A 57671-nucleotide genomic window follows, 5' to 3' on the forward strand; every position below is an offset into this window, starting at 1 on the left:
CCGTCGTAATAGTACAAGCCGCTTACGAGGTCAGCATTTGTGCCCTGCCAGATAAGCTGAAATTCTTGAGTGAACTGCTCGTCATCATAAACTGCAGGAACGTCAAAGCTGGCGGAGCTAACACTATCAAAGTCGATAACTGTTTCTGTGTCGCCCTCGCGACTTGCAGTTACAGACTTAATAGTCACACTTTCCGAAACCTGCCATTCGGCCGTGAGTGACATTCCGCTGGTTTCAACCAGGTTGTCTGAAGGCAAATTGGTTTCAGTATCGTAAATACTGTCAAGTACGGGTTCGCCATTCACACCTGGATCAAAGCGATGGCCGTGTTTGGAGGCAGATTTGTCGGTAGTTTTGTCGGCGGCAAAGCGGAAAAACAATTCCTCGTTTGGCGAGTATTCCAGGCTGACGCGAGCAGCCAGAATGTCTTTGTTGTACTGATCTTCTCCTGTGCGGACATTCTCGCCAAATCCATCGCGATTGAAGCTGGCGATCGCAGCGCCGATATTCAGATTTTCAGTAAGGCCGGTAGATGCCTTGAGCTTCAAGTCGCGCTGATTGTAACTACCGAGAGAGGAGCCAATTGAGATTTCAGTGTCACCGGTCATTTTCTTGGTGACATATTTCACTGCACCGCCGATGGTGTTCTTGCCGTAAAGTGTGCCTTGCGGGCCACGTAGTACCTCAATGCGCTCCACATCAAACACATCCATTACCGCACCCTGTGGGCGGGCAACGTAGACATCGTCAATATAGATACCCACACCCGGCTCATAGCCCCACAGCGGATCCTGCTGGCCGATGCCGCGAATGAATGCGGTCAGGGTGGAGTTGGTGCCGCGGCTCACCTGCAGTGTGGTATTTGGGGACATTTTCTGGATTTCGGTCATATCGGTAATGCCGTTATCCATCAATTGAGCTTCACTAATAGCGGATACCGCCACCGGCACCTCCTGCATGGACTGCTCGCGCTTCTGCGCGGTCACGGTCACTTCCTCCAGCTGGGGATCTGCGTAGGCGAGGGATGCACCGCAGGCGAGCATGATGCCTGCGGCTAAGGGGTTGAATTTCATGGGATTGCGCATGGCTCTCTCCGATCATCGGTTTATGGTTATTTTCTGAGTTTCGGATCTGCACTCTATCGGCTGCGCGGGGGGTTGCCTGCTAGACCAAGGTATGACGATGGTTGTATCCCTGGGGCAGGACAAAAAACGCACGATCAGTTACTCTGTCCATAATAAACAAAATAATGAATGAGGCGCCAATTGTTCAGCCTTACCCTGCTGGCCGCCGTGGGCCTGAGTTATCTGTTGTTGCTGTTTGCCATCGCCTTCTGGGGAGATCGGCTGCCGGTAGCAAGGATCCGCCCGGCCAAGCCCCTGCTGCTTGCACTCGCCGGCACCTATACCAGTGCCTGGATGTTCTTCGGTGTGCCTGCCCAGGCAGTCAGTGAGGGCTGGATGCTGCCTCCCACGTTTGTCGGTGCCAGCCTGATGCTGATTTTTGGCGCCCCGCTGCTGATGCGCTTCGTGCGCCTGTCCAAGCAGCAGGGCTCCACCTCCATCGCCGACTTTATCAGTGCCCAGTACGGCGGTTCCCAGTGGCTGGCGGCAGCGGTGGCGTTGCTGGCGGTCGTTGCCATCGTGCCCTACCTGTCACTGCAGCTGCGCGCGGTCGCGGACAGCTTCCTGCTACTGGCCCGGGCCGGTGAAAACTCCCTGGAAACCAGTGCCTCTGTGGTCACCGCCGTGGTAAGCATTACTCTGGGGCTGTTTGCACTACTGTTTGGCACCCGCCATATCGACAGCAGTGTGCACCGCAACGGCATGCTGCTGGCGGTGGCGTTTGAAGCGCTGGTCAAGATCGGTGCACTGGTGGCGGTGGCCTGGTTCGTCCTCTACACCGCTTTCGACGGCACTGCCGATCTGGCGCGCAGTGCGCTGGCCAGCGAGCAGGTGGCCGCAATGGTGGCGTCGCGCCCGTCGGACACCGGCTACTTTGCCGTGGTGGTGCTGGGAATGGCGGCGATCTTCTGCCTGCCACGGCAGTTTCATATCCTGATGATCGAAAGCGACAGCGACCGGGATATCGGCCCGGTGCGCAAGTTGATACCCGTGTACCTGGCGCTGGTATCGGCAGCGGTTCTGGTGGTGGGGTATGGCGGGTTGCTGTGGCTGCCCGAGAGCTACACCAATGCCGAGCGTTTTGTTCTTGGAATACCGCTGGAGAGCGGTTCCGCCTGGCTGGCTTTACTGGCTTTTATCGGTGGCCTGTCTGCGGGCTCCAGTATGGTCATCATTGCCACCATCGCCCTGTCCACGATGATCGCCAATACCATGGTGGTGCCGCTGTGGCTGAAACGCCTGCAGCAGCGCCCCGCCGGTGTGGCGCTGGGCAGCGATCTGCGCCGGGTGCGGCGGGTCATTATCGGTCTGTTGATGCTGGCGGCGTTCGGAGTCAGCGAGCTGATTGGTTCCGGGGTGAGCCTGGGGACATTCGGCCTGCTGTCTCTGGCCCTGGCGGCGCAGCTGGCGCCCTCCATGATCGCCGCGGTGACCTGGCCCGCGCGCTGGCCACAGCTGCGCCCGCTGGGGGTGATTGCGGGCCTGCTCGCCGGGGCACTGGTGTGGGCGGTGTCTGCGCTGCCCGCAGCGCTGGGGCAGGTGGATCTGGTGGCGATGACACTGGGGCTCGAGTGGCATGCGCTGACCACCAGTTGCGTGTTCGGGTTGGGCCTCAACGGGCTTACCCTGGTTGGGGTATCCGTGCTGCAGTCGCGCTGGCTGCCCGGTGGCAGCGGCGAGCAGACCGCGCCGGTGGACAGGGCGCGTCTGCGCCAGTTACTGGCGCGCTTCGTCGGTGAGGATGCAGCGGCCCGCGCCCTGGCCCCTCTGGGGCAGAGTGGTGGCGATGTACCGACTGGCCGCGGCGCTGGCGACTCTTCCCAAAGCTACCGCGAAGCGGTGGAAAAAATTCTCGCAGGCATTGTTGGCAGCACTACCGCCCAGCGCCTGGTGCGCCAGCTGAGTGCCCCGGAAAGCGCCGCCGAGGAGCTGGAGCAGGCCTCGGACATTTATCAGTTCGGTCGCGGCCTGCTGCAGAGCAGCATCGACAATATCGACCAGGGGATCTCGGTGGTGGACGCCAATCTCAATCTGGTGGCCTGGAACCGCCGTTATCTGGCGCTGTTTCATTACCCTGCGGAGATGATTTATGTGGGGCGCCCGGTGGCGGAGCTGGTGCGCTACAACGCCAGTCGCGGTGAATGTGGCCCCGGTGATGTGGAAACCCACGTGCAGAAACGGGTGGAACATCTGCGCAATGGCACCGCCTACCGGGTACAGCGCAATCGCACCGACGGCACCGTGCTGGAAATTCGCGGCAACCCCCTGCCCGGGGGCGGCTTTGTAACAACCTACACCGACGTTTCCGATTACCAGCGGGCACTGGGCGAGCTCACCGAAATCCGCAATTCCCTCGAGCAGAAAGTAGCGCACCGCACTGCCGAGCTGGAGGCGGTAAACGATGAACTGCAGGAACTGAATCGGGAGCTGCAGGCGGCGAGTGCCGGCAAGACTCGCTTCCTCGCTGCCGCGAGTCACGATCTGGTGCAGCCGTTGAATGCCAGCCGGCTGTTTATCGATGCGCTGGCAGCCCACCCGCTGGAGGAGGATAGCCGGCAGCTGCTGACCCGCGCGGATCGCGCCCTGGCCTCTGCGGAACAGCTGATTACCGACATGCTGCAGATTGCGCGCATGGATGCGGGGGATATTCGCCCCAGTTTCGCCCCGGTATCCCTCGACAGCATACTCGATGACGCCGTGGCCCAGGCACGGGTGGCCGCCGGCAGCCGCGGTATTCGCCTGCGCTATCGCCGCTGTCACCTGTGGGTGCACAGTGACGAGAAAATGCTGCGCCGGGTGGTGCAGAACCTGCTGGATAACGCGGTGAAATACACCGCGCGCGGTGGCGTATTGGTCGCGGCGCGCAGGCGCGGTGCGGATATCTCCCTGGAAGTGTGGGATACCGGAGAGGGCATCGCCCGCGAGCAGCAGCAGGCGATTTTCCGTGAATTCTGCCGGCTGACGTCCCAGGAGTCGGACAATGCCGCCCGCCAGCACGGTTACGGCCTCGGTCTCGCCACGGTGGAGCGGTTGTGCCGGCTGCTCAACAGCCCCATCAGCCTGTCTTCCGTTCCCGGTCGCGGCAGTGTCTTCCGCGTACACCTGCCCCGCGCCACCGCGCGTGCGGATACTCGCCCGGCTATCGCGACCGTACCGGGCCGCGGCGCCAGGCTGGACCTGCGTGTGCTGTGCGTGGACAACGAGCCATCAATACTGGAGGCGATGAGTGCACTGCTGGGTGGCTGGGGGTGCACCGTGCACTGCGCGCGCAATCGCGCGGAAGCATTGGCGGCTGACGAACCGGACCTGCTGTTGATGGATTTCCACCTGGACGACGGCGACAACGGGCTCGACCTCGCTGCCAAGTTGATGTCGCGCTGGGGCGGTGGCATCCCCTGCGTGATTATCTCTGCGGAAAACACCAATACGGTGAAGACCCGCGCTCACAACGCCGGTTGGCAGTTTCTGCAGAAACCCCTGCGCCCGGCGGCCCTGCGCGCACTGCTCCAGCAGCGGCAGAAAACCCGCGAGCGCGCCCCGGTGGAGCCTGCGACCAAGGTCGTATAGCGGTGGGGATGTGGTGCGCGCACTCTGTTACTGAATAACGAAAATAGTCCTTCGCCTGCCTTGCAGGCGAGCAAAGCGGTGCAACAAATAATGAAAAAATACCTGTTGGAAATACTGATGTTCAGCGCCTATGCGCTGTTCGCCGCGAGCTGGGTGTCGGGGGCTATCCTCACTCCGGCAATCCAGTCTTCCTTTGGTGAGGAAGGCTTTGCCAACGCTACCTGGGGCAGCAATGTCATCACCATTGCCAAAATTGTCGGCAACCTCGCCGCCGCCGCCCTGTTGATGCGTCTCGGTGCCAAGCGCGCCTTTGCCATCGCCATCCTGCTGATTGCCGCCGGCGGTTTCGGTGCGCTGGCGGGTAGCTACGGTGCCTGGCTGATGTCGCGTCTGGCCCTGGGCCTGGGCGGTGCCCTCGCTATTGTGTATTTCGCCCCGGTGGTTCTGCACTATTTTGCCGCCGAGGAGCGCCCGCTGATCAACGGCATCAACGCCGCCGCATTCAATACCGGCAACCTGCTGGCCCTGCTGACCACGACCGCGCTGTTGAGCTGGCTGGGTAGCTGGCAGTCTGTGGTGGTGCTGTACGGCGTGATGGTGCTGGCGCTGGGGGTGCTGTGGTGGCTGACTGCGGAAAATTTTCCGCTCTCCGGCGGTGGCGATAGGCCTGCGGAAACATACGGTTTCGCGGAGGGTTGTAAAGAAGGATTTAACTGGTGGCTGCCCCTGGCCTACTGCGGGGTACTTTTTTGTTATATCGCGGTATTTGCACTCTTCCCGCTGATCGATGGGTTTGCGGCGGCTAGCCACCACCTTTCTGCGGTGATGATTGCCGCCGGCATGGTCGGCACCGTGGCCGGTATCATCGTGACCAAGCGCTACGCACTGCGCCTGCCGGTGCTGCGCTTCGGTGGTCTTGCCCTGGTGGTCTTTGCGGCGCTGATGGTCACCAGCCGCGACCCGTTGATCGCCTACACCGCCGCCGCCCTGGCTGGTTTCTGTATGTTCCTGCCGATGACGGCGCTGGTTACCCTGCCGCAGGAGCTGCCTGGCATGACCCCGGCAAAAATCACCGTTACCTTCGCCATGTTCTGGTCTATTTCTTACGGAGTGGAAACCGTGTTGATGTACGCCGCCGGCCTGCTCGCGGATTTCACTGGTGAACCGGCAACCGCTGCCTACTTCGCGGTGGCCTGTTCCGCTTCCCTGTTCGTGTTCTCTTTCCTGTTGCCGGAAAGCGGTAAAAAATCCGAACTGGAAAATCTGGAGGCGGACAATGCGACGGCTTGATCCAAAATTGGCGGAGTGGCTGGTGGCGGTGAATGCCCAGGTCGCGCAACTGAAGGCTGCTGGCTTTGAAGCAACCCCGGTCAATGCCCGCGAAAGCCTCGCCAACCTGACCCGCAATTTTGTCGAGCCGGGTCCGGAGATGACGGTGGCGGATACCGTGGTCAAGGGTGGGGAATACTCCGTGCCGGTGCGTATTTACCAGCCGGAAGCTGTGACCGAAGGAGCATCCATTATTTACTGTCACGGCGGCGGCCATATGGCGGGAAGCGTTTCCGTTTACGACCCAATCTGCCGCCGTGTCGCCGATGCGTGCCGGCGCAATGTCATTTCTGTGGAGTATCGCTTGGCTCCGGAAAATCCCTATCCTGCAGCGTTGAATGACCTGATCAACGTGGTGCGCAACCTCGGCGAAGCTCTGGATCGCAAAAAAATTCCCCACAATGGCCGCTGGATTCTGATGGGCGATTCCGGTGGCGGCGCTCTGGTTGCCAGCGCTACGCGAATCCTGCAGCACCAGGCCCATACCATCGATGCCCAGGTTTTGATCTACCCCAGCCTCGACTACACCATGCAGGCACCGTCCATCGAAGAAAATGGGCGCGGCTATTTACTGGAGAGAGAAAAAATTCTCTGGTATTTCGAAAACTATCTGCAAGGTGGTGATAATCCCTACCAGGTATCTCCGTTGCACGGCGAGTTCACCAATAACATGCCAGCTACCTTGATAGTTACCGCGGAATTCTGCGCGCTTCGGGATGAAGGTGTGGAATATGTAAAGAAAGTGCGCGCCGGTGGTGCCAATGCCGAGCATCTGCACTTTGACGATATGATCCACGCTTTTCTGAATATCGAAAATATTGTTCCCGATGCATGTGGTCGGGTTTATCGTCACGTTGCTGAGTATCTTCAGGGGATTTAGCTCAGTGGTATGGGTTTGGTGCTCTGGTCTTCTAATGTGGCGGCCAGGCACCGGGTATCCGTTTTTGAAACCGCTGTGAATACATCCATGTACGCTGCGTCGGCGACGTCCCTGTCGCCGACGCTTTCAAAAACGGATCCCCGCCACCTGCCCTTAAATTCGGCATCATTACTTCGTGAGCAACAAATGCCCTTACGGAGTGTAGTGGTCAAAATTGAAGGTGGAGTGCCGGGTACAGGTTTTCAGGAGCGTCGCAAACAGGATGTTTGCGCCGCAGCGCCCAGGGATGGGTTCACAGCGGTCCTGAAAACCTGCACCCGGTGATCCACCGCCACAGGTCCAAGGACCAAGCTCCGAACAAAAAGGCTACGAAGTAAAAAACCAGACTCAGAGTTGAATCAGTGCCTGAGCCTCGCGAATCAGCTGCTTGCGATCCCGCAACTCCAGCTTGCGTAAAATCGCGGTCACATGGCTTTTAACGGTGGGCTCGGTGATATCCAGGTCGTAAGCAATCTGCTTGTTCAGCATCCCTTGGGCAATCATCTGAAAAATCTTCAACTGCTGTGGGGTGAGTTGATTTAACTTCTCCGCCAGCGCCGACTCAGTCTCTGCCTGCAAAGCCTCCTCACTGAACCACTGGTCTCCCGCCAGCACAGACTCAATGCATTGCAGAATCTCATCGGGCCGCGCCGTCTTCGACAGAAACCCGCTGGCACCCAGGCTGGACGCCTGCTGAATCACCGAGTGCTTGTCGCTACCCGAGACTACCACCACCGGCACCGCCGGAAAATCATTGCGGATACGTGCAAGCCCGGAGAAACCCTCACTGCCCGGCATATTCAGATCCAGCAACAGCAGATCCACTTCGGATTGAGAAAGCCGCTCAAGCGTCGAATCCAGATCCTCGCTCTGCAATAGATCCGCATTGGGGAAATGGCTGGAAAGGGTCGTGGCCAAAGCATCGCGGTAAAGCGGATGATCGTCGGCAATCAACAACTGATAATTCACGGCAGCACCCTGCAGAAGAAATGAATCGGGTGCAAAGGATACTACTGCGCGGTCCATCCACCGTCCACCGGCAAAGAGGCACCGGTAATGGTGCTGGCAAAATCGCCACACAGGTACAACGCCAGCTCGCCAATCGCCTCTGGCCTGCTCGCCTTTGCCATCGGCTGCTTCGCGCCCACCAACTGGGCGCGCGCGGCCTCCAGATCGAGCTGCTGTTCCCGGCTGATCGCTTCGATCTGCGGTTGAATCAGCGGTGTCTCTACCCAGCCCGGGCAGATTGCATTCGCAGTGATGTTGCAGTCCGCATTTTCCAGTGCCAGCACCTTCGTCAATCCGATCAGGCCATGCTTGGCCGCACAGTATGCCGCCTTGTGTTCGGAAGCGACCAGGCCATGTACGGAAGCGATATTGATGATGCGACCCCAATTGGCCGCGCGCATGGCCGGCAGCAGATCGCGACTCAGAAAGAAGCCCGCACTCAGATTGATCGACAGAATCTGTTGCCATTTCTGTGCCGGAAAGTCGTGGGCAGGCGCGGTGAATTGAATACCGGCATTGTTGATCAGTACCGAGGGGTTGCCAACCGCTTCCCGGGTGTCACGTACCAGCTGTGCACAGCCTTCTTCGGTTGACAGGTCGGCGTCACTGAAGCCGTTATGGCTACCATAGCGGGCAAATTCTGCCAGCAGAGCCTGTGCACTGTCCTGGTCGGCGAGGCCATGTAGCATCACCTGATAGCCGGCGCGCCCGAAACAGTGGGCCATGGCCAGTCCGATTCCACTGGTGGAACCGGTGATTAGAACGGCGTGTGATGAATCCTTGTGCACGGCAAACTCCCACATGCATTTTTATTTATGAAGATCCTAGCAGCGGGAGGAGATACGGGTCTGTATGACCAAGGTATGAAACGGGAAAAGCCGCCCGCAGGCGGCTTCTCTCATCGTGAGGGTTTCAATACACCCTGTTAGCGGCGATGGCGACCGCCACCATGGTGCGGGCGACCACCGGGACGGCCCGGACGATGAGACGCGTGGGGCGGACGGTGTCCGGGTTTACCAGGGCGGTGACCGTGGTGCGGCGGACGGTAGCCGGGCTTACCGGGACGATAGCCTGGACGGTTGTAGTAGTGGCGACCATGATAGCGATAGTAGCCACCGCGGTAGTAACGGGGATAGGCACCGTAGCGGTAATAGCGCGGTGATGAGTAATAGAAGGAGACGCTGCCCGATGGATATACGTAGGGGCGAGAGTACGGGTAGGTGGAATAACCCGTGCTGCTGGAGCTGTAGTAGCCATCTGAAACACAGGCGCCCAGGGTCAGGCTGCCGAATACCGTTAAGGCCAGCAGGCCTTTTTTAACTATGCGATTCATGTGAGACCTCCGCGATGCGGGTTTCTGGTGCGAGGCTGTTCGCGTTCACGCGGGCAGTTAGATGCACCGGGTTCATTGGCTGGTCAACGAGGACGTTGCGATCAGCGAGGTTGGTTGACACGGTGGTGTGGCAGGTCATGGCGATAGTCGCCACTGCCGCGCTGGTAGTAACTGGGATTACGCACGTTGTGGCATTTCCCATTCTGGTGGCAGTGGTAGTACCGGCCTTTCACCGAGTAATAACCGGGAGATTCGCCGGTCCGGTTCACGGCCGTGGTGGTGCCCGTCATGTCCTCCATGCTGGTGCAACCGGTGAGCGTCAGCAGTGCCGCTGCCCCCAATGCCCCGGTGAGTCCTCCGAGTGAACGCTTCATGAAAACCTCCGCGCCCGCAGGCGGGTAACTTTCTTACTTTCCTTCGAACCACGCACCGGTCGCGAATGTCTGTTGACAACCGGGGAAACTGGTTCGAAACCCAAGTGAAAGTTATTAAAGGGTGGCGCAGGAGCAATCACGACCCGTTGCGATGAATATCAACAACTAAAAAGTTATGACGGGGGGAAGGGATATAAGTGGAATTGTCGAAAGGAAGAGGTGGTGCCGCACCGGATATCGACACCTTCGCATCTGACTATGTACTGAATAGCTGGTTTCGTTCGCGATTCACGTGCTAACCAGCTGCTGCAACTGATTATCCAGCAACTGTTGCAATTTCGGATTCAGCCCGGTCACCTCGGCACCCCAGCTGGTGGTGTGGCACTGGATACGATTTTCCAACGACTCGTCGTCCAGCAATTGCGGGTGCAGGGTCAGGCCGCGGGATTGACTGAGCAGTTGCTCGCCGTTGAAATCGAACTGCTCCGGTTTTGCCGGCAATACGGACAGCGCCAGTTGCAGGCCGGTGGCGCGGCTGGACTGTTGCAGGCCACGCAGGAGCAGGCCTGCGCATACTGCGCGAAAGGCGGCGTCTTCACCGGCGAAGCCGAGACCCACGAATGGGCCGGCACTCGGCAACGGGCGGGCGTCGTAGATGCGAGTGAGCAGCTGCAGGCGCTGTTCCAGTTCACTTTGCAGGTTGTCCAGGGCGCTGCGCGACAGCTGGTTACCCAGCTGGGCCCAGTTCAGGGGGCGCAGGTAGAGGCCGGCAGTGACTTCGGGGGGCGGCTTGGGTTGGGCTTTGGGGACCAGCAGTGGCTTGCGCTGCTGAGGTGCGGCAGCGAGCAGTTGAGTAACAGCCAGCGCGCAGGCGGCGCTGAACGGCAGGGCGAAAATCAGGCACAGTAACAGGCTGGCCCACGGGTAGTGGACTTCGGAACCGGGCTGGATATTCAGCGCGACGCTGCCGGCGAAGCTGTCGTGTAGAACCACCGGTTCGGTGATCATCTCGCCGCGGTCGCGCTCACCGGTCTGCGCCAGCGGGCTGGAGTCCACGTCCTGGATGGTCACGCCGTAGACGGCGGGTAGCGCCAGGGTCTGCTGGGCCAGCAACTGTAGGCTGATGCGGTCACCGGCGACGATCTGTTGCAGGCTCTGGCTGGCGAGCAGTCTGGCGGCGGCCTGGGCGCTGGCGCGATCCCGTAGCTGGGCTGTGGATAACTGCTGGCTGTAGACATGGCCCAGGGTGGCGACACAGAACCCGGCGAGGGTCAGCCAGATGGTGGCAGCGAGCAGGTGGCGCTGTTGGTTGCGGCTCAGGCCGGCGAGCCACTGGGGCAGGCTAGCAGAGAGTCCGGACAGGCTGGCGAGAAGGTTTTTCATCTTGTTATGGGTTCGCTGGCGGTACAGCGGCTGATTTTATCCCACTTCTTCAGCGAAAAAACGCGCCGGGCTATAATGCGCGGCCATTTCCTTCCGGTTTCCGCGGGTTTTGCGCGCGGGCCGGTCATTTTGCCGTCAACAAGAGTCAGTCATGGACGCCAACTCCCCCACTTCCCAGTACGCATCTCTCGCCGCCCACTGCGCGTCCGCGTTTGCTTTACCCGTCGCCCGGGCGCTGCCGGAAAAGCCCGCTGCGGTAACCGCTCCCTGGTGTCTGACAGTACTTGCCGGAGACATTGAGGCCGCGCAGCTGGAACAACTGGCCGCATTTGTGAACGCGGACCAGTGGAGCCCGGTGGCCCTGGATATCCTGGCGGCCCGCGCCGACTGCAAGGTGGTGCGCATCCAGCTGGAGGGCGATATCGCCTTCGCCGCCGCGCGTATGGCGCTGTTGGACCTTGGCCAGTCACTGGGAGTGGAACTGGTATTGCAGGCGGGGGAGACCCAGCGCGCGCCGAAACTGGCCTGTTTCGATATGGACTCCACCCTGATTCAGGCGGAAGTGATCGACGAACTGGCCAAGATCGCCGGCGTTGGCGACCAGGTGGAGGAGATAACCCTGTCCGCCATGCGCGGCGAGCTGGATTTCCAGCAGAGCTTCCGCAAGCGTATGGGGCTGCTGAAGGGCTTTACCGAAGCGAGTCTTGCAGAAATTGCCCCGCGTATTCCGATTATGCCCGGTGCCCAGCGCCTGTTGCTGGCGCTGCGTGCCCTGGGCTGTAAAAGCGCGATTCTCTCCGGAGGCTTCACCTATTTTGCCAACTACCTGCGCGACAACCATCTGGCGGTGGATTTTGTGCACGCAAACCAGCTGGAGTTCGATGGCGGCGCACTGACCGGGAATGTGATTGATCCGATTGTGGACGGTGCGCGCAAGGCGCTGCTGCTGCAGGAGATTGCGCAAGCGCTGGATCTATCGCTGGATCAGGTGATTGCGGTGGGAGATGGAGCCAACGATCTACCGATGTTGTCGCTGGGGGCCCTGGGGATTGCCTTCCACGCCAAGCCCAAGGTGCGCGCCGAAGCGCCGCAGGCGATCGATGGCTTTGGACTGGATGCGGCGCTGTATCTGTTCGGTCTCAACGACCGTGAGATCGCGGCGCTGCTGGATGAGCGTACCTGAGCGCGCACTCAGTGAAGGGTGGTATAGGCGCCAGCGAGGCCTGCCACCGGCGCGAATTCGCTGACCACGCTGGCAAATGGCATTGGTGGTTTGCGCTTGTTGTTGCCCTCCCGGTAGCAGGCCTGTTTGTCGCAGGCGGCCATAAAGAGCGCGAAGATGATCAGTGCAATGGCGGCGAGTGTGCGCTTACCCATCAACATGTGGATTCCCTGTCAGCGTTGTGCGGTGTCTTTCCGATGATTGCCAGTATTTCCACCATGGGGGACGGCTGGCAATCAATAGACGCATTGGATCCGGAAAAAGTTGCACCCGGCGTGTGAAAGTGTGCAGAAGATTAAGAGAAAAGCGCCGGCGCGGATAGGCCGGCGTGGCAATTTCCGCCAGTAATGCCCGCCAGCGCTTTCAGCCGGGCCGATACCGGCCCTATTCTCAATCCCCGTCGGGCATGGGGTGTTTCGTCTCCAGGGCATCCACATCCCGCGCCACCTGACCCGGCGAACCGGTGCGCCGCGCCAGCACATCGTAGGCCACCGGCACGATGTACACGGTAAACAGGGTCGCCGCCAGCACCCCGAACAGCACCACGGTACCGATCACCGCGCGGGTTTCCGAGCCGGCGCCGGAGGACAGCAACAGGGGGAGAGAGCCGGCGGCGGTGGTAATGCCGGTCATCAGGATCGGGCGCAGGCGCGTTTCCGCAGCCTGACGCAGGGCCTGGCCGAATTCTACTCCTCTGTCTCGTAACTGGTTGGCGAACTCCACAATCAGAATACCGTTCTTCGCCGCCAGCCCCACCAGCATGATCAGCCCCACCTGGCTGTAGATATTCAGCGACTGGTTTGTCAGCAGCAGGCCAAGCAGCGCGCCGGCCATGGCCAGGGGCACGGTGAACATGATCACCAGCGGGTGCACGAAACTTTCAAACTGGGCGGCGAGCACCAGGAATACCACCAGCGCACCTAATAAGATCGCAAACAGGATGGTGTTGCTGGAATCCTGGAAGCTCTTGGACTGTCCCTTGTAGTCGATCACCGGGGAGCCCTCGAGATTTTCCTCCGCCAGACGATTGAGGTATTCCAGCGCTTCACCCAGCACCAGCCCGTCCGCCAGGTTGGCGTCGAGGGTGATGGAGCGCACCCGGTTATAGCGTTGCAGTTGCGGCGAGTCCGCGTACTCGCTCACTTCCACAATACTCTGCAGAGGAATCAGCTCGCCGGTGGTTTTGGAGCGCACGTAGAGGTTTTCCAGGGTGTCCGGGGTGCGCTGCATTTCCCGTTCGCCCTCGAGGATCACATCGTACTCCTCGCCGTTGTTGATAAAGGTGGTGGCGCGCAGGGACCCGAACATGGTCTGCAGGGTGGTGCCCACATCGCTCACCTGCACGCCGAGATCCGCGGCGCGCTCGTAGTCCACATTGATGCGCAATTGCGGCTGGGTTTCTTTGTAGTCCCAGTCCACACCCAGCAGGCCCGGGTTGGATTCCTCGATGGCGGCGTTCATCTGGTCCCGCCACTGGGTCAGCTGCTCGTAGCTGCTGCCGCCGAGGACAAACTGCACCGGCTTGCCCAGGCCGCCACCAAAGCTCTGGCGCATCACCGGGAAAGCGCGCACCCCGCTGAGGTCCTTAACTGCTTCGCGCACCTGGTTCATCAATTCGAATCCGGAGGGGCGTTCGCCCCAGGGCGCGAGGGTGAAAATCACCATGCCGGTGTTGAAGGTGGCAGAGGTGCCGAAGGAGCGCGGCGAGCGCACCAGCAGGCGGTTTACATAACCCTTTTCCACCAGCGGCATCAGCCGCGCCTCGATGATATCCATGTATTCCTGCATGTACTGGTAGCTGGCGCCCTCGGGGCCGTTCACCAGCAAGAAGAAGGAGCCGCGGTCTTCCCGCGGCGCATACTCGGTGGGGATAAGCCGGAACGACAGCGCGGCAAACGCCATCACGCCCACAAACACCAGCCCGGCAATCCAGTGCCGGCGCAGCAGTACATCCAGTCCACGGCGGTAGCGCACCTGAGTACGGCTGAGGGTCTGGTCCATAAAGCGCGTGGCGGCGTTGTGCTGATCGTTGGGGCGGATCAGCTTGGCTGCCAGCATCGGCGACAGGGTCAGCGCGGTGAGGGAAGAAAAGATCACCGCCGCGGACATGGTCAGGGCGAATTCGGAAAACAGTCGGCCGATATCCCCTACCAGGAAAGTGATCGGCACAAACACCGCCACCAGCACCAGCGTCGTTGCCACCACCGCAAAGCCCACCTCCCGCGCACCGCGATAGGCGGCCAGCAGCGGCGGCTCGCCGTACTCGTCCATGCGCCGGAATATGTTTTCCAGCACCACGATGGCATCGTCCACCACCAGGCCGATGGCCAGTACCAGCGCCAGCAGAGTGAGCAGGTTGATACTGAATCCGAAAGCGTACAGAAGAATGGACGTGGCGATCAGGGATACCGGTACCGTCACTGCCGGCACCAGGGTCGCGCGCCAGTTACCGAGGAACAGGTAGATCACCAGGGTCACCAGAATCACGGCGATCATCAGGGTGGTGTACACCTCCTTGATGGCCTCGGAAACGAACACCGAGGCATCGTAACTCTGGCTCAGGCGCATACCGTCCGGCAGGGTCTTGTTGACCTCGTCCATCTCCGCCTTGGCCGCTTCCGCCACCGCCACGATGTTGCCGGTGGACTGGCGGGTGATACCGATGCCTACCATGGGCTCGCCGTTACCGCGGAAGGTGGAGCGGTCTTCCGCGGATCCCAGCTCGACGCGGGCCACGTCACCGAGGCGCACCACATGGCCGCTGTCGCCGGTGGCAATGGCGAGGCGGGCAAAGTCCTCGGCACTCTGGAACTGGCGCTGCAGGCGCAGGGTAAACTGGCGATCGGAAGATTCCAGATAACCCGCCGGCAGCTCGCGGTTTTCCGCGCGCAGGGCCTGTTCGATATCCGCGCTGGTGACGTTGTGGGCGGTCATGGCGCCCCGGTCCAGCCAGATGCGCATGGCGAAATCTTTGGCGCCGCCCACCCGTACTCGCGCCACGCCGTCCAGCACCGAGAAGCGGTCCACCAGATAGCGGTTGGCGTAGTCGGTCAGCTCCGGCACGGTCATACGATCGGAGGTGAGGTTGAGCCAGATCACCACGTCGTCGCTGCTGTCGACTTTCTCGATTTCCGGTGGATCCGCTTCCACCGGCAGGTTGTTGAGTACCCCGGAAACCCGGTCGCGGATATCGTTGGCCGCGCCGTCCACATCCCGGTTGATATTGAACTCGATGGAAATCCGCGAGCGCCCGTCGGTGCTCGACGAGGTGACCGTCTTGATGCCCTCGATCCCGGCGATACGGTCCTCAATCAGGCGGGTGATACGGGTCTCGACAATATCCGCCGAGGCACCCGGGTAATTGGTGTCGATGGATACAATAGGCGGGTCGATATCCGGGTATTCCCGCAGTGCCAGCCGGTCAAAACTGATCAGGCCGAACACCACCAGCAGCAGGGACAGGACCAGTGCAAAAACCGGGCGTTTGACCGCCGTATCACTGATGATCATTGGCTGGCCGCTCCCTCTTCGGCGGTGACGGTCACGGCCTGACCATCGCGGATGTGCAGGGTGCCGCGGGTCACTACCTGATCACCCTGGTTGAGGCCGGAAAGTACCTCCACCTTGCCCCGGTAGCGCTGACCGATTTCCACCTGGCTGCGCTGCACCATGTGTCCGCCCTCGGTTTTCTTCACCACAAACACCGACTGTTCGCCCGCCAGCGGCACCAGTGCCGCCTCGGGAATGGTGAGCGCCTGGCGCGGGTTGCTGATGATTTTTACCCGCAGCAGCATGCCGGGTTTCAGTTGTCCGTCGGGGTTGTCCAGGCGGCCGCGCACGGTAAAGGCGCGGGTCTGCGGGTCCACGCGTGCTTCCACAATCATCACTTCACCATTGAATACCCGCTTGGGGTGGGCCTGGCTCATGGCCTCGATTTTCATGCCGCCGGAAATCGCGGACAGCTGACGCTCGGGTACGGTGAAGTCCAGCTTCAGCCGGTCGATTTCCTGAATGGTGGTGATCTCGGTGGTGGGGGTAGCCAGGCTGCCCACGCTGATATTGCGCAGTCCCAGCTGGCCATCAAACGGTGCGCGGATAATGCGATCGTCGATGCGCGCCTGCAGGCCATCGATCAGCGCGCGGGTCTCCGCCACCTGGGTCTGCACCGCCTCCCACTGCTCGCGGGTGGTGAGGTTTTTATTGACCAAGCCACGCAGGCGTTTCTCGTCGCGCTCAAAACGCTCCAATGTAGCGCGCGCCCCCGCCAGCTCCGCCAGCTCCTCACCGTGGCTCAACTCCACCAGCACATCGCCGGCTTTTACTTTCTGACCACTTTCAAAATGGATCTTGCTGATATGTTCGGTCACCCCCGCACGCAGGGAGACAAACTCCCAGGCCCTGGCGGTACCCAGCGCCTCCACCGGGTTGGCGATCTGCTCCAGTGCCACCGTGGCCGCACGCACCGGCACCGGCCCGGCATTGGGGCCCTGGGCGTGGAGGGTGGATGGGGTGGAGAAAGTGGCGAGCAGCGCGAAGACGCTCGCGCGAATGGGTCCGAAAACGCGGATCAATTTCATGATGATTGGAAATACCTGATGGTCAGCGGCGTTATGTCGTTTCCTGCGGGCACAAGTCTGGCACCAAGTGCAGCAACTTTCAGGCCAGAATAAAGGGATGAAATGTCAGGATTGAGGAGATTTACATAAATTTACCTCCCGCCAAATGGGCGGCGGGAGGCAATTCGGTGAGCAGTGGATTTCCCGCGATGAGTCGGGGTTGCTCCGATCAGAAAGGTGTGTGGGCGATCAATCGCCGTAAATAATCTTGCTATTCACCTTCACGGTCAGCGGGTGGTAACCGGGCTTGGCTTTTTCGAAGATGCGTTTGGCTTCGTCAGTCTTGCCGTTTTCCACCAGGTTGCGGTACAGCGGGCGCAGGAACTTGTTGCGGCCGATGCTGGTGAGGAAGTCTTCCAGGCGCGCGTTGGCCGGCTCGTAGTCGTTGCGCACGGCGATCATCAGCCAGCTGAAGGCGATCTCGTTGTTTTTCGACTGGGTGAGATCGAAGGTCTCGTCCAGTTCTTGCAACTGGTCTTCGCTCAGTTTTTCCGGCATGCCGTCGAGGAAGTATTTCCACTGGTGGAAGGTCCAGCCTTCGGTGTCGATATCGCTGGCTTTCATCTCGCCGTTCAGCCATTGCTCGCGGATCGGGTCCAGCTTGGTGAAGGCGTCGGACGTGGGCTGCGGGGCACCTTCGGGAATACCCGGTTCAAAGATCCACTCCTGAATGCGCGCGCGATCCAGTTTGTCCGGGTACTGCTTCAGCAGCGTCTCATCCAGATACTTCACAAAGTCTTCGGTGGTAATGCTCTGGAAGGCGAAGTGGTTGAAGTATTCCATCAGGAATTTGTCGAAGTTCTCGCGGCCCACTTTCTGCTCCAGTTCGTACAGGAACAGGGAGCCTTTTTCGTAGGGGATATTCGAGAAAACTTCGTCCGGATCGCGGCCGCGCAGGTCGATGGCCATGATCTCGTCCTTGTCCGGACGGTCCGCAAGGTCTGCCTGCAGGTCGTCGTAACCCAGGGCCATTTCCATCTGGTAGCGCTCGTCGCCGTACACAAACTGCATGATGCGGTTGGTGAGATAGGTGGTGAAGCCTTCGTTCAGCCACAGGTCGCGCCAGCTGGCGTTGGTGATCAGGTTGCCGGACCAGGAGTGGGCCAGCTCGTGGGCGATCAGTGCCACCAGGCTCTTGTCACCGGCGATCACGGTGGGGGTGATAAAAGACAGGCGCGGATTTTCCATGCCACCGAACGGAAAGCTCGGGGGCAGGATCAGCAGGTCGTAGCGATCCCAGCGGTAGGGGCCGAAGTTTTCCTCGGTGACCTCGAGCATGTCCTCGGTGTCTTCGAACTCTTTGGCCGCCGCGTCCAGCAGTTCCGGCTCGGCGTAAACACCGGTGCGCTCACCCATGGCCTTGAAGTCCAGATTGCCGATACCGATGGCGATCAGGTAGGACGGAATCGCCTGGGGCATTTCAAATTCGAACACGCCATCCAGTTCTGCCTCCGGATCGTTGTTGGCGCTCATCACGGCACGCAATTCTTCTGGCGTGCGGATGGTGGCCTTGTAGGTCATGCGCACCTGCGGGGTGTCCTGCAGGGGAATAAAGCTGCGCGCGTGAATGGCCTGGGCCTGGGTGAACAGGAAGGGGTGTTTTTTGCCTGCGGTCTGCTGCGGCTCCAGCCACTGTACGCCGGAAGCGCCGGGGGAGGTCTGGTATTCAATAGCGACCTTATTGGCGCCCTTGGGCAGGTTGATCTTCAGCGGGGTGCCGAGATTGGGGTCGGTTTTGCCCATGCTGAACTTGACGTCCTGCAGGCTGGTACCGACTCCTGCGCGCACGGCGCTCACGTCGATGTCGCGGGTATCGAGGATCAGCGGCGGATTTTTCTGGGTCAGACGCTGGATATCCAGAATGGCCTCGCCTTTCAGCACTTTGTTCTCGAAGTCGGCGGTGAGGTCGAGGTCGAGGTGCTTGACGCGATAGTCGTCGGTATTGGCGAAGGAGTGGTAGTCGACGCCGGACTCCGGTGCGTCCGTGTGGGACGCTTCCGCCGGTTTTGCCGCGCTATCGGGCGCCGCTTGCGGCGACTGTTCAGTGGGGCGTTCTTCGATCTGTTTCTGGCGTGCGGGCTCTTCCGAATCGCCGCAGCCACTCAGCGTGACAAGGCTGCAGGCGAGCAGCCCGGCGCCGATCAGACGGCCGAAACTGGCTTGGAACAATGGGGGCAGCATGGTGGGCTCCGTGATTGTTGTACTTGTGAGTTCAGAATTGGGTAAATTCGTCGCGGCACAGAATACCCAATCGGGGCCGCGACGGGAAAACCGGGTTTGCGTGTGATCTTTAAGGTAGACGGAAATTCGGAAGAGGGGTGCTGCAGGGCAACACCCGCAGGAGCGGTTAACCGCTCCTGGTGATTCTCTGCGAGGGCTCTGGTGGGTTAATCCAGGCTGAAATCAAAACTCATTTCTTCCCCTGGCGGCTGCACATCGTAGCCCTGGATATAGTCGGTGCCGGATTGCCACAGGGTGGGCAGCATGCTGGCCTGTTCGACGTGGGGAACGATGACCTGAGTGTCGATCTCCTTCAGCTGGCTGACCAGTTTCACCAGCGCCTCGCTGTCTTCGCCCTCGTCCTGTACTTCGCGCACGAAGGAAGCGTCGATCTTGGCGATGTCCACTTTGACATGCTCCAGCGCCTTGAACGGGCTCAGACCGGTACCGAAATGGCAGACCGCCACGCGGCAACCGAGCTCCTGTACCTGTTTGGCGAAATCGCGGGCGGCGTGGAGGTTGCTGTTGATGTCTTCGGCGCGCAGCTGGAAGGTGACGGTTTTCGGGGCGACCTTGGCGGCCTTGAAGGCGACGCCCAGCCACGCGGGCAGGCTGCCGTCTTTGAGCGATGCGGATGTCAGGTGCAGTAGCACCGAGACCGGTTCGCCCTTGGCGTTTTGTGCGGCGGCGGCCTTGACCGCGTTGAGGATGACCCAGCGATCCATTTTGGTGGAGAGGCCGGCATCTCCCAGCGCCTCGAGAAAGGCGATGGGGGCCAACTCTTCTTTACCGTCGACCATTCGCACGAGTACTTCGTAGAGCTTTTCACCGCTGCCCTGCAGACTGAGAATCGGCTGGTACAGCAGTTTGAAGTTGCCCGCCTCCAGTGCCTGGGTCACCCGGGCGCGGTGGTAGGTGTCGGCGTCGTCCTGCTGTTCGGCATCCGGTTCGTACAGGGCGAAGCCGCCATCCCCTTTGGCGGTGGCCTGATCGTGGGCCTTGGTGGCCTGCTCCAGCACCTTGTCCGCATTGCCGGAGGTTTCACTCATCAGGGAAATACCGATGGAAGCGGTGATATGCAGGGTTTTGCCGGCGGCTTCGAAAATGGTGTCGGCGATCTTCCGCAGCAGCTCTTTCGAGCGGGATTCGGCGCTATCCGGGGTGGTTTCCGGCATCAGTAGGCAATAGCTTGCCTCGCCGTAGCGGGCGACGATGTCTCCGCGTCGCACGCTGCTTTGCAGCAGTTCGGCAAATTTCTTATGCAGCTGATCGGCGCCGGCGACACCCACCACCTGCTGTACAGATTCCTCGAAGCGGTCGATTTCGATATACATCAGGCCACCGGTGCGCTGGGAGCCGGCGGCCGCGGTGATGGCATTGTCCAGTAGCTGCACGAAGCGCTGACGGTTGTACAGGCCGGTGGCCGCGTCGCGGTTTTTGGCTTCACTGAGCTGTGCTTCCAGCTCTTCGGTGTTGCCGCTACTGGCGGCGATACGCACCTGCAGGCAGCGCTCGTCGTCGTAAATGGTCGACAATACTTCCGCCTTGGTGGCGAGTGGGGTGCCGTTGGCCGTCTTGGCGGTGAACTGCCACTCCTGGGCTTCCACTTCGTTGTTGTTGATGGCGCAATTGCGCAGGAAGTCCCGCGCGTCTTCCTGTTCGCCCTCGGTGAGCATGTCGATGAGGGGCTGGTATTCCACGTCATCGCGTTCCTGAAAGCCAAAGCGTTCGGCAAAGGAGTCATTGGCGTAGACGATGAGACCGTCGGAAATGTAGGCGATGGCATCTTTGGAACTGTCCAGCAGCTCCTTGGCGCGGTTCAGGGTGGCGTGGTAGCGGCGGTCGTGCTGACGCGCCTGGCGGCGTTCTTCCAACGCGGTGAGCTCGCGCTGAATCACCAGCAACAGATGCTGGTCTTCGTCGATGGTGACCACGTCGCGGGCACCGGCCTTGAGGCCTTCCACCACCGGCTGGGACCCGGTACGCTCGGTGAGCAGAATGGCCGGAACGTCTTTCTGCAGCTTGCTGATGGTGCGGATGGCGGTGGCGGCTTCCAGCTGACGGCCCTGTTCGGCGGCGATCAGCAGGTCCCAGGTGTGTTCTTGCAGCAGTTTGGTCAGCGCCGCTTCGCTGGCGACGTGCTGAGCGCGATTGGGGCGGCCGGCATTCTGCAGCATGCTCACCAGTCGCTGGGCCTCGGCCGGGACATCGTGGATAAGTAGTAGGCGGATGGTGTTGTCGCTGCTCATTGTGTTCCTGTTGTACTGCGTCGCGGCGGTGCGTTATCCAGTTTCATTACCGCTTCCGTGCAGCTGCCCAGTGGGGCGTGGTCCAGTACCGCGAACCCGCTAGTGTAGAACGCGGCATTTACACTGAACAAGTGCGCGGTGGCCACGATGGGATATGGTTCCAACTTCCTGCGACAAAGCGCGGTTTTCTGCGAAAGTGCCGGAGAATATTCATCTTTTTGACCCACTGGCCTGGTACGCCGGTTTCACGAAAACTCGAAAATGGCGAAGCTGCCGGTGCGCAGGGTCTGCTGACTGAGGGTCACGGTCCGGGTCTGCCCCGCACTGACGATATCGACGGTATCCCCCTGCTGGAACAGCGGTGTGGGCAGCAGCAATTCCGGCGGATTGCCGGCGTCGCCGGTGAGCAGCCCGGCCATGGGGTCGGTGCGGCGCCCGTCTCTGGTGTAGCGGTGTACCCGTACCGCACTGGTTTGGCCGCCGAGTAATTCTACCCCCGCGCGGCACTGATCCGGCAGGCCAAACTGCCAGCGCACCATGCCCACTTCCCAGCGCTCTTTCACTCTGACCGCGATCAGGTCGCCACTGTGCAGGCGGCCCTGGGCGTTTGGCGGCAGGCGCAAACCGGCACCCGCGTCGCTGGTGTTCAGCAGCGTCGCGTGGATCGGGGTATAGCGCTGTTGCGGCCTGGGGGTGCCGGTGTTGCGCACCACCGACGGTGCATTGGGCAGGGTGCCGCTGCTGCCATAGCCAAAAGTATCGGAAACCGAAACGTCGTAGTCCCTGCGTGTGCGCCCGGTTTGAAAATCGATGGAGTTCACTTCCATCACCAGACTGTTGCCGGTGCGGCTCTCAAACTCGGGCGCTGTCGCGGCGGTCTCGCTTCCCTGTCTCAGGTGGTGGCAGATGGCACTGATGCCAGTCACCACCTGGCAGCGGACATCCGCCGGGGTGCGCAGGCTCGTGCGGCTTTTCTCCCCTGCCCAGATGCCCTGCACCTGAGTCAGCATATCGGCTGACAATGCGCCGGGGCGGCGTAGGCTGCGCTGCAGTTGCTGCAGCGGGCGCGCGAGGTCAATCGGCCAGCCCTGCGGCATGGAAAAGTGGCGCAGGTCTACCCGGCTACGTTGCAGACGCACCGCGGGGATCGGCGGCTGATCGAGTTTGATGCTGCACAGCAGTGCCACGGCAGATTTCTCGGCCTTCTCCTGGAGCTGTGCCCGGCGGGCCCACCGATCGCAGCAGTGCCAGAGTTGCTGCTGTTCTCGGGCGGTCAATTGCAGTGGGTTGGCGCTGGCAAACAGGGCAACCTGCAGATAGGGCTGGCTGAGCTTTTCCCTGCGCTGGAAGCGGCGTCGCGCGCTGGCGGTGCGATCGAGGTCGCTGCCAGCGAGGGGATCCACTACACGCTGCTGCTGCAGATCAAGCTGGCGCGCCTGGCTCACCAGGCGCTGCATGCCGATCCAGGTCCCCTTTGGCGGTGCCAGGAAGAAGAAACTGCTGATCTGGATCAGGCGGCAGTAGCTGTCGATACCCCGGTGCAGCGCGCGGGCGAGGCGGCGCCGGAACAGCAGCGTGTGCGGCTCGGCGGTGATTTGGCCGCTGACACTGAAATAAGCCTGGGCCAGGTGCTGGTACAGGATTACCGCGGTGAGCAGATCGCGTCTCTGTTCCTGGGTCTGGTTGGTGGGGTTGCTGTCGCTGCCGGCCAGTTGGGGTCGGGCCAGATGGTCGCAGTGACTGGCAATGACCGGGCGCAGGGCTTCCAGGCTGGCCAGTCGCAGACGTACCGGCGCGCGCCAGCGGGCAATTTCGGCCAGCAGGCTGCGCAGGGTGCCCGCATTGCGTTGCGCTCGCTGCTCAATGGGATTTTCCCGCAGGTAGTCGTGCAGCCAGTAGTTCAGCTGGCGGTGATTGCGGCAGCCACAGGAAAGCGTTTCGCGGTCCAGCTTGGGGGGCGGAACCGGCGAGGCCTGGGTGATGCGCGACGCCCCCGTGTGACGTGTTGCTGCGGTGGCGGAGTTGTTCGATGGCCCGGCTTCACTGCCGGGTTGGGCCTGTTGCCCGCGTTCAGTATCTGCTGCGTCCTGCATAGCACTAACCGGAATTGCGATAACCGCAGTATACGGAGTGGCTTAGTTAGTACAAACGCACCAGTTGAAAAATGCGACCAAAGTGTGGGCTAAATCGCGAAAAAATTTGTGAAAAACCGTGAACGGTTTGCCTTTTAGCCCTTTTGGGGTGGCTCTTGCAGCACCTTACAGGGGGGTCTTGGATTTCTCCGCCGGTATCTCGCGCACCAGTCTCGGAACCAGGTACCCGGGCAGGCGCTGGCGGATGGTTTCCACCAGATCGCGGGCGCGGGCATCTTCAACCTCAAAGTGCGCCGCACCCTGCACCCGATCCAGTTGATGCAGGTAGTAAGGCAGTACACCGCAGGCGAACAGCCGCTCCGACAACTCCGCGAGGGCGCGGGCATCGTCATTCACCCCGCGCAGCAGCACTGACTGATTCAGCAGGGTGACACCGGCGGCACGCAGTTTTGCCAGCCCTGCAGCGACTTCGTCATCCAGCTCATTGGCGTGGTTGCAGTGCAGTACCAGTACCGGTTGCAGGCGGCTGCCGGTGAACCACTGCAGAAGTTCGTCATTGGCCCGTGAAGGTGCCACGATGGGCAGGCGGGTGTGGATGCGCAGCGTGTCCAGCTGCGGAATCTGTGTCAGCTCCCCCGCCAGCCAGGCGAGTTGCTTGTCGCTCATCACCAGCGGGTCGCCACCACTCAGGATCACTTCGCGCAGGTCTGGCTCGCCGCGAATATAGTCCAGGGCCTGTTGCCACTGGCTGCGATTGAGGTGGTTGTCGCCGTAGGGGAAGGCGCGGCGGAAGCAGTAGCGGCAGTTGACCGCGCACTGGCCGGCGGCAATCAGCAGCAGGCGGCCGCGGTATTTGTGTACTACCCCCGGTACCGGATTGGCGTTGGCTTCTTCCAGCGGGTCGTCGTTGAAGCCGGGGCTGGGCTGCAGTTCGGCGCCCGTGGGCAATACTTGCAGCAGCAGCGGGTCCTGCGGGTCGCCGGGGCGGATGCGCTTGAGGAAAGGGCGTGGTACCCGCAGTTGGAAGGTGTCTGACGCAGCGGTCAGGGCTGGGAGCTGCTCCGGCGCCAGTTGCAGCAGTTCGAGCAGTTCTTCCGGATCGGTGACCAGGTCGGCCATTTCTTCCTGCCAGCGGCGCGCGGGCGCAGTTTCGTCGCCGTCGCTGGCGATTTCGACGCGGCTGATTTCACGGGCGGGCTGGCGGTGCTGTATCATAGCGGGCTGTTTTTTGGCGCGGTGGCTGGTTTCTGCTGATATGCCCCTGGCGGGCCGCGCGAAGTTTAATCAATTTGACGGCGTTATGCTGAAATTTCGAGGAGCTCATGGGTACATATTCCACTAACGAATTCAAAGGCGGTCTGAAGGTGATGCTGGACGGCGACCCTTGCTCCATTGTGGAGAATGAGTTCGTGAAGCCCGGTAAGGGCCAGGCGTTCAACCGTGTGAAGCTGCGCAATCTGAAGACTGGCCGGGTGTGGGAGCGTACCTTCCGTTCCGGTGAGAGTCTGGAGTCTGCGGATGTGATGGACCGGGATATGGAATATCTCTACAACGACGGTGAGTTCTATCATTTCATGGAGCCGGAGACGTTTGAGCAGCATCAGGCGGATGCGAAGGCGGTTGGCGATGCGGCGAAGTGGCTGAAGGAGCAGGATGTTTGCGTGGTCACGCTGTACAACGGTGCGCCGCTGGCGGTGACGCCGCCGAACCATGTGATTCTGGAGATTACCGATACGGATCCGGGTGTGCGTGGTGATACGGCCCAGGGTGGCACCAAGCCGGCGACGCTGGCGACGGGTGCGGTGGTGAAGGTGCCGCTGTTCCTGGAGATCGGTGAGACCATCAAGGTGGATACCCGCACTGCGGAATACCTGGGTCGCGCTAAGGAAGACTGATCTTGTTTTTTCGCCACCGTGGTCCCTGCTTGGGTACTGCGGTGGCGGCGAGTCACCGGGGATGGGTTTTCAGGACCGCTGTGAATACATCCCTGTACGCTGCGTCGGCGACGTCCCTGTCGCCGACGCTCCTGAAAACCCATCCCCGGCGCCTCGCCTTCTCTTCTGACTTCTCTGCCATTCGGCATTACTAAACTGCCTTAATCATTTCGGTTAATTCTTTCATGTCTGAATCCCTCTGGCGCCCTACTGCCCCTCTGGAAAACCTCCGTCGTCGCGCCACCCTGCTCGCGGACATCCGCCGTTTCTTTGCCGAGCGTCAGGTGCTGGAAATGGAGGTGCCGATTCTGTCTCGTCGCGCCACTAGCGACCCGCATATCGATTCCATCGTCGCCGATTGCAGCGGTGCGCCGGCGTTTCTGGCGACCAGTCCGGAGTTTGGTCTGAAGCGGTTGCTGGCGGCGGGTATTGGGGATTGTTATTACCTGGGCAAGGCGTTCCGCAATGGGGAGGCCGGTGGTCGGCACAATCCGGAGTTCACGATGCTGGAGTGGTACCGGGTTGGTTGGGATGACCACCGCCTGATGATTGAGGTGGGGGAGTTTCTGTCGTGGGTGCTGAAGATTTCCCATGTGCGCTCGTACAGTTACCGGGCGCTGTTTTTGCAGCATCTGGATGTGGATCCCCATCGGGCGTCGTTCGAGGAATTAAAGGCGGTGCTGGCGCGGGTGTTGGAGATTTCGTTTGAGCCGGCGGGGCGGGATGAGTGTCTGGACCTTTTGATGAGTCACCACATTGAGCCGGCTATGGGTGAGGGCATTACCCTAGTTTATGACTTTCCGGCGAGTCAGGCGGCGCTGGCGCGGGTGGAGGAGGATGAGCTGGGGGTGCCGGTGGCGCGGCGGTTTGAGGCGTATGTGGGTGGCATGGAGCTGGCGAACGGTTACTGGGAGCTGACGGATGCGCCGGAGCAGCTGCGGCGGTTTGAGGCGGATCAGCGGTATCGGGAAGATAATGACAAGCCGGTGAAGCCGTTTGAGGAGCGGTTGGTGCAGGCACTGGAGGCGGGAATGCCGGCGTGTGCGGGGGTTGCGCTGGGGGTGGACCGGCTGCTGATGCTGGCCTGCGGGGCGGGCCGGATCGATGAGGTGATCGGGTTTCCCATCGACCGGGCCTGAGTCCGCGGCAAAAGTTCAGGCACTTTGGCGATTGTTGTCGAGGTCGCCGTCCAGGTCACCGTTCTGCGCTTTGCCACTGGAGACACGGGCGCTGCCCCGCTCCGGGGTGAATTCGTAGCAGGCCACTTCACCTACGGCATAGAACCCGGCGTTCAGCCACAGGTCTTGTTGTTCCTCTCCTACCAGTGCCACCGCGTGTTTGTGGTGGCTCTGGATCACTTCTTTCAGCAGCTGCCGGAACATGGCGGTGCCGAGGCCTCGGCCGCGATAGTCCGGCAGTGTACACAGGTCGTAGAAGCCGAGGGCGTCGGCGGAGGAGAACAGGCAGCCGGTGGCGACGGGTTTGCCGTCCACCAGCCCCAGGTGCAGTTTCAGGCGACTGTGCTTGTGCTCGGGCAGTTCTGCCAGCTGCTGATAGAACTTTTTGATCTGTGCGGTTTCCCGCGGGCAGTTCTGCATCTCCGCGATCAGGTCGCCGTAGACGATGATGTCGTCGGCGGTGTTCACCGGTTTGATCTCCAGACCCTCGTGCGCTTTGTCGTCACTGGCCAGCTGCTTCACCTCGGCCGCCATGGCGATCTGTGGCGGTTGGCGCTTGAGATTCAGGGCCTCCAGTTCCGCGTCATCCAGAGATTTGCTGGCGCAGTGCCACAGGGAGAAGGGCGCGTGGCGCTCGGCGAAGTAGTCCACCACAAAGCGCTGCAGGATGCGCGGTTGCATCACCGCGTTGCTCACCACCTGGTTGAAGCGGGTAGACAGCAGGCCGCTGTCGGTGCGCAGCAGGCCGGTGATTTCCTTGCTCTGTTTGGGGTTTAAAAGATCGGCACAGTACCCGGCTTTGTTCTCCAGGTTGCGACAGACGAGGTTTTTCGCGCTGAGACTGTATTTCATGGTTACAGGATAGTCCTGCCAATCGTTGGCTGTATCTATAGTTCGCAACCTGTGACAGCAGAATCAGCGCAATTGATCCACCTTGGAGATGGCGCAGTGGTCCATGGAGATGGCCGGTTGTTCACAACTGGCGGTGCCGATGACTTTGGCGGGTACGCCGGCCACTAGGGATTTTTCCGGCACCGGTTTCAACACCACGCTACCAGACGCGATCTGCGAGCAGCGGCCGATCTCGATATTGCCGAGGATTTTGCTGCCGGCGCCGATCAGCACGCCGCAGCGGACTTTCGGGTGACGATCGCCGGATTCCTTGCCGGTGCCGCCGAGGGTGACCGATTGCATGATGGAGACATTGTCTTCCACCACCGCGGTCTCACCGATCACGATGCCGGTGGCGTGATCCAGCAGAATGCCCCGCCCTAATTGCGCGGCCGGGTGGATATCCACACCGAACACCACCGAGATACGGTGCTGCACAAACAAGGACAGCGAGCGGCGGTTCTGTTGCCACAGCCAGTGGGCCACGCGCCAGGCCTGCAGGGCGTGGTAACCCTTGAAGAACAGAAAGGGTTCGTACAGGGAGTGGCAGGCGCTGTCGCGCTGTTCAATGGCGGCCAGATCCGCCCGCGCCGCCGCGCCAATGGTGGCGTCGGATGCCAGCGCCTCGTCGATTACCTCGCGGATCAGCAGCGCCGGTGCCACCGGGCTGTCCAGTTTATTGGCCAGGTGAAAACTGAGCGCCGCTTCCAGGGTGTTGTGGTTGAGAATGGTGGCGTGCAGAAAGCTCGCCAGAATCGGCTCCCGCTCCACCTGCACCGATACGTCCCGGCGGATGCCTTCCCAGATCAGGTCCTGGGTCACTTCGGCTTTGGCTGTTTCCATCAGGGTTTGCTCCTTCTTTCAAACGGCGCCCAGAGTCAGCGGCGGCTCCTGCAGGGCGGACAATTGCTCCCGCAGTGCCAGAATATGTTCTGCCCAGTAACGCGGCGTATTGAACCAGGGGAAGGCCATGGGAAAGGCCGGGTCTTCCCAGCGCCGCGCCAGCCAGGCGGCGTGATGCATCTGGCGCAGGCAGCGCAATGGTTCGATCAATTGCAGTTGTGCCGGGTCGAAAGGGTAGAAGGTTTCGTAGCCTTCCACCACGGTGTCGAGGTAGGCGGTGGCCTCGGCGCGGTCACCGGAAATCAGCATCCAGATATCCTGGATCGCCGGGCCCTGCAGGCAGTCGTCGAGATCCACAAACCAGGGGGTGTCGTCCCGCCATAAAAAGTTGCCGCTGTGGCAGTCGCCGTGCAGCCGCAGAGTGGTCCAGTCCTGTGCCAGAATCGGCGTAATCTGATCGATGATGTGGGCGGTGGTGGTGGCATAGGCATCCACGTTTTCCCGCGGCAGAAAGTCGCCGCCGAGTATAAATTCGCGGCTGTCGATGGCAAAGCGCTGCAGGCTGAGAGAGGTGCGGTGCTGAAAGGGCCGCGCCGCGCCCATGGCGTGAATGCGCCCGAGCATGGTGCCCACCTGTTCCAGATGGTCGAAATTGTCCAGCTCGACCTGGTGGCCGCCGCGGCGGGGAAACAGGGCAAAGCGGAAACCGTGGGCCTCGTGCAGGGTCTGGCCATCGAAAACCAGCGGGGCCACCACCGGAATTTCCGCATCCGCCAGCTCCAGGGCAAACTGGTGCTCCTCGTTGATCTGCGCATCGCTCCAGCGACCCGGGCGGTAGAACTTCGCGATGAGCGGCTGCGCCTCGTCGATGCCCACCTGATAGACGCGGTTCTCGTAACTGTTCAGCGGAAAAATACGCGCATCCGACAGCAGCCCCAGGCTCTCCACACAGTCGATCACCCGGTCCGGAGTGAGTGCGTCGTACGGGTGGGACGATGTATAAGAAGGAGGCTGAGAGGAAGTTGACGATTCGGTCATGGCGGTGCTCCAGTGAGCCTCGCAAAGCTCGGGTATTCAGGGGGCGCTATGCTAACGCGGTTACTCTATACCACCAAACGAAGAAGCGAACGCACTCTAAATTTGGCATTCACCCGTAGGAACCTGCTTGCAGGCGAACCTTGATACCGACCCTGATACCAAAGTCTCTATGAAATACATCTTCGAAGTCACCATCAAGCCCGGTCACACCGCCGAACAATACGCCGACGCCTGGGTGCGCGCCTCCGAACTGATCCAGCAGGCGCCCGGTGCCATGGGTACCGAACTGCATCGCAAAATCGGTGAACCGGACAAGCTGATCGCCATCGCCCGCTGGCAATCCAAAGCGCACCGCGACTCCATGGAAAACAACCACAGTCCGGAAATCGAAAAGATCATCGAAAGTGCCGCGCCGTTTGTGGAGATTCGCAGCCTGGGTGGGTATGAAGAGCCTGAATGGGTGGTCATGCCTTCGGGGGTGTCGCGGACTTGATCAGAGCTTTCTTAGTTCTCGTCGCCGCCAAAAACCTGCTTTTTCCAGCCTTCCCCCATCTGCGCTTCAATGTACTCGCGGATAAACTGCCGCACCTTCTGAGAAGGGGTGACATCCTCCGCAGCACACAGCTTTTCAAATAGCGCTTTCTTTTTCGGGTCGATCAAAAGGGTCAATCGTGCAGTACGGTTTTCCATGTGAATCCAGCTCGGTAGCTCATAAAGTCATGTGAATACATACATGTTAATCAAATTAACATTGAAGATGTATCTAGTGAGAGGATAATTATTATCTAATATCCTTTCAATTCGATCGGCGGAGTGGTTTTCATGGCCCATCGCAGGCACCTTTTTTCCCTCCAGTTCGGATATGCGCTGCGTGAAACATTGCGTGAATCTGCCTACGGGAGACGACAGTTCGCTCGTGATGTCGGTGCCGGCATTACCGTGGGCATTATTGCTATTCCCCTGGCCATGGCCTTGGCGATTGCATGTGGCGTAGCACCTCAATATGGCCTGTACAGCGCGTTCGTTGCTGGTTTTCTAATTCCGTTGGCTGGTGGTTCACGTTTCAGTGTGTCGGGTCCTACTGCTGCGTTCGTGGTCATTCTTGTGCCAGTGGTTCAACAGTACGGGCTCGCTGGTCTATTGGTGGCCAGCGTGATGGCTGGCGCCATGCAATTACTTATGGCCGGAATGCGTCTCGGGCGTTACATCCAGTACATCCCCGAGTCGGTCACCCTGGGTTTTACTGCTGGCATCGCTGTGGTGATTGCGCTGCTGCAGGTAGAGGACCTGCTTGGTTTGACGATCGCGGATATGCCCCACGAGTTTGCTGGCAAGGTGCAGGCTCTCTCTCTGGCTGTACCCGAGCTGTCGTTGCCAAGTGTGTGTGTCAGCGTTGCCACTCTGATGGTGATGGTGATCTGGCCGCGCCTGGGAATCGCAGTACCCGCCCATCTGCCAGCGGTAGTTGTGGGTACCTTGCTTGCGGTTGCGCTCAATGGCTGGGGGCTGCCCGTGGCAACGGTGAGTTCCACCTTTGAATTCACATTACCTGATGGTACTGCGGGGGCCGGAATTCCCTCGCTATTGCCGGATTTTCAACTTCCTTGGCAGCGTACCCAAGTGGGAGAAGAATCGCTTACGTTTAGTTGGGGGCTGGTAAAGGATCTCCTTTCCGCGGCCTTTGCCATCGCCATGCTGGGTGCGATCGAGTCCTTACTTTGTGCCGTGATTCTCGATGGTATGACTGGCAAGAAGCACAGCGCTAACAGTGAGCTAATGGGGCAGGGGATCGGCAATATTGTCACCCCATTTTTTGGGGGGATTACTGCGACCGCGGCGATCGCACGCTCCGCGGCCAACGTCCGGGCCGGTGCGCAGTCACCCCTGGCGGCGATGATTCACGCATTGGTTGTGCTGGTGGCTTTGGTTTCGCTCTCGGCGGTTTTAGGGTACCTGCCGATGGCATCGATGGCGGCCTTGTTAATTGTGGTTGCCTGGAACATGAGTGAAGCCCCCAAGGCCTTGAAACTGCTGCGTAGCGCGCCGCTAAGTGATGTGTTGGTATTTTCGGTCTGTTTTGCTCTCACAGTTTTTGTCGATATGGTAGTCGCGATATCCACCGGTGTGGTTCTCGCATCCTTACTTTTCATGAAAAATATCGCGGAAATGACCCTTGTCAAAGAACTTGATGAGAGCCACAAGCTGGTAGACCAGAGGCTGCCGCCGGGGTGGAAACTGTTCAAAATAAATGGACCGCTCTTTTTCGCGGCAGCCGACCAAGTATTCTCTGACCTCGCCATTCGCAGCAAAGAGCTTAAAGGAGTGATCATTTATCTGGATTCAGTCCCTATTCTGGATGCCGGGGGGCTGGTGGCACTGGAGCGATTTCTAGAATTTTGTGCTAACCACCGAGTCACTGTTTTTCTGGCAGATTTCCAGTTCCAGCCATTGAAAACACTCGCTAAAGCAGGGTTTTCACCGGACAACTATTCATGTTCGTGCGAGTTATTTCCGACACTGTCAGCAGCGCTGGAAAGGTTGAATGAGTCAACAGGGGCAGCAGATGAAGCTGGGTCAAGCAGCAGTTGAGTTTAAAGCCGGGAGGCTAGAGGAAGTTCAGATTCGAAAGAATCCCAGTGATGTGAATCAGTGGTTTGTTATGGTCCGTACAGCTGGCGGTGCATCACTGATTCTTGCTGATGAGCGAGATGCGCCTATTGTGGATGGCGACCTAACTCGGTTGGTGGGTATTCTGAAAGATATTGGCTGCAGAGAAGCGAGGATATTTCCGTGATGGGCCGAAATGGCACCGGGGCTGATTACCCCGGTGCCATTTTTTAGATGGCGACTTTTTCCAGCGCCAGACTGCCAATGGAATAACCCGCACCGAAGGAGCAGATCACCCCGGTGCTGCCCACCGGCAGATCGTCGCTGTTCAGGTTGAAGGCGATGACCGAACCGGCACAGCCGGTGTTGGCGTATTCGTCCAGCACAATAGGCGCGCGCTCGGGCGAGGCGTCGTTGCCCATCAGCTTTTTCGCGATCAGCAGGTTCATGTTGATATTCGCCTGGTGCAGCCACCAGCGGCTGATGGCGTTGGGCTCGTAGCCCAGTTCCTGCACCTGATTTTCCAGGTGCGCCGCCGCCATGGGGCAGACTTCCTTGAATACCTTGCGGCCGTTCTGACGGAACAGTTTACCCTCGCCAAATGCAGCAACATCCGCGGCGCGAGAGGTATAGCTGAAGTTGGAACGGATATTATTCGAAAACACGGTTTTCGCTTTGGTGCCGAGAATTTCCCAGGCGGTTTCCGCGTTGCAGGTATCCTTACGTTCCACCACCGTGGCCACCGCCACATCCCCAAAAATAAAATGGCTGTCGCGATCGGTGTAATCCACCTGGGGCGAGGCCAGTTCCGGGTTGATCACCAGCACCGCTTTGGCGGAGCCGGAGCTGATTGCGTCCACTGCGCGCTGCAGCGCGAAGGTCGCCGAGGAGCAGGCCACTTCCATATCAAACGCAAAACCGTCGATACCCAGCTCGGCCTGAATCTCAATGGCAATGGCCGGGTAGGCGCGCTGCAGGTAAGACGCACCTACAATCACCGCATCGATGTCTTCCGGCTTTTTGTTGGCTTTCTCCAATGCCAGCTTCGCCGCCTTCAGGCCCATCTCCGCCTGCAGGCACAGTTCTTCGTCTGCGCGCTCTGGCAGATAGGGGCGCATACGCTCCGGATCGAGAATGCCCTCTTTGCTGATCACATAGCGGCTCTTGATGCCGGAAGCCTTCTCGATAAATTCCGCCGAGGAGTAGGGCTTCGCCTGCAGCTCGCCAGACTCGATCGCGTCGGCGTTCTCGCGGTTATATTTTTCCGCATAGGTATTGAGTGCCTGCACCAGCTCTTCATTGCTGATGGATTCCGGCGGTGTCCACAGACCGGTACCACTGATCACGATGCCGCGGGGCATTTCGAATGTACTCATGTTTTGATCCCATCATCCCGTCGTGCGTCATACCCGCGGAGCCCTATACAGTGCCGGGCCGGATCGGGCGAACTCTATTTATAACGTTAGCAGCCGGTGGATTTTTGCGCAGCCGCTGAAAAGGGCGACTATTGTGGCGCCTAGGGTCACATCGGTCTAGAAATGAGCGCAGGAGTACCGGTTGGTCAGGTTGGGGATCTGGCTGAGTGCTAGGGGGTTCTGGCCAGCGCAATACTGGTGACGCGCTTGGCACCTGCATCCAGTAATGACTGCGCAGCCGCTTCCTGAGTCGCCCCAGTGGTAATCACATCATCCACCAGCCCGATATGCTGCCCCTGTACCTGTGTCTGCGCCTCGAAGCTGCGAATCAGGTTTTTGCGCCGCTGGGTGCGGGTGAGTTTTTGTTGGCTGCTGGTGGCGGTGATCTTGCGCAGGGCGCGGGCATCTACCGGGATGCGCCAGTGTTTGCCGAGGATATCGGCGATCAGCCGGGCCTGGTTGTAACCGCGCTCGAACAGTTGCTTGCGCCAGTGCATGGGTACCGGCACCAGAAGGTCCGGGCGCTGGGCGCCGGTTATCTGATCTTTCAATCTTTCGGCGGTGAGTTCTGCCAGGGTACGGCCGGCGGTGAGGTCGCGGCGGTACTTGAAGCGCTGTATCAGTTGCGATACCGGGTAGGCGTAGCACCAGCTGGCGTAACTGCGGGTCTGGGGTGGGGGCTGTTGCAGGCAGGTGGCACACTGTTGGTCGGCGAGATCTGCCAGGGGGATGGCGCAGCGCTGGCAGCTGTGGCCGAGGTTCGGCAGGTCGTGCCGACAGGGATTGCAGATGCCAAAATGCACCTCCTCGCCACTGCCGCAGAGCAGGCACCGCGCCAGGTGTCGGTCTACTGTGCCGCCGATCAGCTGGCCAAAAAATCGTCCTGGAGCCATTGCCATCCTCCCTGATCGCAACTCTTATTTAACTCTCATTCAACGCCCATTCCCGCACCGCCCTCGCACCGGGCCAACACCTGTAAACCAGAAACGGTTCTGTTGGTTGACAGCGAAGGGGCCCCCGCTAAACTGACAGCCTTTATCCATAATGCCAAGAACAATCTGGCGCAGGCCCCGCCTTGCGCCGGTCGACGGCAAGCGCCCCAGGCTTTGACTGCTGGGTCTTGCCGCCCGAGGAGAGAAATCCTGTGACTGCCAACCCGCAAATGCCTTCCGCGTCTTCGACCTACGGCCAAGTGCGCCACGACTGGACCCGCCAGCAGGTGCTGGATCTGTTCGCGCTGCCGTTTAACGATCTGCTGTTCACCGCGCAGACGGTGCATCGCCAGCATTTTGACGCCAACCGGGTACAGGTGAGCACGCTGTGCTCCATCAAGACCGGCGCCTGTCCGGAAGACTGCAGCTACTGTCCCCAGAGTGCCCGCTACGATACCGGCCTGGAGCGTGAGAAGCTGATGAAGGTCGAGGCGGTGGTGGAAGAGGCCCGTGCGGCCAAGGCCAGCGGTGCCACCCGCTTCTGTATGGGTGCGGCCTGGCGCTCGCCGAAGAAAAAAGACATGCCCTATGTCACCAAGATGGTGAAGGAAGTGAAGTCCCTGGGACTGGAAACCTGCATGACCCTGGGAATGCTCAATGACGAGCAGGCCAAGGACCTGGCGGAGGCCGGCCTCGACTACTACAACCACAACCTGGATACCTCGCCGGAGTATTACGGGGATATCATCACCACCCGCACCTACGAGGACCGCTTGAATACCCTGTCCAATGTGCGTGCAGCGGGTATGAAAGTCTGCGCCGGTGGCATTATCGGCCTGGGCGAGGAAGAGAAAGATCGCGCGGGGCTGCTGATGCAGCTGGCCAATCTGCCGGAGCAGCCGGAATCCGTGCCCATCAATATGCTGGTGAAAGTCGCAGGCACCCCGTTGGAAAACAACGACGACCTCGACCCGTTCGAGTTTATCCGCTGCATCGCCGTGGCCCGCATCATGATGCCGAAGTCCCATGTGCGCCTGTCCGCCGGCCGCGAATCCATGAACGACGAGATGCAATCCCTGGCTTTCCTCGCCGGTGCCAACTCCATCTTCTACGGGGAAAAACTCCTCACCACCGGCAACCCGGAAGCCAACAAGGACATGCAGCTGTTCAACCGCCTTGGTATCAAGCCGGAGGAATACCACCAGCACGAAGACGAGGCTGCGGTGGAGGCGGAGCTGCAATCCCAGATTGCTGACCAACAAAACGACCCGTTCTTTTACGACGCCGCCAAGGCGTAAGTGCATCGGTTGTTGTGTCCAGCCTGCAGGAATTTCTGAATACGCGCCTGGCCGAGCGCCGGGCGCAGCAGTTGTATCGCCAGCACAAAATTCTCGCTGCCGCGCCGGGCCCACTGGCGGTGGTGGATGGCCGTGAACTGATTACCTTCAGCAGCAATGATTACCTCGGCCTCGCCTCCCACCCGGAAGTGATTGCCGCGCAGCAGCGCGGTGCGCTACTTGGCGCGGGCGCGACCGCCTCCCACCTGGTCAATGGCCACTTCGATATTCACCGGCAGCTGCAACACAAGATCGCCGAAGTCACCGGGCGCGAGGCCGCGTTGCTGTTTGGCAGTGGTTATATGGCCAATGTAGGTGCGATCAACGCGCTGGTGGGGCGCGGTGATTTTGTGGTGCAGGACAAGCTCAATCACGCATCGCTGATCGACGGTGGACGTATTTCTGGCGCCCAGTATCTGCGCTTTGTCCACAATGACCTGCACGGCCTGGAGCGGCAGCTCCAGCGTGCACGGAAAAAGTCTGACGGAAAAATTCTGCTGGCGGTGGACGGCGTCTACAGCATGGATGGCGACACCGCTCATCTCGCTGAAATGGCCGCATTGTGTGATCGCTTTGATGCCTGGCTGATGGTGGATGAAGCCCACGGCTTCGGGGTGATGGGGAGCGATGCATTCCCCTGTGCCGGCAGCGCCGCTGCCGCGGGTCTGGATCAGCAAAGCGCGCCCATCGTGATGGGAACACTCGGCAAGGCCGCCGGCAATGGCGGTGCCTTTATCGCAGGCTCCCAGGCGCTGATCGATTATCTGACCCAGTTTGCCCGCACCTATATTTACACCACCGGAATACCACCGGCAGTGGCGGCGGGCTGTCTGCGTGCACTGGAATTGATGCAGCAGGAACCGCTGCGGGAAACCCTGCAGCAGCGCATTGCTTATTTCCGCCAGCGTGCCACCGCGCTGGCACTGCCCCTGGAAAATTCCACCAGTGCCATCCAGCCACTGGTACTGGGTTGCGAAAAAACCGTGCTCCGTGTTGCCGAGCAATTGCAGCGCGCGGGTTATCTGGTGGGTGCCATTCGCCCACCCACGGTGCCCGCCGGTACCGCGCGGTTGCGCATCACGCTTTCCGCCACCCACACCCAGGCGCAGATCGATGGACTGCTGCAAGCGCTGGTGGCGGCACTCAAATCCAGCGAGGTAGCGGTATGAACCTGGCATTGATCCACGGCTGGGGCGGCGATAGTCGCTGCTGGCAGCCGTTGCTCGAAAGGCTGGATGGCGTGTTTGCGCAGGTCGTCAACATCGAGCTGCCCGGCTTTGGCGGCCGGACACAAGAACCCTGGCCGAATACCGACGAATTGCTTGTACAAATAGAAGCGCAGCTGCCGGAAAACTGTCTGCTGATTGGCTGGTCTCTGGGCGGAATGCTGGCCACACAACTGGCGGCCCGCAGCAATAAGGTGCGCGGACTGGTGACCATTGCCAGTAACGGCAGCTTTGTTGCACGGGGCGATTGGCCGGGAATGGATGAACGTGTCTTTGCGGAGTTCTGCCGCGCCCAGCGCGAAGCGCCGGAAAAAAACCTGGTGCGCTTTTGCGGTCTCGAGGCCCGTGGCGACTCGGAAATGCGCAGTCTGCTGAAAACCCTAAAGGACTGGCAGCCTGCAATCATTCCCGCTGCCTGGTGTGAGGCACTGGCCTGTCTCGGCGAGCTGGACAATCGCGCTTTGTTGGCGACACTGGCGCTGCCCGCGCTGCATATATTCGGCGAGGGAGACGCGCTGGTGCCGGTGGCTGCGACCCAGGCGATCGCAGCGGTAGGTGCGCAGGTCAAGGTCATTCCCCAGGCGGGCCACTGCCCGCACCTCACGGGCGCGCAGGAAGTTGCTGGGCTCATCAGAAGCTTTTCCCAGTCACTGAATACCAGCCCCGCGCCACTGAAAAAATCCTCGGTGGCACGCGCCTTTGGCCGCGCCGCCGCCAGCTACGATGCCGCGGCCCATCTGCAGCGCGCAGTGTGTCGCGCCCTGTTACAGCGCGCGGAAGAAGGCTGGTCGCCCAAACGGATTCTCGATCTCGGCAGCGGTACCGGCTACGGCAGTGAACTGCTGCGCAAGCGCTTCCCGGACGCAGAGATCATCGCTCTGGATATTGCGCCACAGATGCTGGGGTATGCCCGCGAACACCGCCCGGTGGCGGACGGCTATGTGGCGGCAGACGCGGAACAGTTGCCGTTGGCAGAGGGCACCGTGGATCTGGTGTTTTCCAGTTTCGCCCTGCAGTGGTGCTACGATTTGCCGAAACTGTTTGCGGAAATCCGTCGCGTACTAAGTCCCGACGGCAACACACTGATTTCCACCCTGGTGCCGGGCACCTTGCGAGAGCTGGAAACAAGCTGGGCGGCGGTAGACGAGGCGGTGCATGTAAACCGCTTCCTGCCGGTGGAAGCCTGGCGCAGTGCCTGCGAAAAAAATCAGTTGCACAGCAGCATCGCCACCGAGCAGCGGGTATTGCACTTCGACCGGCTTAAAACCTTGATGCAGGAACTGAAAAGTATCGGTGCCCACAACGTCAATCGCGCAGCGGGCAAGGGGCTGTTGAGCCGGGAAAAGTTGCGCACGCTGACCGAAGCCTATGAACGCCAGCGCACCCCCGCCGGCCTACCGGCCACCTATCAGGTGCTGTACCTGCAGTTGGCCCATGGTGAGGCCGGTTCAGTTTCCATGGACTTCGCCGCTTCCGTTTAACGGCCGCTACTGGGGAATAAAGGCGACCACCCGTGTCGGTCCGCCACTGCCGCCGCGAATTTTCATTGGCAGGGCGATCAGGGTAAAACCCTTGTCTGGCAGCGCTTTCAGGTTGGCGACATTTTCCAGCGCTGGAATATTCCGCTTGAACAGTTCGCGGTGGGTTTTGAACAGTTTGGATGCGCCGTAATCGATACTCGGCGTGTCCAGTCCCACCGCTTTCACGCCGCGCTCTTCCGCCAGAAAAATTGCCGCCTGCGGGGATAACCCCGGAAAACTCAGCTTTGCCACCGCCGCGTCACCGCGTTCGGTGGTGCCCATATATTTTTTCGCATCCGGCCAGAACTGTGCACTGCCCGTGTCAAACAACACGATGGTGTCTTTTTCAATGGCGCCGTGCCGGGCTTCCCAACGTTTTATATCGTCGATGGAAATCAGATAGTTGCGGTCGGCCTTGTCCTTCTTACCAATCTGGTCGGCCACACGAATGACGATGCCCGGGCCGATCAGCTGCTCCAGGGGAATCTTGTCCACACTGATATGGTCTCGGGCAAAGTGTACCGGTGCGTCGACATGGGTACCGCCGTGCTCGGCGGCTGCCAGGTTGTAGGCAGAGTAGTAATAACCCTTGTCGGTTTCCCCGGCAAATACCGTGCTCTTGGCAAATTTATCGGCGGTGGGCCAGTAGAGGGTATCGGCGGCAAAATCGTGAGAGAGGTCTATCCAGCGGCCCTGGTTAAGACCTGCTGCATGTAGCAGGGCGGGGATAAAGAATAGAAGTGCGCAGCAGCAAATGGTTGGTGAGAACATCCTTGTTCGAATACGCATTGTGTCCCTATTTCATGTCATAAATTTTCCGGTCACACCTGCACCACAACATACACCTCGCGGCCATCGCGCTGGGTGGGCATAAAGTAGTGGCCGCCGTAGCGGTAGTACTGGATGCCATTAATGACTTCTGCGGTATAGCCAGTGGGCAGGTTTTCTATAACCTGGCCTGGCGTGTAGGCGCCGCTGTGGGGCCCACTGCTGGTGGTTGTCGTGGTTGTGGTAACCGTGGTGGTGACAGCTGCCGGCGGCGGCACGACCACGTATCGGTTGACCGGTGGCTGCCACTGATAATAGGCACCACCATACTGATAATAGGTGAATCCGCCGATCTGGACCCGCACCGCACTGGCCGGCAGGGTCAGTACCGCGGCACCCAGAGGGGCTGCCACGGTGACATAACCCCGGGGACCAGGCCGGTAGAAGGCGCCGCCGCCATAAAAATAGGGGCGGCCACCCACATTCAGATTTACAAAGCCACCGGGCAGCACCGGAACCGTGACACCGATACCAATACGCGGGCCACGGTAGCGTGGGCCCCAATAGCCACGATGGTGATGGCCCGGGCCGTGATAATGGCCGCGATGACCGCCGTGCGCGGAAGCAGGCGGTGCGGCAAAGGCCATTGACAGCAGGGCTGCAACACCCACGCCGAACGTCAAAATTTTTGCCGTTTTGTTCATTGAATCCCCCGCGAAGCGAGCACTTACTATTGAACAAATAATAAACGTATCTGGCGGGGCGCGCTACGGTTGGCACCCTTTCCATCGTTAAGAATTGTCATTTCAGCGCAGCGCCCGGGTGACTCGTGGGCCATCCCTATCGCGGTCACGGGCGGGCGCGCTGGATGATACCCATCAGTTTGTACAGCAGCTGCGCGGCGCCAAACTCGTAGGCGTGAAAGCCTTCGATAGGGGCGAATTCCAGCAGGTCAAAGCCGATGATTTCCCGCTGCTTGGCTACAGACTCAAACAGGTTGAGGGTCTGGTACCAACCGAGACCGCCGGGTACCGGGGTGCCGGTGGATGGGAAGACCGATGGGTCCATACCGTCGATATCCAGGGTGAAGAACACTTTGCGGGGGAAGTCTTCCGGCAGCTCGATTGACTGTACCTGGGTGGGTACCAGCTGGTGGGCGTCCAGGTAGCGCACGTTGTACTGTTTGCGGGCTTCCATCTCTTCTTCGCAGTAGGCGCGGATGCCCAGCTGGTACAGCGGGATACCCGCTTCGCACACTAGGCGCATGACGCTGGCGTGGCTGTGTTTGTGGCCTTCGTAGCGATCGCGTAGGTCGGCGTGGGCGTCGATCTGTACCACGCCGAAGTCGTTGATACCGGCGTCCAGGTAACCTTTGATGATGCCCCAGGTGACGGAGTGTTCACCGCCGATACCTACGGGCATTTTGCCCTGCTTGAGGATGTCGGTGGTGGCGCAGGCGATGTTCTCCATCACCTGCTCTGCGGCGCCACTCACGTCCACAGCTTCACGGGTGTAGATGCCCAGTTCGCAGGGAGACGAGAAGTTATCGAAGGTCTCCAGTTGATGGGACGCTTCAATAATCGCCCCCGGGCCCTTGCCGGTACCACCGCCGTAGGAGACGGTTTCTTCGTACGGTATCGGTAGAATATGGAACAGGGCGTCTTCGGGCTTCGGCTGCTCGATTTCGGAACCGAGGAAAATATTGGGGGCTTCTGTGTACATAGTTGTATCTCTGGTACTTTCGTCAGGTCCTGCTCGGTGGACTTGATTGACCTTCGGTGGCGGCAGAGCACCGGGTACAGGTTTTCAGGACCGCTGTGAATACATCCCTGTACGCTTCGTCGGCAACGTCCCTGTTGCCGACGATCCTGAAAACCTGTACCCGGAACTCTGCCTTAGATTTTGGCCTTTCGACTTCGTAGCTTTGTGTTCTGCACTAGCTTACGGAGTGATGAATTCTGAACAGAAGGGAAAGCATGGGGTGCATATGTTCGGGAGCGTCGCAAACAGGATGTTTGCGCCGCAGCGCCCAGGGATGGGTTCACAGCGGTCCCGAACATATGCACCCGATGATTTTCCGCCACTGCGCTAACTAAAGAAGCGGAAGTGGCACAGGGCTAATCAAGAAAGGCGATTCTTGAAGTCTTCGTACCCGAATTCTTTGATCATCCGCAATTCATCGGTATCCGAGTTCCACAAAGCGATGGAAGGCAACGGAATACCGTTGAAGGTGTTGGTTTTGACCATGGTGTAGTAGGCCATTTCCTCAAACACAATCCGGTCGCCAATTTTTAATGGATCGGCAAAACTATATTCCCCGATTCTGTCCCCCGCCAGGCAACTCTGTCCGCCCAGCTGGTAAGCGTGGGGGAGTTCTTCTGGTAGCGATGCACCGGTGATTTCCGGGCGGTAAGGCATCTCGATCACATCCGGCATATGGCAGGTGGCGGAGACATCGAGGATGGCCTGGTTCTTTCCGTTCCAGGTCAGGTCCACCACCTCGCCGACCAGCACACCACAAAACAGCGCAACCGCTTCGCCGGGTTCCAGATATACCTGCACATTGTGCTTCTCGGAAAAGGTCTTCACCGCGCTGATCAGCTCTTCGACCTGGTAATCACAGCGGGTGATATGGTGGCCACCGCCGAAATTGATCCACTGCATTTGTGGAATCAGATCGCCAAACTTTTCTTCCACGGCCTTGATGGTGCGCTCTAGCGGTTTGAAGTCCTGCTCGCACAAAGTGTGAAAGTGCAGGCCGCTGATACCGGTCAGGTCTTCGCCTTCAAACAGCGAGCGCACAATACCCAGGCGCGAGCAGGGCGCGCAGGGGTCGTAGATCGGGGTGTGGCCTTCCGAATGCTCCGGGTTGATGCGCAAACCGAACTGCAGTTCCGGACGTTTCTTTTGCGCGTCCAGGCACAGGGACTTGTAACGCTTCCACTGGGAGAACGAATTGAAGATTACATGGTGCGCGAATTCGAGGATGTCTTTCAGTTCCTGCTCTTTGTAGCCGGCGCTGAACACGTGTACCTCTTTTCCTTTGTCCTTTCCTCCGTACTCTTCAAAGCCGAGCCGCGCTTCGTTGATGCCGCTGGCGCAGGTGCCGGAAAGATACTCGGCGACAATCGGGCCGACGCTGAACATGGAGAATGCCTTGAGCGCAGCAAGTACCTTGGCGCCGCTGCGTTTCTGTACGTCGGCGAGGACTTCGAGGTTGTCACGCAGGGCGATTTCATCCACCACAAAGCAGGGGGTGGGTACGCGGCTCGGGTCGAATTCGCCGAAGTAGTCTTTGCGGGGAGTGAGGTCCATAGATGGGAGGTGTGATTCCTGAAAGTTTATCGCGTGGAATACTGGACCCCGGCCTTCGCCGGGGTGACGCTGATCCTCATACCGGCACAGAGCCTGTGCTGGGCTTGATCCGGTGCAGTATCCAGATGGAAAGGTTAAACGAACGGTTTGTCCAACCAGGTTTCCTGCCAGGGCAGGCCGTATTTGTTCAGGTCGTCCATAAAGGGATCCGGGTCCAGCTGTTCCATGTTCCACACGCCCGGTTTCATCCACTTGCCTTCCATCATCATCTTGGCGCCGATCATGGCCGGCACGCCGGTGGTGTAGGAAATGGCCTGGGACTGCACCTCCTTATAGGCTTCCTGGTGATCGCAGATGTTGTAGACGTAGTAGATTTTCTCTTCGCCGTCTTTCACGCCCTTGATGATGTTGCCGATACAGGTCTTGCCCTTGGTCAGCGGGCCGAGGCTCGCCGGGTCCGGCAGCAGTGCTTTCAGGAACTGGATCGGCACGATTTCCTGACCCTGGAACTCGATCGGTTCGATGCTGGTCATGCCCACATTCTGCAGCACTTCCAGGTGCTTCAGGTAGCTGGCGCCGAAGGTCATCCAGAAGCGTGCGCGCTCGATTTCCGGGAAGTGCGTGGACAGGGATTCCAGCTCTTCGTGATACAGCAGGTACAGGTCTTTTTCACCGATACCTTCCGGGAACTCGAACACCCGTTTTTCTTCCATGGGCTTGGTGGTCACCCATTTGCCGTCTTCCCAGTAGCGACCATTCGCGGTGATTTCGCGGATGTTGATCTCCGGGTTGAAGTTGGTGGCAAACGGCAGGCCGTGATCACCGGCGTTACAGTCCAGGATGTCCAGGGTCTTGATGCGGTCGAAGTGGTGCTTCTTGGCATAAGCGGTGAACACGCTGGTGACACCCGGATCAAAACCACTGCCCAGCAGGGCCATCAGGCCGGCTTTCTCGAACTTGTCTTTATAGGCCCACTGCCAGCTGTACTCGAACTTGGCCTCTTCCGGCGGTTCGTAGTTGGCGGTGTCCAGGTAGTGCACGCCGGTTTCCAGGCAGGCATCCATAATATGCAGGTCCTGGTAAGGCAGGGCCACGTTGATGACCATGTCCGGCTTGACCTTTTCGATCAGTGCGACCATTTCCTTGACGTTGTCTGCGTCCACTTCCGCGGTATTGATCTTGCGCGGCAGCATATCGGCGATCTTGTCGCATTTGGATTTGGTACGGCTGGCGAGGGTAATATTCTCGAATACTTCTTCAACCTGCGCACATTTGTGTGCAACCACCTGACCGACGCCGCCGGCGCCTACGATCAGAACGTTGGCCATATTTTTTCTCCCTGATTCTGATGTTGGGAAACCAATGATTTTCAAAAACTATTTTGCCGGGGCTCTCAAGCCGTTATTTCTCAAAATAGGTGTAACCACTCATGCTCGCCGTATAAGTGTGCAAAATATCCTTGCGCTGTTGCGGCGTGATTCGCTTCTCTTTGACCGCCCGCTCCGCCAGTTTGCGGAAGCGCTCGAACAGGTCCTGCGGTGAGTACTCCACGTAACTCAATACATCGGCAATGCTGTCACCGTGGATTTCACGGCTGTAATCCACGCTGCCATCTTCTTCAATACGCACACTCACCACGTTGGTATCACCGAACAGATTGTGCAGGTCTCCCAAAGTCTCCTGATAGGCGCCCACCAGGAAGGTGCCGAGAATGTACTCTTCCCCTTCCTTCAGTGAGTGCAGCGGCAACGTCTTGCGCACATCCTGACGGTCGATAAAGCGGTCGATCTTGCCGTCGCAGTCGCAGGTGATGTCCGCGATGATCGCCGAGCGGGTCGGCGCCTCGTTCAGGCGGTGCACCGGCACCAGCGGGAACAGCTGGTCGATGGCCCAGATGTCCGGCAGGGACTGGAATACGCTCACATTCGCGTAATAGATGTCGGACAGGACCTCCGGCAACGCCTGCAGGTCCACTGGCACCTGTTCCACTTCATCCAGTAACTTGCGGATCCTCTGCGCGCACTGCAGAAACAGGTTTTCCGCCAGTGCCCTGTCCCGCAGGCTCACCTGTCCGTGCAGATACAGCGCGCGGATCTCATCGCGATAATAGAGACCGTCGTTGTAGCTCTCCTGCAGGTTTTTCGGCGTCACACTCTGCAGCGCATCCTGCAGGTTCTTCAACATCGGGTGTGCATCGTCGGCAATCTGGTCTTCTTCCAGTTCGATAGGCTCGAAGCTGGTGGTGTCCAGAATATTGAACAGCAAGACCGACGAATAGGCTACCGTGGCGCGACCGGACTCGGTAATGATGACCGGGTGATCCACGCCCTCGCTGTCCAGGGTACCCATGATGGCTTCCACCACGTCCACGCAGTACTCGTCCAGGGAGTAGTTCTTGGAGTGGGTGTAGTTGGTCTTGGATCCGTCGTAGTCCACCGCCAGACCGCCGCCCAGATCCAGATACCCCATGGCTGCACCTTCTTCCACCAGGTCCGCATAGTAGCGGCAGGCCTCCAGTACGCCGGTGCGGATATCGCGGATGTTCGGTACCTGCGACCCCAGGTGGTAGTGCAACAGCTTCAGGCAGTGCAGCATGTTGTGGTCGCGCAGTTTGTCGACCATTGCGATCAGATCGTTACTGCCGAGGCCAAAGATGCTGCGGTCGCCGCTGGTGGCATTCCAGTAGCCGCCTACCTTACTGGCGAGCTTGATGCGCACGCCGATATTGGGCTCGACTTTTTCGCGCTCGGCACAGTGGATGATGGTGTCCACTTCAGAGGGTGTTTCCACCACGAAGAATACCTGCACGCCGAGACGCTGGGCCTGCAACCCCAGATTGATGAACTCTTCGTCCTTGTAGCCATTGCACACGATCAGCGCGTCAGTGTTGTCGAGGATCGACAGCGCCGCAATCAGCTCCGCCTTGCTGCCCGCTTCCAGGCCGTGGCCAAACTCACGGCCGGCCTTGGCGATCTCCTCGATCACCTGGCACTGCTGGTTTACCTTGATTGGAAATACGCCGCGGAACACGTTGCTGTAACCGCTGCTTTCAATGGCGCTGCGGAACGAGTTGTTGATGCGCGCGATCTGCGCGTCGAGCAGGTTTTCAAAGCGCACCAGCAATGGCATGCCGAGGCCGCGTTCGGTGGCGCCGTGGGCGATCTCCAGCAGGGAAACGGCGTGCAAATCACCGGCTTCATTCTTCACCTCCACGGTGATTTCGCCGGACTGGTTCAAATTGAAGTACCCGGCACCCCAGTTGCGGATGCCGTAGAGTTCTGCGGAGTCTTCGCAGGTCCAGTTTTCGATTTGTTGCTGTTTCATGGCGCCTTTTAAGTTAGGGGAATCTCTTGGATTCCGAAAGCGTTCCGGGGGTGTGAGTAGTTCAAAAAGAGGGGTTTGCTGCAACCCTTCCCATGGGCCACTCGGGGGCGCGAATCTTGGGGCCAGAGTGTGTGGAAAGCAATAACTATAGGAAAGAAATTTGGCCTTTTTTCCACGTCCAAAATTAAATTTTTCTTCGGTTTTCTGACAGGGAAACAGATCGGCCAGGCTGTGGCCACCGAATGGCGCTGGAATCGCTTTTTGCGGGCAAAAAAAGGCGACTCATGAGAGTCGCCTGGGTAAATAACCGAACTTTCATTCGGTTGTTGGGGTTGGTTTCGTAATCAGGGCGTGTGCATCAGATAAAGCCGGGGTTGGCGACCACAAAGTAGCCGTGGCGGGCGCGATCCCAGCGGTAGTAAGTGTCGTACGCAACGTAATAGTTGAAACCGTTAAAGGTCACGCTCACCGCAGTGCCCGGCAGGGTCCGCACAAAGGCGCCGATCGGTGCCTGGGAGACCACATAGCCGACTCCGTGGGGGCGGTAGAAGATTCCGTCACTGTAGTAGTACCCGAGGCCGCCAAAGTGGATGCTCACATAACTGCGTGGCAGGCGCTTCCAGCGGTAGCCGTAGCCGTAGTGGCTCGGGCGCCAGCGGTGCTTGTGCGGGCGGTAGCGTGGGCCATGGTAGGGGCGGTGCGGTTTGTGATGGCCCACATAGTGGCGCTTGCCGTGCGACTTGCTTCCGTGGCCGCCGTGTTTGCGGTCATGATGGCGCTTGTCGTCGCGGCGTTTGTCATGACGACGGTCGCCCGCGGACTTGCGGTGATCCCGCCGGTCGCGATCGTGGTCATTCTTGCGGCGATCTTCCCGGGCATTGGCGCGATCCCGCTGTCGATTCAAGGCGTCGCGCTGCCGGTTTACGAGGTCCCGTCGGATATTCTTGTGTCGCTCCCGCTGCTGTTGGAAGTGTGCGCGGCCGTCCCCCCGGTGGTGGCGGTCGTCCCGGTCCGCCAGCGCCGGCGCGGCGGCCAGCAACATGCCGGCGGTGGCGATGGCTGTCATCAGTGTCTTCATGGTCGCTCTCCCCAGTCGCCCGGGCGACTGTGTTGTGCCCGTGCAGCGGGCTTCTCGGTAACTCAGGAGCAGTTTGCCCCCGGTACGCTGAATCCTTCCTGAATCACCGGGAAAATCCTGCTGCCAGCAGGAAAAACCGAATATGACCAATGGTTTCGGTTTGTTCAGGTCATTTGTTCCGTTGTCCGCGGGCGGGTAATATGCCGCCCGTGTAAACCTCTGGCGGAACCCTGGAATGCAAGTTTTTCACCATGTGGCCAGCCTGCGCGAGGCGTTGGCCGATGCCCGTCGCGATGGCAAGACCATTGGCTTCGTGCCCACCATGGGCAATCTCCACGCCGCCCATATCGAGCTGGTCAATCTGGCCCGGCAGCACTGCGATGTGGTGGTGGTGTCTATCTTCGTCAATCGCCTGCAATTCGGCCTGAACGAAGACTGGGACAAGTACCCGCGCACCATGCAGGAAGATATGGCAAAGCTGCGCGCGGCCAGCTGCGATTTCCTGTTCCACCCGGAAGAGGCGGAGATCTACCCCAACGGCATGGACCAGCAGACCAAGGTGATCTGCCCAGCGATGACCGATGTGCTGTGTGGCGCGAGCCGCCCGGGGCACTTTGAGGGCGTCACTACGGTGGTGGCCAAGCTGTTCAATATTGTGCAGCCGGACAAGGCGGTATTCGGTATCAAGGACTTCCAGCAGCTGGCGGTGATCCGCCGCATGGTGGAAGACCTGTGTATGCCGGTGGAAATTGTTGCGGCGCCGGTTCACCGGGAAGACGATGGTCTGGCGATGAGTTCGCGCAATGGTTACCTCACCGAAGAAGAGCGCCCTAAGGTGGCAGTTCTGAACCAGTCGTTGAACTGGGTGAGTGATGAAATCAAGAATGGCCGTAAGGATTTTCCGGTGCTGGAGGAAGAGGCGCGGGAGAAAATTCAGGCTGCGGGTTTCAAGGTGGATTACTTTTCCATCTGTAACAGCAAGGATCTACAGCCCGCGGCCCACGATGATCGGGAGATCACCATTCTGGGGGCGATGTACACCAGTGGTGCGCGGTTGATCGATAATGTTTCGTTGAGTGTTTGAGAGCAGGAGTCAGGATATGCAAATCGAGATGCTGAAGGGCAAGCTGCACATGGCGGCGGTAACCCAGGCGGAGCTCTGGTATGACGGTTCCTGTGCGATCGATGAAGATCTGGTGGAGCTGGCCGGACTGCGCGAGTTTGAGAAAATCGATATTTACAATGTTTCTAACGGCGAGCGTTTCCACACCTACGTGATTCTTGCGGAGCGCGGTTCCGGGATCATTTCCATGAATGGCGCTGCCGCGCGCCGGGTGCAGGTGGGCGACCGTATTATTATCGCGGCCTATGCGCAGATGTCTGAATCTGAAGCGGATACTTTTAAACCCAAGCTGGTTTATCTGGATGAGCAGAATCGGGTTGAGCGCAGTACCAATACCATTCCTGTTCAGATGTCAGAGCCTGCTTAATTTTTTGTGGTCCGTTTTTTCATTGCTAGTCCAGTGGCGGCAGAGCGCCGGGTATTGGCTTTCAGGACCGAGCTAGGCGCCCCCCTGTGAACCCATCCCTGGGAGCTGCGGCGCAAACATCCTGTTTGCGACGCTCCTGAAAGCCAATACCCGTCACTCCGCCTTCGATTCCAATAAATAACTTCGTTAGCTTTGTTCGTTCAAAGCGCTGGTGTTGAAGCGAAGGCAAAGTGCTGGGTATAAGTTTTCGAAAGCGTCGGCGACAGGGACGTCGCCGACGCAGCGTACACGGATGTATTCACAGGGGGGCGCCTAGCTCGGTTTCGAAAACTTATACCCAGTGATTTGCCGCCACCTCACCTGCTTACCCGGGACCCCAAAGCTGCTTGTGACTGACTGACCACCCGCCTACCATAGGGTCACTCAAATGGTAGGAATCAGCCCAGCCCAATGTCATCCCTGACTAGCCCCAAGACCAACGAACCCCTCGCCTGGGATCAGCTGCTAAAGAGCGGCTGCCGGATATTCCTCGGCTCTCACGCCGCTGTCCCCAACGAACTGATGGCTGACCTGGTCGCCAATAGTCGTGGCCTCAATGATATTGAAGTGACCCACGTCTTTACTCTGTCGGATAATTTCTGGGCCCAGCGCAAGTACGCCGAGCTGTTTACCGTCAACGCCCTGTATATCGGTGGCACCGCCGTGCGCAATGCGGTGGCGGAGGGGCGGGCGGACTATACGCCGACGTTTCTTTCCGAAGTGCCAAAACTGTTCAGTGATCACGTGCTGCCGCTGGATGCCGCGCTGATCATGGTCAGCCCACCGGATGAACTGGGTTACTGCTCCCTGGGAGTGAGTGTCGATGTGGTGTCTGCCGCGGTGAAGAATGCCCCCACCGTCATTGCCCAGATCAATCCCAGTATGCCGCGCACCAACGGCCACACCTTTATCCACCGCGACCAGATCGACGCCTGGATGACCGCCGAGGCTGCAATCCCCGAATCACCGCCGCCGGAAATGGATCAGGCGGTCGAACAGATCGGGCAGTACGTCTCGGTACTGGTGGAAAATGGCTCCACCCTGCAGATCGGCATGGGCAAGGTGCACGACGCAGTATTGCGCTACCTGGGCAATCACAAAGACCTGGGTATCCACTCGGAAATGATTTCTGACGGCGTGGCCCAATTGATGAAAAGCGGTGTGATCAACAACCGCAAGAAAACCTATCACCGGGGCAAGACGATCACCAGCTACTGCATGGGTTCGAAAATGCTGTACGACTTTATCGATGGCAATCCCCATGTGGAGCTGTATCCGGCGGAGCATGTCAGCTCCCCGGTAAAAATCGCCCGCAACGACAAAATGGTCGCCATCAACAGTGCCATCGAGGTGGACCTGACCGGGCAGGTGGTTTCCGATTCCATCGGCAGTCGCCTGTACAGCGGTATCGGCGGGCAGGTGGATTTTATTCGCGGTGCAGCCCTGAGCAAGGGCGGTAAACCGATCATCGCTTTGCCGTCTACCGCGAAGGATAAAGATGGCAGGCTGGTCTCCCGCATCGTCGCGTCGCTCACCCCCGGTGGAGGCGTAGTGACCTCCCGCGCGCATGTGCATTACGTCGTCACCGAATATGGTATCGCCTCCCTGCGGGGAAAAAGCGTGCGCGAACGCACCCTGGAAATGATTCGCATCGCCCACCCGGATTTTCGCCGGGAACTGCTGGAAAAAGTGCGTGAATTCTACTGGGTGCCGGAATACCAGGAGCAGGCGCCCACCACCGTGCCGGAGCTGGGCCCGGTGGATCAGAAACGTTACACCTTTGACGGTATTCGCTATACCCTGCGTCCCCTGCGCCCGTCCGACGAGCGCAGGCTTCAGGAGTTTTTCTACACCCACAACAAAGAAACCCTGATGATGCGTTACAACCACCATGTAACGCAGATGTCCCGGGAAAAATCCTGCAGTCTGGTCAGTGTGGATCAGCGTAAAGATCTCGCCCTGTGCTTTACCGACCTCGACGGGGCCAGCGAGGTCATCCAGGGTGTTGGCCGTTATTACTATTACCAGGCCGACAACAGCTGCGAAGTGGCGTTCGTTATCAAGGAAAGCCGCCGCGGCAAAGGTATCGCCTCCACTCTGTTGGAAGAAATGGAAAGCATCGCGCGCAAACGGGGCATTCGAAAAATGTTTGCCTGCGTGCGTCGGGACAACAAGCCCATGCTGAAAATTTTTGAAAGTAACGGCTTCACCACACGCATGGGAGACTCCATGGACGAGCTCTATCTGGAACTGGATCTCACCCAAGACGAAAACAAAACAGACCGTGATGGCGACAGGGACGCGAGGAACTGACTATGGCGACCGTTGGATTTTTCTCAGACCCCGCCTGCAGCCGCCACGATATGGGCGAAGACCACCCGGAGTGTCCCGCGCGGCTCGATGCCATCCAGGACCAGCTGTTAAGCAGCGGCATGGAATACGTGCTGCGCTTCTTCGACGCCCCCCAGGCCACCCGCGCGCAGCTCGAGCGGGTACACACCCCCGCATACGTCGCCTCCATATTCGATCGCGCACCCAGCGAGGGAGTCGAAGTCCTCGACGAAGATACCCGCATGAACCCCCACACCCTCGCCGCCGCATCGCACGCCGCCGGCAGTGGTATCGACGCCGTGGACCGCGTCATTGCCGGGGAAATCAACGCCGCTTTCTGCGCCGTCCGCCCCCCGGGCCACCACGCCGAGCGGGACAAAGCGATGGGCTTCTGCCTGTTCAACAACATCGCCATCGCCGCCGCCCACGCCCGCGCACAACACGGCCTCGATCGCGTCGCCATCCTCGACTTCGACGTCCACCACGGCAACGGCACCGAGGACTTTGTCGCCGGCCGCGAAGGTTACCTGCTCTGCTCCAGTTTCCAGTCCCCCTACTACCCGTTTAGCGGCACCGGCGACCTGCCCGACAACATCGTCAACTCCCCCCTCGAAGCCGGCGCCGGCGGCGATGCCCTGCACCAAGTCGTGACCACCCAATGGCTGCCCGCACTGGAAAAATTTCAACCGCAGATGCTGTTTATCTCCGCCGGTTTTGACGGCCATATCGAAGACGCCATGGCGCAGCTGCGCTTCAAGGAAGAAGATTATTTGTGGGTAACCGAAAGACTGCGGGAGTACGCGGACAAGAATTGCGAAGGCCGAATTGTTTCCGCACTTGAGGGCGGTTATGCCCTGTCCGCACTGGGGCGCAGTGTGGTTGCACACCTCAAGGGCCTGATTGGTAATTAACCGAACAAATACCCACAAGCTGATGAGAAGGTGGAGTGCCGGGTACGGGTTTTCAGGAGCGTCGCAAACAGGATGTTTGCGCCGCAGCGCCCAGGGATGGGTAAACAGCGGTCCTGAAAACCCGTACCCGGTGCTTCACCGCCACTAGACCTCTAAGTGGCCACCCCAAACCAAAACCAGAACCAACAAAAAGGCACCAGAATCCAACCCAAAGGTGGGAAACCGCAAACCCTGCACGCTATGATGAAATGAAAGGAGAGGTGACAGCGTTGTCATTTCTTGGCCGCCAGTGGTATAACTTATCGGGATAAATGCCCCAGGGTCCGCATGCAGACGCACCCGGGCAAACAACTGCGATGAATGCGCCGAAGCGATTGCTCACTTACAGGTCGCTCAACGGATGGCGCAGCAGCCCGATAATACTAATAAGGGAGAAAACGATGTCTGAAGTGCACACCTACCCGGTGCCCGAATCCTTCGCCGCCAACACCCTCGTCACTAAAGACGACTACCAGCGGATGTATCGCCAGTCGGTGGAAGACCCACAAGCATTCTGGTCCCAGCAGGCCAACGATTTCCTGCAGTGGAGCAAACCCTTTACCAACGTGGTGGAAGAAGATCTCAGCAAAGGCCACGCGGCCTGGTTTGCCGACGGCGAACTGAACGTGTCCGTTAACTGCATCGACCGCCACCTGCCCGCCCGCGCCGAGCAGACCGCCCTGGTCTGGGAAGGCGACGATCCCGCAGAAAGCAAAAATATTACCTACCAGGAATTGCACCAGCAGGTCTGCCGCCTCGCCAACCTGCTCAAGGCCCGCGGTGTGGAGAAAGGTGATCGCGTATGTATCTACATGCCCATGATCCCCGAAGCCGCCTACGCCATGCTCGCCTGTACCCGTATCGGCGCCGTACACTCCGTGGTCTTCGGTGGTTTCTCGCCGGATTCTCTCAAAGACCGCATCCTCGACTCCGACTGCCGCCTGGTGATCACCGCGGATGAAGGCGTGCGCGGCGGCCGCAAGGTACCCCTGAAAGCCAATGTGGATAAAGCCCTGGCCAGCTGCCCGGACGTGCACACCGCCATCGTGGTGAAACGTACCGGCGCCAACATCGACTGGGATAGCAAGCGCGACATCTGGTACGAAGAATCCGTTGCCGAGCAGAGCACCGAGTGCCAACCGGAGCCGATGAATGCGGAAGACCCGCTGTTTATCCTCTACACCTCCGGTTCCACCGGTAAACCGAAAGGCGTGCTGCACACCACCGCCGGTTACCTGCTCGCCGCCACCATGACCTTCAAATACGCCTTCGATTACAAGGAAGGCGACGTCTACTGGTGCACTGCCGACGTGGGCTGGATTACCGGCCACAGTTATATCGTGTACGGCCCGCTTTGTGCCGGCGCCATCTCGCTGATGTTCGAAGGCGTGCCCACCTATCCGGATGCCTCCCGCTGCTGGCAGGTAGTGGAAAAACACAAGGTAAATACCTTCTACACCGCGCCCACTGCCATTCGCGCGCTGATGGGTGCCGGGGACGACTTTGTCACCAAGTGCGACCGCAGCTCCCTGAAACTCCTGGGCACCGTGGGTGAGCCGATCAACCCGGAAGCCTGGGAGTGGTACTACGACGTCGTGGGTGAGAAGCGCTGCCCCATCGTGGACACCTGGTGGCAGACCGAAACTGGCGCCCACATGATTACCCCGCTGCCCGGCGCTACCGCGCTTAAACCGGGCTCCGCCACCCAACCGTTCTTCGGTGTACAGCCGGCGCTGCTGGATGAAAAAGGTCAGGAGATCGAGGGTGAAGGCGAGGGCGCACTGGTCATGAAGGCCAGCTGGCCGAGCATGATCCGCAGCGTGTACGGGGATCACCAGCGCATGATCGATACCTACTTCTCCACCTTCCCCGGTTACTATTTTACCGGCGACGGCGCACGTCGCGACGGGGATGGTTACTACTGGATTACCGGGCGTATCGACGATGTGCTGAATGTCTCCGGCCACCGTCTGGGTACCGCGGAAATCGAGAGTGCCATCGTGCTGCACGAGGATACTGCGGAGGCGGCGGTGGTGGGTTACCCGCACGATATCAAGGGGCAGGGCATCTACTGCTATGTGACCCTGAAAAATGGCCGCGAGCCGTCGGAAGAGCTGCGCAAGGAGCTGATCGATCTGTGTGTGCAGGAGATCGGCCCCATCGCCAAGCCGGATATCATCCAGTGGGCCCCGGGCCTGCCGAAAACCCGCTCCGGCAAGATCATGCGGCGTATCCTGCGCAAGATCGCCAGCAACGAGCTGGATTCACTGGGGGATACCTCGACCTTGGCGGATCCGTCTGTGGTGGAAGAACTGGTGGACCACCGGGCCAACCGCTGAGTATCGCTGTCGGACACTCACTTCGCTAATTTCTAGCTACGTGGCGGTGGCGCTACCGGGTACGGTCTCGTGAGACACGAGCTAGGCGCCCCCCCGTTAACCCATCCATGGGGGCTCTTCCGCGAGGTCCCTCTCGCGGAAGGTCTCACAAGACCGTACCCGGTATCGCCACCTTCGCCCTAGGCTTCCCGCCTTACGGCTCAGCCTTTAGAAGGTGTAATTAAAGCCCAGCTCGTAAGTAGAGCCGAACTCATCGTACTGCGACAGGCGGCTCTCGTTGCCGAAGTAGTAGAACTCCGGACGGTCGTTGAGGTTCATGGCCGCGGCGGAAATGGTCAGGTTGTCGTTGACCGCATACTTGGCGGTCAGGTCTACCTGCATAAAGTCGCTGGTGTAGCGATCGTTCAGTGCACTGTCGCCGAGCTCGTCCAGGTACTTGTCGCGGTAGTTGGCTGCCAGACGCACGTCCCAGGCACCCTTGTCGTAGCCCACGGCCAGGTTGGCGGTGTTGCGCGCCTGTTTCACGTAAGGGGTGCTGCGGTCGCCGAAGGCGGAATCCGCGGGCAGGTCGGTTTCGCCGTCGGCGAAGGTGTAGTTGACCATTGCCAGCATGCCGTTGTCCCAGGCGTGTTGCAGGGCCAGTTCTGCGCCCCAGATGCGGCTGTCGTCGGCGTTGATGTAGGTTTCCATACGGTCCCACACGCGGTCGCGCAGTTCGGCGTCGCTCGCGCTCACTTCAACGATCGCGTCCTGGATATCCTTGTAGAAAAGGCCGGCGCCAACAAAGGTGCCCTCACTCACGTAGTACTCGAAGCTGACGTCCAGGTTCCACGCGGTGGTTGGATCCAGGTAGGGGTTGCCGCCTTCGATCTCGTTGTCTTCCAGATCGATTTCCGCGCCGGCGCTGGCTTCACCGAAGCCCGGGCGTACCAGGGAGCGGAACAGGCCGAGGCGCAGAATCTGGTCATCGGCCAGCTGCAGTTGCACGTTCACCGACGGCGCCAGGAAGCCGTAGTCGTTGTCGTAGGCTACGTTGCCGGCGTAGGCGTCGCCGTCGAACTGCTTGCCGGTGTAGGTGGCACGGGTATTTTCGTAGCGCAGGCCGTAGACGTAGGTGGCGAATTCGGTGACGGAGGTGGCCATCAGGTAGCCGGCGAAGATGTCTTCTTCGGCGTACCAGTCTGCGGCGATGGACTCTGCCTCTTCGTCGCCACTCATTTCGTAAAGATCACCGGGGGCGCGGCAGCTGGTGCCGTCGGACAGGGCGATACTGCCGTTGCCCAGGGTCGGGATCAGGTCGCGCACGCCGTCATAGGTGGGCGATGGGCCGTGGTTGTTACCGAAGTAATCGCCGATCACGCGGTTATCGTGCTCCGCCAGGGTCACATCGTCGATGGGCTCGTAGCCGCAGAAGTCGAACTCGTTGTCCTTGTCACGCTGGCGGTATTTGATGCCGTACTGCAGCTCGGTAACGTCGCTCAGTTCCAGGTTCATATCCACGCGCAGGCCGAAATCCCGGTCGGTGCTCAGTGCGGTTTCGCTTTCCAGGGCCTTGAGGAAATAGTTCTGCGGGTCGTACAGCGCGTCGGCGTAATTCAGCACCGGCTTTTGCGGGTCGCTGTTGTCGTAGGTCATCGGCGTATCGAGTTCGATACTGCGGTAGATGGCGTTCCACTTGTTGGTGTCGTCCTGCTCCGCCTGCGAGCCGAAGATTTCTGCTTTCAGGGTGCTGCGCTCCGTCAGCTGGAATTCGCCGCCGAACTGGGCGGAGCTGATGTTGCGCACTTCTACCCGCGGGCGGGATTCGGTATCCATTCGCTGGGTGGGGTAGGTGGCAATATCGCCTTCCACAACCGCGTCGTCTTCCAGGGAGCGTGTTTCCCACTTGGCGCGATCTTCGGTGTCGGTGTACTCGTTGTGGAAGAAGCGTGCGAAGTAGCTGTTGCCGCTGTCCGCCTGATAGTCGAAGTTGAGTACCACACCCTGACGCTCGCGCTCCAGGTCGTAGTAGCGCATTTCGAAATCGGAATCGAGAGCTTCGTCGCCCCAACCGCCGGATTCGTTATTGCGGGCAACAATGCGGCGGCTCTGGTCGCTGAGCACCATGGCCACACCCAGTTCACCCTCCTGCAGGCGGAAACGGTTGGTGGCGGTCACCGCCAGTTTGGGGTTGTTCGCGTCTTTGGTCAGTTCGTTGTAGGAGGTCTTGGCTTTGACCTTGCTGTGAAACCCGTCGTACTTGAAGGCGCTGATGGTTTCCAGGTCGATGGCGCCACCGATGGTGTCGGCGTCCAGGTTCGGGGTCAGGGTCTTGTACACGGTCATGGAGTCGAGCATGTCCGAGGGTACGCCGTCGAGCATCACGCCCCGGCGATTTTCCGGCGACGCAGTGCTCACACCGTTGATGGTCATGGCGTTCAGATCGGTGTTCATGCCGCGCACGGAAATATAGCGGCCTTCACCCTGATCGTTTTCCACCATGATGCCTGGCAGGCGGCGCAGGGATTCGGAAACGTTGGTGTCGGCAAAATCGCCCATGGCGTCGGAGTCGACAACGCTGGAAACCTTGTCGGAGGCGCGCTGTTTCTCCAGGGCATTGGCCAGTGCCGCGCGGGAACCGCCGTACACTTCTACTTCTTCCATGCTTTCGGTGCTTTGCTGCGCCATGGCGGAACCGGAGACCGCGAGACCGATCACCAGGGCGAGCAGTGTTTTCTCACCGGAGAATACTTGGGATTTGCGTGAGTTTTGGCGCATGGGGAAGTCCTTAAATTATTTTGCCCGGAGCGTTATAGGTTGATTTATGGGCCGGGGAGACTAGGACGTTTTTGTTGCAGTGGTGTGAACCTGATATGACGGACTCATGCGCGGCTCGGAGTCACTGCGCGCGGATCGGGATAACCGTGCCCGGTGTTGTTTATCCGGTGAGTGGGAAATGAAACGGCGGGCTGCCGACATGGTGCGTTAAAATGCTAAAGGTCATAAAGCCCCCAATATGGAGACGCCATGCAGAACATCCTCGTTATCCTCGACAAGCCCAAGCACGAGCAGATTGCCCTGCAGCGGGCGTTGGAGCTCGCGGAAAAATCCGGGGCCAGGCTACACCTGGTGAGCGTTGTCTACGAGCCGCTGGCCTCAATTTCGTTTCTGTCCGGCGCGGTGCTGAACGTCAGCGGCGAAATGCGCGAAGCCCGCCAGAAATGGCTGGGGGAAATGCAGCAGAAATACACTCTGCCCAAAGGATCTAGTGCGCAGGTGGTCTGGCATCACGATATTCCCTCCTGGACCCTCGACTATCTCGCGGACAATGATCGCGACCTGGTAATCAAGACCGCGCAAAAGCAGTTCGGCCGCGGCGGCTTTGGCTCCATTGACTGGCGGTTGATCGAGAGCCTGCCCGTGCCCCTGTGGCTTGCGGTGAGCACGCACTGGGTCAAACACGATCGGATCGTCGGCGCCCTCGACCCCGCACTGGACAACCCCCTGCATATCGAGTTGAACCAGCGGGTGCTCGCCTTTGGGGGCGCCATGAGCCAGCAGCTGGGGGCCGATTTCGAGACGGTCGCCTGTGTGCCGGTGCCGGAGGAAATTGTTGATCTTGAGGCGTTTCGCGAGCACACCGGTGCCCTGCTGAAGGCGGTCGACCAGGTAATTGCCGATAGTGGGGTTAGCTGCAGCC

At 59.7% G+C, this 57671-nt stretch carries 45 protein-coding genes (2 of these 45 running past the window's edge); 18 read left to right on the plus strand and 27 right to left on the minus strand.

The annotated features are described in order from the left end of the window. A protein-coding gene (locus LRR79_RS04310; protein ID WP_231759178.1) for a TonB-dependent receptor crosses the window boundary here: on the minus strand, positions 1–1085 show its 5' portion. Its footprint begins 1075 nt before the window's first position; only the first 1085 of its 2160 coding nucleotides appear in the window; its start codon is at positions 1083–1085; its stop codon lies beyond the left edge, outside the window. A gap of 168 nt (positions 1086–1253) precedes the next feature. On the opposite strand from LRR79_RS04310, the gene LRR79_RS04315 reads away from it, so the two are divergent. The 3 genes from LRR79_RS04315 (at position 1254) to LRR79_RS04325 (ending at position 6900) form a co-directional block, all read left to right on the plus strand. After that, entirely contained in the window at positions 1254–4691 is a 3438-nt protein-coding gene (locus tag LRR79_RS04315) for a hybrid sensor histidine kinase/response regulator (RefSeq protein WP_231759179.1), read from the plus strand. Positions 4692–4781: 90 nt separating this feature from the next. After that, positions 4782–5981 (plus strand): MFS transporter, encoded by a 1200-nt coding sequence (locus tag LRR79_RS04320; RefSeq protein WP_231759180.1) that lies wholly within the window; start codon positions 4782–4784, stop codon positions 5979–5981. Next, positions 5968–6900: an alpha/beta hydrolase gene (locus LRR79_RS04325; RefSeq protein WP_231759181.1), complete on the plus strand. Its 933-nt coding sequence runs from the start codon at positions 5968–5970 to the stop codon at positions 6898–6900. The genes LRR79_RS04320 and LRR79_RS04325 overlap by 14 nt, the downstream gene beginning before the upstream one ends. 387 nt (positions 6901–7287) lie before the next feature. On the opposite strand, the gene LRR79_RS04330 is transcribed toward LRR79_RS04325, so the two are convergent. The 5 genes from LRR79_RS04330 to LRR79_RS04350 form a co-directional block, all read right to left on the minus strand. After that, positions 7288–7965 (minus strand): response regulator, encoded by a 678-nt coding sequence (locus LRR79_RS04330; RefSeq protein ID WP_231759182.1) that lies wholly within the window; start codon positions 7963–7965, stop codon positions 7288–7290. After that, positions 7950–8735: a 3-hydroxybutyrate dehydrogenase gene (locus LRR79_RS04335; protein ID WP_231759183.1), complete on the minus strand. Its 786-nt coding sequence runs from the start codon at positions 8733–8735 to the stop codon at positions 7950–7952. Before LRR79_RS04335 ends, LRR79_RS04330 begins: the two co-directional genes overlap by 16 nt. A gap of 137 nt (positions 8736–8872) precedes the next feature. After that, the gene (locus LRR79_RS04340) at positions 8873–9280 is read right to left on the minus strand and encodes a hypothetical protein (RefSeq protein WP_051687295.1); all 408 of its coding nucleotides are present in this window, start codon (positions 9278–9280) and stop codon (positions 8873–8875) included. A gap of 101 nt (positions 9281–9381) precedes the next feature. After that, complete coding sequence (locus LRR79_RS04345) at positions 9382–9654, minus strand: hypothetical protein (protein ID WP_231759184.1); 273 nt, start codon at positions 9652–9654, stop codon at positions 9382–9384. 288 nt (positions 9655–9942) lie between these two features. Beyond that, a complete protein-coding gene (locus tag LRR79_RS04350) occupies positions 9943–11037 on the minus strand; it encodes a hypothetical protein (RefSeq protein ID WP_231759185.1) in 1095 nt (364 codons plus the stop codon). Positions 11038–11188: 151 nt separating this feature from the next. Here LRR79_RS04350 and serB point away from each other — a divergent pair, with 151 nt between their 5' ends. Further along, complete coding sequence (gene serB, locus LRR79_RS04355) at positions 11189–12220, plus strand: phosphoserine phosphatase SerB (RefSeq protein ID WP_231759186.1); 1032 nt, start codon at positions 11189–11191, stop codon at positions 12218–12220. Positions 12221–12228: 8 nt separating this feature from the next. Here serB and LRR79_RS04360 read toward each other — a convergent pair whose 3' ends face one another. The 7 genes from LRR79_RS04360 to epmB form a co-directional block, all read right to left on the minus strand. Continuing rightward, entirely contained in the window at positions 12229–12414 is a 186-nt protein-coding gene (locus LRR79_RS04360) for a hypothetical protein (RefSeq protein ID WP_231759187.1), read from the minus strand. Positions 12415–12649: 235 nt separating this feature from the next. Next, on the minus strand, positions 12650–15769 hold the full coding sequence (locus LRR79_RS04365) for an efflux RND transporter permease subunit (RefSeq protein ID WP_231759188.1): 3120 nt from the start codon (positions 15767–15769) through the stop codon (positions 12650–12652). Beyond that, positions 15766–16836: an efflux RND transporter periplasmic adaptor subunit gene (locus LRR79_RS04370; protein ID WP_231759189.1), complete on the minus strand. Its 1071-nt coding sequence runs from the start codon at positions 16834–16836 to the stop codon at positions 15766–15768. The genes LRR79_RS04365 and LRR79_RS04370 overlap by 4 nt, the downstream gene beginning before the upstream one ends. A gap of 228 nt (positions 16837–17064) precedes the next feature. Beyond that, positions 17065–19056, minus strand: coding sequence for a M1 family metallopeptidase (locus tag LRR79_RS04375; protein ID WP_231759190.1), 1992 nt, complete (start codon positions 19054–19056; stop codon positions 17065–17067). A gap of 206 nt (positions 19057–19262) precedes the next feature. Further along, a complete protein-coding gene (locus tag LRR79_RS04380) occupies positions 19263–21344 on the minus strand; it encodes an EAL domain-containing response regulator (protein WP_231759191.1) in 2082 nt (693 codons plus the stop codon). 245 nt (positions 21345–21589) lie between these two features. Beyond that, positions 21590–23437: a hypothetical protein gene (locus tag LRR79_RS04385; RefSeq protein ID WP_231759192.1), complete on the minus strand. Its 1848-nt coding sequence runs from the start codon at positions 23435–23437 to the stop codon at positions 21590–21592. 165 nt (positions 23438–23602) lie between these two features. Continuing rightward, positions 23603–24652, minus strand: coding sequence for an EF-P beta-lysylation protein EpmB (gene epmB, locus LRR79_RS04390; protein ID WP_231759193.1), 1050 nt, complete (start codon positions 24650–24652; stop codon positions 23603–23605). A gap of 107 nt (positions 24653–24759) precedes the next feature. Here epmB and efp point away from each other — a divergent pair, with 107 nt between their 5' ends. Together efp and epmA are read left to right on the plus strand one after the other, a co-directional pair. Further along, positions 24760–25332: an elongation factor P gene (gene efp, locus LRR79_RS04395; RefSeq protein ID WP_231759194.1), complete on the plus strand. Its 573-nt coding sequence runs from the start codon at positions 24760–24762 to the stop codon at positions 25330–25332. Between the two features lie 224 nt (positions 25333–25556). After that, the gene (epmA, locus tag LRR79_RS04400) at positions 25557–26510 is read left to right on the plus strand and encodes an EF-P lysine aminoacylase EpmA (protein ID WP_231759195.1); all 954 of its coding nucleotides are present in this window, start codon (positions 25557–25559) and stop codon (positions 26508–26510) included. 15 nt (positions 26511–26525) lie between these two features. On the opposite strand, the gene LRR79_RS04405 is transcribed toward epmA, so the two are convergent. The 3 genes from LRR79_RS04405 to LRR79_RS04415 form a co-directional block, all read right to left on the minus strand. Beyond that, positions 26526–27401, minus strand: coding sequence for a GNAT family N-acetyltransferase (locus LRR79_RS04405; RefSeq protein WP_231759196.1), 876 nt, complete (start codon positions 27399–27401; stop codon positions 26526–26528). 63 nt (positions 27402–27464) lie between these two features. Continuing rightward, entirely contained in the window at positions 27465–28283 is an 819-nt protein-coding gene (gene cysE, locus LRR79_RS04410; protein ID WP_231759197.1) for a serine O-acetyltransferase, read from the minus strand. Positions 28284–28301: 18 nt separating this feature from the next. Beyond that, a complete protein-coding gene (locus LRR79_RS04415) occupies positions 28302–29321 on the minus strand; it encodes a serine/threonine protein kinase (RefSeq protein ID WP_231759198.1) in 1020 nt (339 codons plus the stop codon). 127 nt (positions 29322–29448) lie between these two features. On the opposite strand from LRR79_RS04415, the gene LRR79_RS04420 reads away from it, so the two are divergent. Next, complete coding sequence (locus LRR79_RS04420) at positions 29449–29814, plus strand: antibiotic biosynthesis monooxygenase family protein (protein ID WP_231759199.1); 366 nt, start codon at positions 29449–29451, stop codon at positions 29812–29814. Positions 29815–29825: 11 nt separating this feature from the next. Here the strand turns inward: LRR79_RS04420 and LRR79_RS04425 are convergent, their stop codons facing one another. Continuing rightward, on the minus strand, positions 29826–30011 hold the full coding sequence (locus LRR79_RS04425) for a CopG family transcriptional regulator (protein WP_231759200.1): 186 nt from the start codon (positions 30009–30011) through the stop codon (positions 29826–29828). A 132-nt stretch (positions 30012–30143) separates the two neighbouring features. On the opposite strand from LRR79_RS04425, the gene dauA reads away from it, so the two are divergent. After that, positions 30144–31910 carry a C4-dicarboxylic acid transporter DauA gene (gene dauA / locus LRR79_RS04430; protein ID WP_231759201.1) on the plus strand — a complete coding sequence of 589 codons (1767 nt, stop codon included), beginning with the start codon at positions 30144–30146 and terminating at the stop codon, positions 31908–31910. Beyond that, positions 31864–32115: a hypothetical protein gene (locus LRR79_RS04435; RefSeq protein WP_231759202.1), complete on the plus strand. Its 252-nt coding sequence runs from the start codon at positions 31864–31866 to the stop codon at positions 32113–32115. The genes dauA and LRR79_RS04435 overlap by 47 nt, the downstream gene beginning before the upstream one ends. 43 nt (positions 32116–32158) lie before the next feature. Here LRR79_RS04435 and LRR79_RS04440 read toward each other — a convergent pair whose 3' ends face one another. After that, positions 32159–33304, minus strand: a complete 1146-nt coding sequence (locus LRR79_RS04440; RefSeq protein ID WP_231759203.1) for a beta-ketoacyl-ACP synthase III — start codon at positions 33302–33304, stop codon at positions 32159–32161. Between the two features lie 209 nt (positions 33305–33513). Next, the gene (locus tag LRR79_RS04445) at positions 33514–34236 is read right to left on the minus strand and encodes a ComF family protein (protein WP_231759204.1); all 723 of its coding nucleotides are present in this window, start codon (positions 34234–34236) and stop codon (positions 33514–33516) included. A gap of 269 nt (positions 34237–34505) precedes the next feature. Here LRR79_RS04445 and bioB point away from each other — a divergent pair, with 269 nt between their 5' ends. The 3 genes from bioB to bioC are packed head-to-tail and all read left to right on the plus strand — an operon-like array spanning position 34506 to position 38319. Then, a complete protein-coding gene (gene bioB / locus LRR79_RS04450) occupies positions 34506–35573 on the plus strand; it encodes a biotin synthase BioB (protein WP_231759974.1) in 1068 nt (355 codons plus the stop codon). A 14-nt stretch (positions 35574–35587) separates the two neighbouring features. Next, positions 35588–36781 (plus strand): 8-amino-7-oxononanoate synthase, encoded by a 1194-nt coding sequence (bioF, locus tag LRR79_RS04455; protein ID WP_231759205.1) that lies wholly within the window; start codon positions 35588–35590, stop codon positions 36779–36781. Further along, the gene (gene bioC, locus LRR79_RS04460) at positions 36778–38319 is read left to right on the plus strand and encodes a malonyl-ACP O-methyltransferase BioC (RefSeq protein ID WP_231759206.1); all 1542 of its coding nucleotides are present in this window, start codon (positions 36778–36780) and stop codon (positions 38317–38319) included. Before bioF ends, bioC begins: the two co-directional genes overlap by 4 nt. A 6-nt stretch (positions 38320–38325) precedes the next feature. Here the strand turns inward: bioC and LRR79_RS04465 are convergent, their stop codons facing one another. From LRR79_RS04465 to LRR79_RS04495, 7 genes are all read right to left on the minus strand, one after another. Then, positions 38326–39129 (minus strand): cyclase family protein, encoded by an 804-nt coding sequence (locus tag LRR79_RS04465; RefSeq protein ID WP_231759207.1) that lies wholly within the window; start codon positions 39127–39129, stop codon positions 38326–38328. A 50-nt stretch (positions 39130–39179) separates the two neighbouring features. Beyond that, entirely contained in the window at positions 39180–39830 is a 651-nt protein-coding gene (locus LRR79_RS04470) for a DUF6515 family protein (RefSeq protein ID WP_231759208.1), read from the minus strand. Between the two features lie 145 nt (positions 39831–39975). Continuing rightward, on the minus strand, positions 39976–40848 hold the full coding sequence (speB, locus tag LRR79_RS04475; RefSeq protein ID WP_231759209.1) for an agmatinase: 873 nt from the start codon (positions 40846–40848) through the stop codon (positions 39976–39978). 399 nt (positions 40849–41247) lie between these two features. Further along, on the minus strand, positions 41248–42441 hold the full coding sequence (nspC, locus tag LRR79_RS04480; RefSeq protein ID WP_231759210.1) for a carboxynorspermidine decarboxylase: 1194 nt from the start codon (positions 42439–42441) through the stop codon (positions 41248–41250). A 134-nt stretch (positions 42442–42575) separates the two neighbouring features. After that, positions 42576–43769 (minus strand): saccharopine dehydrogenase family protein, encoded by a 1194-nt coding sequence (locus LRR79_RS04485; protein ID WP_231759211.1) that lies wholly within the window; start codon positions 43767–43769, stop codon positions 42576–42578. 73 nt (positions 43770–43842) lie between these two features. After that, positions 43843–45765: a biosynthetic arginine decarboxylase gene (speA, locus tag LRR79_RS04490; protein ID WP_231759212.1), complete on the minus strand. Its 1923-nt coding sequence runs from the start codon at positions 45763–45765 to the stop codon at positions 43843–43845. A gap of 358 nt (positions 45766–46123) precedes the next feature. After that, the gene (locus LRR79_RS04495; RefSeq protein ID WP_231759213.1) at positions 46124–46843 is read right to left on the minus strand and encodes a DUF6515 family protein; all 720 of its coding nucleotides are present in this window, start codon (positions 46841–46843) and stop codon (positions 46124–46126) included. A gap of 235 nt (positions 46844–47078) precedes the next feature. Here LRR79_RS04495 and panC point away from each other — a divergent pair, with 235 nt between their 5' ends. From panC to acs, 5 genes are all read left to right on the plus strand, one after another. Continuing rightward, on the plus strand, positions 47079–47927 hold the full coding sequence (gene panC / locus LRR79_RS04500) for a pantoate--beta-alanine ligase (protein ID WP_231759214.1): 849 nt from the start codon (positions 47079–47081) through the stop codon (positions 47925–47927). A 16-nt stretch (positions 47928–47943) separates the two neighbouring features. After that, positions 47944–48333, plus strand: coding sequence for an aspartate 1-decarboxylase (panD, locus tag LRR79_RS04505; protein WP_231759215.1), 390 nt, complete (start codon positions 47944–47946; stop codon positions 48331–48333). 450 nt (positions 48334–48783) lie between these two features. Continuing rightward, positions 48784–50685, plus strand: a complete 1902-nt coding sequence (locus tag LRR79_RS04510; protein ID WP_231759216.1) for a bifunctional acetyl-CoA hydrolase/transferase family protein/GNAT family N-acetyltransferase — start codon at positions 48784–48786, stop codon at positions 50683–50685. A gap of 2 nt (positions 50686–50687) precedes the next feature. Beyond that, positions 50688–51614, plus strand: a complete 927-nt coding sequence (locus tag LRR79_RS04515; RefSeq protein ID WP_231759217.1) for a histone deacetylase family protein — start codon at positions 50688–50690, stop codon at positions 51612–51614. Positions 51615–52054: 440 nt separating this feature from the next. Continuing rightward, complete coding sequence (gene acs, locus LRR79_RS04520; RefSeq protein WP_231759218.1) at positions 52055–53992, plus strand: acetate--CoA ligase; 1938 nt, start codon at positions 52055–52057, stop codon at positions 53990–53992. Positions 53993–54199: 207 nt separating this feature from the next. On the opposite strand, the gene LRR79_RS04525 is transcribed toward acs, so the two are convergent. Next, positions 54200–56749 carry a TonB-dependent receptor gene (locus tag LRR79_RS04525; protein ID WP_231759219.1) on the minus strand — a complete coding sequence of 850 codons (2550 nt, stop codon included), beginning with the start codon at positions 56747–56749 and terminating at the stop codon, positions 54200–54202. A 249-nt stretch (positions 56750–56998) separates the two neighbouring features. Between LRR79_RS04525 and LRR79_RS04530 the strand changes: the two genes are divergently transcribed. Beyond that, a protein-coding gene (locus LRR79_RS04530) for a universal stress protein (protein WP_231759220.1) crosses the window boundary here: on the plus strand, positions 56999–57671 show its 5' portion. It continues 179 nt past the right edge of the window; 673 of the gene's 852 nt are visible here — the first part of the coding sequence; it begins with the start codon at positions 56999–57001; the stop codon falls past the right edge of the window.

The sequence above is a fragment of the Microbulbifer elongatus genome (genome assembly GCF_021165935.1).
GTDB classification, from domain to species: domain Bacteria; phylum Pseudomonadota; class Gammaproteobacteria; order Pseudomonadales; family Cellvibrionaceae; genus Microbulbifer; species Microbulbifer elongatus.

Coding starts and splice junctions, on each gene's coding strand:
- LRR79_RS04440 (WP_231759203.1), bottom strand. CDS start 33,304: ATGAGTACATTCGAAATGCCCCGCGGCATCGTGATCAGTGGTACCGGT.
- speB (WP_231759209.1), bottom strand. CDS start 40,848: ATGTACACAGAAGCCCCCAATATTTTCCTCGGTTCCGAAATCGAGCAG.
- panD (WP_231759215.1), top strand. CDS start 47,944: ATGCAAATCGAGATGCTGAAGGGCAAGCTGCACATGGCGGCGGTAACC.
- LRR79_RS04510 (WP_231759216.1), top strand. CDS start 48,784: ATGTCATCCCTGACTAGCCCCAAGACCAACGAACCCCTCGCCTGGGAT.
- LRR79_RS04370 (WP_231759189.1), bottom strand. CDS start 16,836: ATGAAATTGATCCGCGTTTTCGGACCCATTCGCGCGAGCGTCTTCGCG.
- serB (WP_231759186.1), top strand. CDS start 11,189: ATGGACGCCAACTCCCCCACTTCCCAGTACGCATCTCTCGCCGCCCAC.
- epmA (WP_231759195.1), top strand. CDS start 25,557: ATGTCTGAATCCCTCTGGCGCCCTACTGCCCCTCTGGAAAACCTCCGT.
- LRR79_RS04445 (WP_231759204.1), bottom strand. CDS start 34,236: ATGGCTCCAGGACGATTTTTTGGCCAGCTGATCGGCGGCACAGTAGAC.
- LRR79_RS04325 (WP_231759181.1), top strand. CDS start 5,968: ATGCGACGGCTTGATCCAAAATTGGCGGAGTGGCTGGTGGCGGTGAAT.
- acs (WP_231759218.1), top strand. CDS start 52,055: ATGTCTGAAGTGCACACCTACCCGGTGCCCGAATCCTTCGCCGCCAAC.
- LRR79_RS04315 (WP_231759179.1), top strand. CDS start 1,254: ATGAGGCGCCAATTGTTCAGCCTTACCCTGCTGGCCGCCGTGGGCCTG.
- LRR79_RS04330 (WP_231759182.1), bottom strand. CDS start 7,965: ATGGACCGCGCAGTAGTATCCTTTGCACCCGATTCATTTCTTCTGCAG.
- LRR79_RS04425 (WP_231759200.1), bottom strand. CDS start 30,011: ATGGAAAACCGTACTGCACGATTGACCCTTTTGATCGACCCGAAAAAG.
- LRR79_RS04435 (WP_231759202.1), top strand. CDS start 31,864: ATGAGTCAACAGGGGCAGCAGATGAAGCTGGGTCAAGCAGCAGTTGAG.
- LRR79_RS04465 (WP_231759207.1), bottom strand. CDS start 39,129: ATGTTCTCACCAACCATTTGCTGCTGCGCACTTCTATTCTTTATCCCC.
- LRR79_RS04360 (WP_231759187.1), bottom strand. CDS start 12,414: ATGGGTAAGCGCACACTCGCCGCCATTGCACTGATCATCTTCGCGCTC.
- LRR79_RS04470 (WP_231759208.1), bottom strand. CDS start 39,830: ATGAACAAAACGGCAAAAATTTTGACGTTCGGCGTGGGTGTTGCAGCC.
- bioC (WP_231759206.1), top strand. CDS start 36,778: ATGAACCTGGCATTGATCCACGGCTGGGGCGGCGATAGTCGCTGCTGG.
- epmB (WP_231759193.1), bottom strand. CDS start 24,652: ATGATACAGCACCGCCAGCCCGCCCGTGAAATCAGCCGCGTCGAAATC.
- bioB (WP_231759974.1), top strand. CDS start 34,506: ATGCCTTCCGCGTCTTCGACCTACGGCCAAGTGCGCCACGACTGGACC.
- efp (WP_231759194.1), top strand. CDS start 24,760: ATGGGTACATATTCCACTAACGAATTCAAAGGCGGTCTGAAGGTGATG.
- panC (WP_231759214.1), top strand. CDS start 47,079: ATGCAAGTTTTTCACCATGTGGCCAGCCTGCGCGAGGCGTTGGCCGAT.
- LRR79_RS04385 (WP_231759192.1), bottom strand. CDS start 23,437: ATGCAGGACGCAGCAGATACTGAACGCGGGCAACAGGCCCAACCCGGC.
- nspC (WP_231759210.1), bottom strand. CDS start 42,441: ATGGACCTCACTCCCCGCAAAGACTACTTCGGCGAATTCGACCCGAGC.
- LRR79_RS04320 (WP_231759180.1), top strand. CDS start 4,782: ATGAAAAAATACCTGTTGGAAATACTGATGTTCAGCGCCTATGCGCTG.
- cysE (WP_231759197.1), bottom strand. CDS start 28,283: ATGGAAACAGCCAAAGCCGAAGTGACCCAGGACCTGATCTGGGAAGGC.
- LRR79_RS04495 (WP_231759213.1), bottom strand. CDS start 46,843: ATGAAGACACTGATGACAGCCATCGCCACCGCCGGCATGTTGCTGGCC.
- LRR79_RS04515 (WP_231759217.1), top strand. CDS start 50,688: ATGGCGACCGTTGGATTTTTCTCAGACCCCGCCTGCAGCCGCCACGAT.
- LRR79_RS04365 (WP_231759188.1), bottom strand. CDS start 15,769: ATGATCATCAGTGATACGGCGGTCAAACGCCCGGTTTTTGCACTGGTC.
- LRR79_RS04405 (WP_231759196.1), bottom strand. CDS start 27,401: ATGAAATACAGTCTCAGCGCGAAAAACCTCGTCTGTCGCAACCTGGAG.
- dauA (WP_231759201.1), top strand. CDS start 30,144: ATGGCCCATCGCAGGCACCTTTTTTCCCTCCAGTTCGGATATGCGCTG.
- LRR79_RS04340 (WP_051687295.1), bottom strand. CDS start 9,280: ATGAATCGCATAGTTAAAAAAGGCCTGCTGGCCTTAACGGTATTCGGC.
- LRR79_RS04525 (WP_231759219.1), bottom strand. CDS start 56,749: ATGCGCCAAAACTCACGCAAATCCCAAGTATTCTCCGGTGAGAAAACA.
- LRR79_RS04345 (WP_231759184.1), bottom strand. CDS start 9,654: ATGAAGCGTTCACTCGGAGGACTCACCGGGGCATTGGGGGCAGCGGCA.
- LRR79_RS04485 (WP_231759211.1), bottom strand. CDS start 43,769: ATGGCCAACGTTCTGATCGTAGGCGCCGGCGGCGTCGGTCAGGTGGTT.
- LRR79_RS04415 (WP_231759198.1), bottom strand. CDS start 29,321: ATGACCGAATCGTCAACTTCCTCTCAGCCTCCTTCTTATACATCGTCC.
- LRR79_RS04375 (WP_231759190.1), bottom strand. CDS start 19,056: ATGCTGCCCCCATTGTTCCAAGCCAGTTTCGGCCGTCTGATCGGCGCC.
- LRR79_RS04380 (WP_231759191.1), bottom strand. CDS start 21,344: ATGAGCAGCGACAACACCATCCGCCTACTACTTATCCACGATGTCCCG.
- speA (WP_231759212.1), bottom strand. CDS start 45,765: ATGAAACAGCAACAAATCGAAAACTGGACCTGCGAAGACTCCGCAGAA.
- LRR79_RS04350 (WP_231759185.1), bottom strand. CDS start 11,037: ATGAAAAACCTTCTCGCCAGCCTGTCCGGACTCTCTGCTAGCCTGCCC.